This is a genomic window from Cohnella yongneupensis (assembly GCF_042655785.1).
Lineage (GTDB): Bacteria > Bacillota > Bacilli > Paenibacillales > Paenibacillaceae > Cohnella > Cohnella yongneupensis.
Genome location: NZ_JBHSNC010000010.1, coordinates 284,862 through 325,588 on the forward strand (window position 1 = coordinate 284,862; position 40,727 = coordinate 325,588).

At 54.2% G+C, this 40,727-nt stretch carries 39 protein-coding genes and 2 pseudogenes (1 of these 41 only partly in view); 14 read left to right on the top strand and 27 right to left on the bottom strand.

From position 1 onward, the window contains the following. On the bottom strand, positions 1–629 hold the beginning of the coding sequence (gene ilvB / locus ACFPQ4_RS04130; RefSeq protein ID WP_378110490.1) for a biosynthetic-type acetolactate synthase large subunit. 1,117 nt of this gene lie to the left of the window's left edge; the window shows 629 of its 1,746 coding nt (coding positions 1–629); it begins with the start codon at positions 627–629; its stop codon lies off the left edge, out of view. A gap of 525 nt (positions 630–1,154) precedes the next feature. On the opposite strand from ilvB, the gene ACFPQ4_RS04135 reads away from it, so the two are divergent. Continuing rightward, the gene (locus tag ACFPQ4_RS04135) at positions 1,155–1,622 is read left to right on the top strand and encodes a GNAT family N-acetyltransferase (protein ID WP_378110491.1); all 468 of its coding nucleotides are present in this window, start codon (positions 1,155–1,157) and stop codon (positions 1,620–1,622) included. 79 nt (positions 1,623–1,701) lie between these two features. Here the strand turns inward: ACFPQ4_RS04135 and ACFPQ4_RS04140 are convergent, their stop codons facing one another. The 8 genes and pseudogenes from ACFPQ4_RS04140 to ACFPQ4_RS04175 all read right to left on the bottom strand — a co-directional run bounded on the left by ACFPQ4_RS04140 (position 1,702) and on the right by ACFPQ4_RS04175 (position 6,903). Beyond that, entirely contained in the window at positions 1,702–1,974 is a 273-nt protein-coding gene (locus ACFPQ4_RS04140) for a hypothetical protein (RefSeq protein ID WP_378110492.1), read from the bottom strand. Between the two features lie 218 nt (positions 1,975–2,192). Next, a complete protein-coding gene (gene rplT / locus ACFPQ4_RS04145) occupies positions 2,193–2,552 on the bottom strand; it encodes a 50S ribosomal protein L20 (RefSeq protein ID WP_378110493.1) in 360 nt (119 codons plus the stop codon). 33 nt (positions 2,553–2,585) lie between these two features. Continuing rightward, complete coding sequence (gene rpmI / locus ACFPQ4_RS04150) at positions 2,586–2,786, bottom strand: 50S ribosomal protein L35 (RefSeq protein ID WP_378110495.1); 201 nt, start codon at positions 2,784–2,786, stop codon at positions 2,586–2,588. Positions 2,787–2,802: 16 nt separating this feature from the next. Next, positions 2,803–3,297 (bottom strand): translation initiation factor IF-3, encoded by a 495-nt coding sequence (gene infC, locus ACFPQ4_RS04155; RefSeq protein WP_378110539.1) that lies wholly within the window; start codon positions 3,295–3,297, stop codon positions 2,803–2,805. Positions 3,298–3,613: 316 nt separating this feature from the next. Then, positions 3,614–3,871 carry a hypothetical protein gene (locus tag ACFPQ4_RS04160; RefSeq protein ID WP_378110543.1) on the bottom strand — a complete coding sequence of 86 codons (258 nt, stop codon included), beginning with the start codon at positions 3,869–3,871 and terminating at the stop codon, positions 3,614–3,616. Between the two features lie 85 nt (positions 3,872–3,956). Beyond that, positions 3,957–4,124 (bottom strand): annotated as a pseudogene (locus ACFPQ4_RS04165) (hypothetical protein); the annotation flags it as partial. Between the two features lie 73 nt (positions 4,125–4,197). Beyond that, entirely contained in the window at positions 4,198–5,436 is a 1,239-nt protein-coding gene (locus ACFPQ4_RS04170) for a glycosyltransferase family 2 protein (protein ID WP_378110496.1), read from the bottom strand. A gap of 312 nt (positions 5,437–5,748) precedes the next feature. Further along, the gene (locus ACFPQ4_RS04175; protein ID WP_378110497.1) at positions 5,749–6,903 is read right to left on the bottom strand and encodes a glycosyltransferase family 4 protein; all 1,155 of its coding nucleotides are present in this window, start codon (positions 6,901–6,903) and stop codon (positions 5,749–5,751) included. Between the two features lie 159 nt (positions 6,904–7,062). Here ACFPQ4_RS04175 and ACFPQ4_RS04180 point away from each other — a divergent pair, with 159 nt between their 5' ends. Continuing rightward, positions 7,063–7,587, top strand: coding sequence for a phosphatase PAP2 family protein (locus tag ACFPQ4_RS04180; protein ID WP_378110498.1), 525 nt, complete (start codon positions 7,063–7,065; stop codon positions 7,585–7,587). A 53-nt stretch (positions 7,588–7,640) separates the two neighbouring features. On the opposite strand, the gene trmB is transcribed toward ACFPQ4_RS04180, so the two are convergent. The 6 genes from trmB to ACFPQ4_RS04210 all read right to left on the bottom strand — a co-directional run bounded on the left by trmB (position 7,641) and on the right by ACFPQ4_RS04210 (position 11,495). Then, a complete protein-coding gene (gene trmB, locus ACFPQ4_RS04185; RefSeq protein ID WP_378110540.1) occupies positions 7,641–8,426 on the bottom strand; it encodes a tRNA (guanosine(46)-N7)-methyltransferase TrmB in 786 nt (261 codons plus the stop codon). 37 nt (positions 8,427–8,463) lie between these two features. Then, positions 8,464–9,099: a phosphatase PAP2 family protein gene (locus ACFPQ4_RS04190; RefSeq protein ID WP_378110499.1), complete on the bottom strand. Its 636-nt coding sequence runs from the start codon at positions 9,097–9,099 to the stop codon at positions 8,464–8,466. A 90-nt stretch (positions 9,100–9,189) separates the two neighbouring features. After that, positions 9,190–9,879, bottom strand: a complete 690-nt coding sequence (locus tag ACFPQ4_RS04195) for a hypothetical protein (protein WP_378110500.1) — start codon at positions 9,877–9,879, stop codon at positions 9,190–9,192. After that, on the bottom strand, positions 9,876–10,772 hold the full coding sequence (locus tag ACFPQ4_RS04200; protein ID WP_378110501.1) for an ABC transporter ATP-binding protein: 897 nt from the start codon (positions 10,770–10,772) through the stop codon (positions 9,876–9,878). The genes ACFPQ4_RS04195 and ACFPQ4_RS04200 overlap by 4 nt, the downstream gene beginning before the upstream one ends. Further along, a complete protein-coding gene (locus ACFPQ4_RS04205; RefSeq protein WP_378110502.1) occupies positions 10,765–11,139 on the bottom strand; it encodes a GntR family transcriptional regulator in 375 nt (124 codons plus the stop codon). Before ACFPQ4_RS04205 ends, ACFPQ4_RS04200 begins: the two co-directional genes overlap by 8 nt. A 170-nt stretch (positions 11,140–11,309) precedes the next feature. Next, complete coding sequence (locus tag ACFPQ4_RS04210) at positions 11,310–11,495, bottom strand: hypothetical protein (protein ID WP_378110503.1); 186 nt, start codon at positions 11,493–11,495, stop codon at positions 11,310–11,312. Positions 11,496–11,860: 365 nt separating this feature from the next. Here ACFPQ4_RS04210 and mnmL point away from each other — a divergent pair, with 365 nt between their 5' ends. From mnmL to ACFPQ4_RS04255, 9 genes and pseudogenes are all read left to right on the top strand, one after another. Further along, complete coding sequence (gene mnmL / locus ACFPQ4_RS04215) at positions 11,861–12,847, top strand: tRNA modification radical SAM protein MnmL/YtqA (RefSeq protein WP_378110504.1); 987 nt, start codon at positions 11,861–11,863, stop codon at positions 12,845–12,847. Beyond that, positions 12,844–13,431 (top strand): tRNA 5-(aminomethyl)-2-thiouridylate-methyltransferase MnmM, encoded by a 588-nt coding sequence (mnmM, locus tag ACFPQ4_RS04220; protein ID WP_378110505.1) that lies wholly within the window; start codon positions 12,844–12,846, stop codon positions 13,429–13,431. The genes mnmL and mnmM overlap by 4 nt, the downstream gene beginning before the upstream one ends. A gap of 24 nt (positions 13,432–13,455) precedes the next feature. Further along, positions 13,456–13,857 carry a VOC family protein gene (locus ACFPQ4_RS04225; protein WP_378110506.1) on the top strand — a complete coding sequence of 134 codons (402 nt, stop codon included), beginning with the start codon at positions 13,456–13,458 and terminating at the stop codon, positions 13,855–13,857. A gap of 2 nt (positions 13,858–13,859) precedes the next feature. Continuing rightward, a complete protein-coding gene (locus ACFPQ4_RS04230; RefSeq protein WP_378110507.1) occupies positions 13,860–14,831 on the top strand; it encodes a type I phosphomannose isomerase catalytic subunit in 972 nt (323 codons plus the stop codon). Between the two features lie 73 nt (positions 14,832–14,904). Then, positions 14,905–15,390 carry a hypothetical protein gene (locus ACFPQ4_RS04235; protein WP_378110508.1) on the top strand — a complete coding sequence of 162 codons (486 nt, stop codon included), beginning with the start codon at positions 14,905–14,907 and terminating at the stop codon, positions 15,388–15,390. Positions 15,391–15,404: 14 nt separating this feature from the next. Next, positions 15,405–15,932 (top strand): MogA/MoaB family molybdenum cofactor biosynthesis protein, encoded by a 528-nt coding sequence (locus ACFPQ4_RS04240; RefSeq protein WP_378110509.1) that lies wholly within the window; start codon positions 15,405–15,407, stop codon positions 15,930–15,932. A 309-nt stretch (positions 15,933–16,241) separates the two neighbouring features. Continuing rightward, a pseudogene (gene modA / locus ACFPQ4_RS04245) lies at positions 16,242–16,514 on the top strand (molybdate ABC transporter substrate-binding protein); the annotation flags it as partial. A gap of 15 nt (positions 16,515–16,529) precedes the next feature. Then, entirely contained in the window at positions 16,530–17,201 is a 672-nt protein-coding gene (gene modB, locus ACFPQ4_RS04250) for a molybdate ABC transporter permease subunit (protein WP_378110510.1), read from the top strand. Positions 17,202–17,267: 66 nt separating this feature from the next. Then, positions 17,268–18,218, top strand: coding sequence for a substrate-binding domain-containing protein (locus tag ACFPQ4_RS04255; RefSeq protein WP_378110511.1), 951 nt, complete (start codon positions 17,268–17,270; stop codon positions 18,216–18,218). Positions 18,219–18,287: 69 nt separating this feature from the next. On the opposite strand, the gene ACFPQ4_RS04260 is transcribed toward ACFPQ4_RS04255, so the two are convergent. Beyond that, positions 18,288–19,250: an acetylxylan esterase gene (locus tag ACFPQ4_RS04260; RefSeq protein ID WP_378110512.1), complete on the bottom strand. Its 963-nt coding sequence runs from the start codon at positions 19,248–19,250 to the stop codon at positions 18,288–18,290. A 176-nt stretch (positions 19,251–19,426) separates the two neighbouring features. Here ACFPQ4_RS04260 and ACFPQ4_RS04265 point away from each other — a divergent pair, with 176 nt between their 5' ends. Then, a complete protein-coding gene (locus tag ACFPQ4_RS04265; protein WP_378110513.1) occupies positions 19,427–21,286 on the top strand; it encodes a sensor histidine kinase in 1,860 nt (619 codons plus the stop codon). Next, entirely contained in the window at positions 21,261–22,892 is a 1,632-nt protein-coding gene (locus ACFPQ4_RS04270) for a response regulator transcription factor (protein ID WP_378110515.1), read from the top strand. The genes ACFPQ4_RS04265 and ACFPQ4_RS04270 overlap by 26 nt, the downstream gene beginning before the upstream one ends. A 61-nt stretch (positions 22,893–22,953) precedes the next feature. Here the strand turns inward: ACFPQ4_RS04270 and mgrA are convergent, their stop codons facing one another. The 8 genes from mgrA to ACFPQ4_RS04310 form a co-directional block, all read right to left on the bottom strand. Further along, on the bottom strand, positions 22,954–23,946 hold the full coding sequence (gene mgrA, locus ACFPQ4_RS04275) for an L-glyceraldehyde 3-phosphate reductase (RefSeq protein WP_378110516.1): 993 nt from the start codon (positions 23,944–23,946) through the stop codon (positions 22,954–22,956). A 21-nt stretch (positions 23,947–23,967) separates the two neighbouring features. Next, complete coding sequence (locus ACFPQ4_RS04280; protein ID WP_378110517.1) at positions 23,968–25,719, bottom strand: B12-binding domain-containing radical SAM protein; 1,752 nt, start codon at positions 25,717–25,719, stop codon at positions 23,968–23,970. Positions 25,720–25,830: 111 nt separating this feature from the next. Continuing rightward, positions 25,831–27,177: a GH1 family beta-glucosidase gene (locus ACFPQ4_RS04285; RefSeq protein WP_378110518.1), complete on the bottom strand. Its 1,347-nt coding sequence runs from the start codon at positions 27,175–27,177 to the stop codon at positions 25,831–25,833. A 281-nt stretch (positions 27,178–27,458) separates the two neighbouring features. Beyond that, a complete protein-coding gene (locus ACFPQ4_RS04290; RefSeq protein ID WP_378110519.1) occupies positions 27,459–28,997 on the bottom strand; it encodes an ABC transporter substrate-binding protein in 1,539 nt (512 codons plus the stop codon). Positions 28,998–29,125: 128 nt separating this feature from the next. Further along, positions 29,126–30,055, bottom strand: coding sequence for a carbohydrate ABC transporter permease (locus tag ACFPQ4_RS04295; protein ID WP_378110520.1), 930 nt, complete (start codon positions 30,053–30,055; stop codon positions 29,126–29,128). 35 nt (positions 30,056–30,090) lie between these two features. Beyond that, positions 30,091–31,074, bottom strand: a complete 984-nt coding sequence (locus tag ACFPQ4_RS04300) for an ABC transporter permease (protein WP_378110521.1) — start codon at positions 31,072–31,074, stop codon at positions 30,091–30,093. Positions 31,075–31,724: 650 nt separating this feature from the next. Further along, entirely contained in the window at positions 31,725–34,076 is a 2,352-nt protein-coding gene (locus ACFPQ4_RS04305; RefSeq protein ID WP_378110522.1) for a helix-turn-helix domain-containing protein, read from the bottom strand. 131 nt (positions 34,077–34,207) lie between these two features. After that, positions 34,208–36,307 carry a right-handed parallel beta-helix repeat-containing protein gene (locus ACFPQ4_RS04310; protein ID WP_378110523.1) on the bottom strand — a complete coding sequence of 700 codons (2,100 nt, stop codon included), beginning with the start codon at positions 36,305–36,307 and terminating at the stop codon, positions 34,208–34,210. 235 nt (positions 36,308–36,542) lie between these two features. Here ACFPQ4_RS04310 and ACFPQ4_RS04315 point away from each other — a divergent pair, with 235 nt between their 5' ends. Further along, entirely contained in the window at positions 36,543–37,349 is an 807-nt protein-coding gene (locus tag ACFPQ4_RS04315) for a Cof-type HAD-IIB family hydrolase (RefSeq protein WP_378110541.1), read from the top strand. 91 nt (positions 37,350–37,440) lie between these two features. On the opposite strand, the gene ACFPQ4_RS04320 is transcribed toward ACFPQ4_RS04315, so the two are convergent. From ACFPQ4_RS04320 to ACFPQ4_RS04330, 3 genes are all read right to left on the bottom strand, one after another. Beyond that, complete coding sequence (locus tag ACFPQ4_RS04320) at positions 37,441–39,453, bottom strand: GTP-binding protein (RefSeq protein WP_378110525.1); 2,013 nt, start codon at positions 39,451–39,453, stop codon at positions 37,441–37,443. A 90-nt stretch (positions 39,454–39,543) separates the two neighbouring features. After that, positions 39,544–40,290 carry a GNAT family N-acetyltransferase gene (locus tag ACFPQ4_RS04325; RefSeq protein WP_378110526.1) on the bottom strand — a complete coding sequence of 249 codons (747 nt, stop codon included), beginning with the start codon at positions 40,288–40,290 and terminating at the stop codon, positions 39,544–39,546. Positions 40,291–40,627: 337 nt separating this feature from the next. Then, complete coding sequence (locus tag ACFPQ4_RS04330) at positions 40,628–40,723, bottom strand: IS3 family transposase (RefSeq protein ID WP_378110542.1); 96 nt, start codon at positions 40,721–40,723, stop codon at positions 40,628–40,630. Positions 40,724–40,727 lie beyond the last annotated feature (4 nt).

Genomic DNA, 40,727 nt, shown 5'->3' on the forward strand with positions numbered 1-40,727 from the left:
TTCGGTTGAACCGTCGGGTTATAGCCGCGGAGGTTCAATTGGTTGACGGGCTCGAACAAAGTCTTCTGGGCCGATACGTCCTTAGGAATATCGATCAGTACGGGACCTTTGCGGCCGGTGTTGGCGATGTGGAACGCCTCGTGGATAATGCGCGGTAGATCCGCCGCATCGTTAACCAAATAGCTATGTTTCGTGATCGGCATCGTAATGCCGACGATATCCGCCTCTTGGAAAGCATCGGAGCCTATAAAGCTCTTCGCCACGTTGCCGGTAATAACGACGAGAGGAACAGAGTCCATATAAGCCGTAGCTATCCCCGTCACGAGATTCGTCGCTCCCGGACCGGAAGTCGCGATACATACGCCCACTTTGCCGGTGGAACGCGCGTAACCGTCCGCCGCATGGATTGCTCCTTGCTCATGGCGAGTCAGCAAATGCTGGAAATCGGTGAAGCCGTGCATGGCGTCATAGATGTATAGAACCGCTCCGCCCGGATAACCGAAGACGCATTCCGCGCCCTCCAACAACAAGCTGCGAAGAAGCATTTCCGAACCGGAGATGACTTCCGACTTACTCCATTTCGCGATCAATTCTTCCTTGGATTTCAGCGTAGCACTTTGTGCGCTCATCCATAATTCCTCCCTTCAAAGTGTGAACAGTTTTAATGCCTATTCACGATAAAAAAGCCTTCCATCCCGACGCCAGCAATAGCTGTCTTGGGACGAAAGGCTTGTAGCTTCCGTGGTACCACCCGAGTTTGCCGTACGCCTCGCGGCGACGACCTTCGAAAGTATGATCCGTAGGACGCACGCGGCGCCGATTATCATACTTGGCGCAATAACGAGCGCTACTCCGATTCACCCTACTGCGCAAAGGCGGTTCAGGCGAACAGCTCCGAGGAGACTTCGCATTCAGGGATTAAGGTATCGGTCTCAGCATTTCCGATACTCTCTGAGCATAAGAGCCCTAACGCTTTTTCCTCTTCACGGCTGTTTGTTGTTCAATTAATTAAAACTAATTATATGCCGCCGAAAGGCATTCGTCAATACGCAAGTTCGCAAATGCCGTTACCTTCGTCCTCCGCGCTTCATACGTTATATCATCAAAGGCTGCAGCACCTTACAGTACGTCTTGCGCATGGGGAGGCGCTACATTTGATCCGTTGGAGACGACAAGGGGATGACCGCGGGATCGTCGAGCTTGTGCGCACTCAGCTTGTTCCGATATCGCCTTGGCGACATCCCAGGGATGGACGGTTAAGATTCGAAGTACAGAAAAGACTGCGCAGAGGGCCTACGCTTGTTGTGGCCCGCACGCGGCAAAGCGTGCCGTTCGCCTTCGTGCACATGGAGATTCGCGGCAACGTGCTGTTCGTCGATCTGCTCGCCGTCGATTCCAGGCACCAGAACCGGCAATGGGGCACCGAATTGATGAGGCGGGCGGAACAGTACGGACGCAAGCGCGGCTGTACCGTTTCGCATCTGTTCGTAGATGAAGGCAACACGCGCGGCGTGCGATTCTACGAGCGCTTAGGCTACCACGTCATCTCACATATCGAAGCGTTAAAGGCGTTTCATATGCATAAGTCGCTCGAATACGATTCGCTTAGTTCGGCGTTATGAAAAAAAAAAACGTACTTGCCTCGGGTCATCCGCCCGCTCGGCGAGTACGTTTTTCTGTATGAACGTTACGGTAGTCAGGTTACCACCAACCGCCGAATCCGCCTCCGAAACCGCCTCCGAACCCACCAAAGCCGCCGAAGCCGAACGGCTCCGTGCCGATAGCCAGCAAGTCGAACAAGACGAGCGGAATAATCGCTTTCGTGCTAACTGTCTTGCCCTTAGGCTTTGCCAAATACAGCGTGTTGCCCGAGATGCGAACCAGCTTGCCCGAGACGACCGAACCGTCTTTGCGAACCGCATACACGTTGCTGCCGACTAACTTTTGCGCTTGCGCGCGCGTCACACGCGACATCTCCGAACCCCTCCTCCCTTAATAGCAGACGAGGATTCGGCGTCCGCACTGCGGAATGGCTGCCTTCCCCGTTTCCTAATAGCGTATGGGAGGTATACTTGCTTGGCTTGTACCTCTGTACCGTCTCGGGAAATTGGGGCGATGCGGCTTCTAGCGGGCGTTTGCCTCATAAGATCAACAAAAAAACAAGCCCCGGGAACCCAGAGCTTGTCTAATGATTACGCGTTGATTTTCGATTTAGCCGCGCCGGCGAGCGAGTTGAACGCGTTGATGTCGTTCACTGCGAGATCAGCCAGCATCTTGCGGTTAACTTCGATACCGGCCAATTTCAAGCCGTGCATCATTTTGCTGTAGGAAAGGCCGTTTTGACGAGCAGCCGCGTTAATACGCACGATCCACAATTTGCGGAAGTTGCGCTTCGTCTGACGACGGTCGCGGTATGCGTACATCAGGGACTTCATTACCTGTTCTTTAGCTTTCTTGAACAGGCGATGCTTGGCGCCCCAGTAACCTTTAGCCAGTTTCAACATTCTATTGCGACGGCGGCGCGTGACGAATCCGCCTTTGACTCTTGCCATGATTCATTACCTCCCGGAAGTCGTTATTTACGTTTATTTCAGGTTTGCGAGTTGTTGTTGCATGCGGCGAACGTCGCCTTGAGCCATCAGAGGCTGGTTAGCAAGTACGCGTTTTTGACGTCCCGATTTGTGGGACAACAAGTGGTTTCTGAACGCTTTGTGACGCTTTACTTTACCTGTACCGGTAATTTTGAAGCGGTCTTTCAAGCTGCTGTGCGTTTTCATCTTAGGCATGAGTTGTATCCTCCTGTCAGTGGCTTTTCGGAGCCAATATCATGATCATGCTTCGGCCTTCCAGCTTCGGCAAGCGTTCAATAACGCAAATATCGGTTACTTCATTGGCAACGCGTTCCAAAATCTTCTGACCAAGCTTGGCAAATGCGATTTCACGACCGCGGAACCGCACGGAACATTTAACCTTGTCGCCTTCGTTCAAAAATTTCACTACATTGCGAAATTTCGTTTGATAATCGTGCTCATCGATGTTCGCACGAAACCAAACTTCTTTGAGGTCGACGATTTTCTGATTCTTCCGGGCCTCTTTTTCCTTCTTCTGCTGCTCGTAACGGAACTTGCCGTAGTCCATGATGCGACATACAGGCGGTTTCGCCTGCGGTGCGACGTTTACCAGGTCAAGATTCGCGTCAATTGCCATCTGCATGGCTTCACGGAATGGTTTAATTCCGATCTGCTCGCCTTCTGCGCCGACCAGCCGAACTTCTTTCGCCCGGATTTCCTCGTTGATTTGATGATCCTTGCTAATCGTGTTCCACCTCCATAGTGAAAGTGCATCCCATAGGTTAGACTTACTTCGCCTCGCTCAAATGCAAAAAAAAATACGAGTCGCATTGACCCGCATCCTAGTCCTACGTGTACGGGCCGCCGGAACATGTAGCTCCTGCAATCTCCGTTATCGTGGCTACGCATACCCGTCAGCAATGCCGATCAGGTGAGAAGCGGGCGCTTCTGCTTGTGCGTGCTGAATAGTACCTTACAAATCAGACACTTGAATACTATATCATGTGGGCATCCCGATGTCAACGCCCATTCATTCGAAAACGTCATTGCCCTCCGTTGCCTTTAATCGCCCGTTCAATGCGTTTATCCGGAACGAACCATAGAATGGCGACCGAGGCGAAAAACACGCACGATACCCATGTGCTCAAATAAGCGGTCGCGATGGCGATCAGGTACAGCACCGGGGACAGCTTTCCTTTCAAATCCCTGCCCATCGCCTCCGCGAACGGCGAATCGGAACCATGCTGGACGAGAATCGCGCGCTGCAGCAAAAAGTAAGCAACCGCCGCGAGCAGCAGCACGATGCCTTACAGCGCCGTCGGGGTTGAAGCGAATTCGCTCTTTTAACGCATGCCAGTCATGACCTTCCGGCGTTTTGAATTCGAGCACCATGATCGTGATGATGATCGCGAGCATGCCGTCGCTGAACGCTTCCATTCGATTCGCTTTCAAATCCGCACTCACCATGTCCGCCCTCTCCCTCGCGTCAAGACGAAGGGTGGGCGTAATTGTTCTAGAGTGGATTCGACGCGCGAAGGGCAACTCCTGCGCCATGAACGAACGACCTCCCGGAAACCGCGTTGCGCGCGCTTCCTGGAGGTCGTTATCAAATCGTACCTGACTTTTCTTACATTTGCTTGCCTTGCACTTCTTCGAGACGGATGACGCGCGTATGCTTCGTGTGGCTCCAGGTCTTGTTGTTCTGCGTGAAGAACGCGTAGAACGCGATCGGCCACCAGGACAGGAAGAAGATCGGGAACATCAGCAGCCTTACGTACATGCGCCAGTTTACTTTTTCCATCAACATCGCGATCGGACATTGCAGGTAACCGTACAATACGATCGTAAGCGATAGGCCAAGCGGCATCTTCGCGTAGATCGAAGTCAGATGCGGGTCGCCCGGCAGCATAACGTCGAACCAGAGCGCCATCGTGATCAGGAAACCGATCAAGTAGATGAACGCGTTGAAAATATAAAGCGCGGCGTCGATCTTCACGATGCTGCGTTCTTTGATGCCTTGCCAGAACAACGGCAGCATGTAGCGGCGGGAGACGTCGAAATGCCCTTGCATCCAACGGAGCCGCTGACGCGCGGAAGCCCGGAACGTGATCGGCTTTTCGTCGTAGACGCGCGCTTCGTAGTTGAACTTCGGATAGATGTCGCGCTGAATGCAACGAACCGTGAACTCGAGATCTTCGACCAAGCTCGTCGCGCCCCAGCCCATTTCCTTCAGCAGCTTCGTATCGAAGCACATGCCCGTGCCTCCGAGGAAGTTCGACAGCCTCAGGTTGTAGCGCGGAAGCTGCCACAGACGGTTACAGAACCAATAAGTAATGCCGTTCGCCGCGCTGATCCAAGAATCGTGCGGGTTTTTCGTATCGAGATACCCTTGAACGACTTTGTAGCCGTTGCAAAGATCTTCGTTCATGTAGTGCAGGAAATTCGTCGCGACGAGGTTGTCGGCATCGAACATGACGATTCCGTCGTATTGCTTAGGATGCTTCCACAGCTCTTTGAGCATCCACTCGATGGCGAAGCCTTTGCCCCGTTGATTCGGGTTCGTGCGCTCGCAAGCGAATACGCCCGGATAGTTGCGAACGACGTTCGCCGTTCCGTCAGTACAATTGTCGCAGATGACGAAAATATCGAAGAGCTCGCGCGGATAATCCATCTTCAGCAAGTTTTCGATAAGCGCACCTACTACGGCTTCTTCGTTATGCGCGGCGACAAGCAGCGCGAACGACTTGGTCGGCTTGTGCGTAATTTTCTCTTTTCTCCGGTACCACCCGAAGAACGAAAGAAAAATTTGGTACACGCCGATCGCGGCAGCCAACGCCTGCACGACCATAAGAATACTGTTAAACATATTCAGTTGTTACCCCCTAGACCCCATTTTTCTTTGTCCCTTTTTTTGTGTGTTCTCTCTCTAAAACATTTTTTTTGGTTTAAGCCCCGTTAGGGTGCCGAAGACACATCCTTGATTTTCATTCGTTTTCAAGCTTTTGTCAAAAGGTTTTTGGACCCATTTTCGCCTCCTTCGACCAAGAAATAGCGCTCTTGGAAGCGAGGTAGCCCTTCCGGTACGGATTGCTAGAGCATATAGCCACATGCACCGGATTGCGAACTTTTTGCTTCCGAGGACCTAATCTTTCGCCTAAATCAGGGCGATCCGGACAGGTTACTTCGCGATCTGCCGAGGCTCGGTAACCGCGGAAATACTATGGCGCAATTGGTCGAAAACCCCAGCCCACGTGCGCGTGCTAGCTTCATGCAGCCCGATGGCAATCAGCTTCGCGCGCAAGGACGGATCCGCGTGCAGCAGCGCCAGCTTCTTCGCGAACGCATCCGAATCGCCGGGCGCGCACAGCATGCCGTTATGCCCGTCGCGAATCGTATCCGGAACCGCTCCTCCATCCGCTCCGATTACCGGCAAGCCGCAAGCCATCGCTTCGAGCATGACGTTGCCGAAAGTTTCGGTCGCCGAAGGAAACAGCAGCGCGTCGGAAGCGGCCATCCACTGCTGAAGCTCGCGTTGCGTCAACGAGCCGAGAAACCGGTGCCGCACTTTGCGTTTTGCCGCCAGCGCCTTCAATTCGGACAAACCCGGACCTTCCCCGGCGATGACGAGCTCCGCGTCCGCCCCCGTATCGGCAACGAACTTCGTAACCGCTTCCACCGCTACCTCCGGCTGCTTTTCCGGAGCTATGCGTCCGGCATAGAGCGCGATGAACCGCGAAGGAATACCGGCCGACGCTAGCAAAGCCTCGCGATCGACGTTCGGGTGGAACGTCGATCCGTCGATGCCCCTGCTCCATACTTCCAGCTGGCCCCATCCGTCCCGACGGCAATCTTCGAGCACGGATCGGGAGGGAACGTAGATCTTCAGACAGGGAAGATGGAACCAATGCAAATATCTGTATAGCAGTTTGCCCAACCATTGAATGTTGTAATACGGCAAGTACCGCGCGAAATGCGTATGATGGGACGCGACGAGCGGAATGCCGTGCTTAAGCGCGAGCGATCGCCCGGCTAACCCCGTTCCGAACGGAGTGGCTACATGGATCACCGTCGGCTTGAACGCGAGCAGCTTGCGTTCCGCTTCGGGAGAGCGGGGCAGCGCCATGCGGAGTTCCGGGTACAGGAAGAACGGAATGCTCATTAACCGTTCCGCGTTTTCGGCGCCAACGTGCTTGTCTTTAGGACGCGCGGGCGCGAATACCATGCATTCTATGCCTTGGCCGCGCAAGTATCCGATCCAACGTTCCAACGTTTTCGCGACGCCGTTAATCTCAGGACTATAAGTATCCGTAAACAACGCGAGACGCATAGCCATAACGGACCTCTCCCTTAACCGTTTTTTTCCATTGTAAAGCTCGGACGTTAACAGAGTATCAAGGGCTCGTTAATACTCGGGTGACAATACCAAATTACAATGAAAGTAAGCAAAATATGACGCTCAGGCTACAGCCTGGCGCCGAAGGGGAGAGGAACGATGCGCCGAATCTACAGCATGCTTCAGAGAGTCGAAGGACCGCTGTTCCTGCACGTCAACATCCGTTGGAACCGCGCCGCCCTGAACTGGTTGTTCCACGCGCTCTCGATTATCGGAGGCGCGACCTTCAGCTTGACCTTCTCGATCCTGATCGGGTGGCTTGCGCCCGAGCCCTGGCAATCCGTCGGCTGGCAATCGTTAGCCGCGATCGCGCTCAGCCATATTCCCGTCGCGATCGCCAAGCGCAGCGCGCCGAGGCTGCGTCCTCACCAGCATTTCCCGCACGTTAACACGAATCGCAGGCCGCTACAGGATCCGTCCTTTCCGTCCGGTCATACGACCGCCGCGTTCTCCTTGCTCACGCCTTGGATGTTAGCCGAACCGATGCTCGTTCCGATCTTACTGCCGATCGCGCTAGGAGTCGCGTTGTCCCGCGTCTACTTCGGGCTCCATTATCCGAGCGATACGGCGGCAGGCGCGCTGCTTGGCCTATCGACCGCGTTGCTGATGGCTATATGGATATAAAACAAATGACCCCCTAGTCCGGTTAAGGATTCGGGGGTCATCGGTTCGTTCGATTATTTGTGATCCGCTTCGTATTCCTCGTCGCTTATCGCGTTCAACGTAACCGCGCCGTTGCGTTTCATTTCTCGCGCCAGCTCGCCGGCGACGTTCCGGCGATGCTCGGCGACCACCTTATCGCCGATAACCGCTTCCAGCCGATAAATCGGCATCCCTTGACCGACGAACTTCGTCTCGTATTCCGTAAGGACCAGATCGTCGCGAAGGCCGTGACGATGCAAGTCGAGCGAAATATGGCGCATTTGAAGCTCGGTGTTCGAGAAGCTGTTAAGCGAATATTCGAACAAGCTGAGCGAGTCCGTCTTGAAGTGGATTTCTCCGATTTCGCTGAGCGCCTGCTTATACTTCTCGAGGAAGCGCGGGTGCGTCAGCCGCCGCCGGGCATGCTTCGACTTTGGCCATGGATCGCTGAAGTTCAAATAAATGCGCTCCAGCTCTCCCGGCTCGAACATATCCTGCAAATTTTCCGCGTTACCCCTCACAAGCGCCAAGTTAGGCACTTCTTCGGCGTCTCTTTCGCTTTTCCACAACGCTCTCGCTTTTTCGCAGCCGCGCCTTAGCAACTCATCGTAAATATCCATGCCGAGGAAGTTAATGTTCGGGTTATTAAAACTTTGCCGGCTAATAAATTGCCCTTTGCCCATTCCGATTTCGATATAGATCGGATTATCGTTCTCGAAGAAAGCATTCCATTTCCCTTTGAGTTCCTGCGGCTCGAGCACGACTAAATCCGACTGTTGCTCCAAGCTTTCGCGTATGTTTTTTCTACCGCGCAATCGCATTGCCATTCCTTGACATCCTCCCGAAATCTTATCCTGATTAACGACGCCGCGTCGTCCGCTCGAACACCTCGATGGCCGCGCCGAGCCATGCGCCGCTGACCAGATACCCTGCTATCACGTCGCTTGGGTAATGAACGCCCAAGTAAACGCGGCTAACTCCGATGCATAGCGTCAATCCCAATCCGAGCACGATCATGAGCACCCTGCCCCATGCGTTCGTCACATGGCGCCATAAGAGGTAAGTCAATACGCCGTATAGCGCGAACGCCGCCATGCTATGACCGCTCGGAAAGCTGTAACCGGCCTCCTCGACGATTCGGTGCAAGCTCGGGCGCTCCCGCTCGAAGATCGACTTTAGGAGCTTATTGAGCAACGGCGCTCCGCCGACTACGACGATGAAAAGCAACAATTCCTTGCGATGGCCGAGAAATACCGCGAGCAACACGATGGCGACCAACGCGATAACCGTAACGACGAGCGTCGATCCCAGCCACGTGAACGTCTCCATGACGCTCGTAAGATCCGGCGATTCCCAGCTCTGAACGCGTCGAATAATAGTGTCATCGATAAAGCCGGCTTTATCCGCAAGCATGATGACGCACACATAAATGAACAAGGCGGCCGATATTACGGCCCATGTCGAAGCCCGCCGCCAATGAGAACGATTAACCATTCCCGCCTTCGCTCCCGTCTCCATTTTCGTCAAACAAAATATTAGCATGAATAAAACGGAAAGTGTAGCGAAGGCGGTCGTATCCCGAGATTAGACGGCGGCTCTTCGTAGGAGCAAATACGATACGGAGGCATAAATTGCCGTCAGCGGGAGCAAGTAGGTCGACAACTCGGCCGCGGTAGACGGGTGATCGTTAATCCAATTCCCGATATTGTCCCACCCGTCGTAATAAGTTACGAGAAACGAAGCAACCGTTAGAAGAAGCGATAAGGCTACGAAGAGAGCAAACATGCCCGTGCGACCGAATTTGCGATAGATGCTGCCGAAGAGATAGCCCAAGACGTACAAATGGAGCATAAATCCGAAGTTAACCCACAATCTCGCGAACACTCCGCCGTCGTTCAAATAGTCGAGATTAAAGAAAGTCAGATCCACACCCCAGCCGCCGGTTCCGCCTTCGATGTTCGCGAGCAGCACGAGCATGGCCGAGAAAATCGCGCTTAATAAGGACATCGTAGCTAGCGTGCCGATTACGTAGTCTTTGCGTCGTACCGTAAATCCGATCGCGAACGGGAACGTCTGGGCAACGCCAAGAATGCCCGCTACCAGCAAATAAATATAAATCGAAGCTAACCCGCCTGTCGTTATCGGTACGTCGGAAACCGCGGCAATGGAAAAGTTCACCACAAAGCTGCTAAGCAGAATGATCCACGGGAGGTAAGTCCAACCCCAACGATCCTTCAAATAAATTCGGATGACGCCGGTTATTCGGTTATTCATTTCGCCCCCGCCTTCCTTGACTCTTCGTTGTTTTTCGTAAGATGGACGACAAGCTGCTGCAGCGACACGGGCGCAAGCTCAAGTCCGAGCTGCTCGGCTTGCTTGCGGTCTTCCGCGTCCAATCTTCCGATGAACGTAATGGAAGCAAGGCCGCCGAACGGCTCGCGATGAATGATCTTCCTGCCCATCGCGAAAGCCTCGGCTTTCGCGGCCGCCCCGATCACCGTCGATGCTTGCCCTCGAAGGTCCTCCGCGTCTTCGTTCAAGATCAATTCGCCGCTATCGATGACGATCACGTGTTCTAGCAGCTTGCTTACTTCATCGATCAAATGCGTAGACAGCACGATCGTACGAGGGTGCTCCGCGTAATCCTCCAGCAGGCGATCGTAGAAAAGGCTCCGGGCAACGGCATCAAGGCCGAGGTAGGGTTCATCGAAAATCGTGAGCGGTGCCCGGCTAGCCAAGCCTACGATAATGCCGACGGCGGATTGCATGCCCCTCGACAGCTTTTTCATTCTGCGTTTGAGCGGCAGCTTGAACTCGGAAGCGAGCGACAACGCGAATTCGCGGTCCCACTTCGGGAATAAGAACGCCGAAATATCCAGGACGTCCTTAACGCGGTACGTATCGGGATACCGCTGGCTTTCCTTAATGAAGCATAATTGCGTGAGCACGCGATTGTTCTCGTACGGATTTTCTCCGAACACCTTTAATTCGCCGCTCGTAGGGAACGCTTGCGCTGTGATCATATGCATGATCGTCGTCTTGCCCGCCCCGTTGCGCCCGAGCAGCCCGTAAATTTTGTCCGCTTGCAGCGAGAAGCTGACGTTATGGACAGCCGTCACGTCGCGATACTTCTTAGTCAGCCCGTTAAGCTCAACAATGCTATTCATGGCGCTTCTCTCCTTTGCTGATCATATCCGTCAATTGCTCCACCGTTATGCCGAGCTTCTTCGCTTCCATGACGATCGCGACGACGTACTGCTCGTAAAATTGTTCCTTGCGTTGCTCCACAAGCCGCGATCTCGCTCCCGTCGCCACGAACATGCCGATCCCTCTCTTCTTGTACAAAATTCCTTGATCGACGAGCAGATTGACGCCCTTCGCCGCCGTTGCCGGGTTGATCTGATAAAAGGCCGCGAATTGATTCGTCGACGGCACTTGCGACTCCTCGGGCAAACCTCCGTCAATTATGTCGTTCTCGATGCGTTCCGCGATTTGTACGAAGATCGGGCGGCTATCGTCCATTGTTAAATTCATGCATCCACCACCACGTTAGTCGGTTAGTTACTCATGTAATTAACTATATGAGCGACGAGGGATAAAGTCAATAGGCGGATCGTGGATTGCCGCGTCGTGAACGCACGCAAAAAAGCCGGGCGCCCCGTGAGGGACATCCGGCTTGGTTTATGGTTTCCGACGAGGCTGCGTTAGTTCAAATGCTGCTCTTCGATCTCGTAATGATCTTCCAGCGCGTGCTGAAGCTTCTTCTTCGCGGACACTTCGACGGTGTGGTTGTTATGGAATTTAATGCCCGACAGTGCCATGACTTCCTTCAAAGTCAGCTCGACCTTTACCGTATCGTCCCCTTGTGGAATGCGTACGACCATACTCATTCGAATCACTCTCCAATTCATTATTCGTTCTCTTTTGGGGCTGATTTGCCTAGGATTTGGAATGGAAATGAAATTGGCTGCGAAATAGACTGGATATGTTAGGTTTTTTTATTGATTTGACGCACTTTTAATATAACACATCATGTTAGGTATAGCAAGGAGGAAAGCGCTGACAAAAGCCTGTTTTTCGATGTTGATTGGCGATGAGAAGGTCGTTAAACGATCGGTTTCTTGGAACGAAACATCGGCCGCGTTACGGGATAACGACCGCATGGCGGGAACTCTCTCGCATTTTCCCCTTATTTTCGTTACAATTAATACCGACATAACGGCAGAAGCCGCGACAAAATAAGGACGGATGCAATATGGCCATAACGGAAACGGATACACGTTCGCCGCTGATCTGGAGTGACAAGCGGTTTCATACATGGAACTACGAAATGAGAGAGACGTTCGGCACGAAGACCTTCAAGGTCATGCTGGACGCCGGATTCACATGCCCGAACCGGGACGGCTCTATCGCCGCGGGCGGATGCACGTTCTGCAGCACGAGAGGCTCGGGCGACTTCGCGGGCAGCAGGCGCGACGATCTCGTCACGCAATTCAATAGCGTCCGCGACCGCCAGCATCTGAAGTGGCCGGAAGCGAAGTATATCGGCTACTTTCAAGCCTATACGAATACGTACGCCCCTGTGGAGACGCTACGCGAATATTACGAAGTCATTCTCGAGCAGCCGGGCGTCGTAGGGTTGTCGATCGCGACTCGTCCGGATTGCTTGCCCGACGACGTCGTCGATTATTTGGCCGAGTTGAACGAGCGGACGTACTTGTGGGTCGAAATGGGCTTGCAGACGATCCACGAGTCGACGTCCGAGCTGATCAACCGCGCCCACGACACGGAGTGTTTCAGGGATGCGGTTCGGCGGCTACGAGCGCGAGGCATTCGCGTCTGCGCGCACATTATTCACGGCTTGCCGGGCGAGACAAGGGAAATGATGCTGGACACGGTACGGGCGGTAGCGGAGATGGACGTGCAAGGGATCAAGATCCACTTGCTCCATCTCATGCGCAAAACGCCGATGGTGCGCCAGTGGAACGCGGGGTTGCTGCGGTTCCTGGATCAGGACGAATACGTCCAGCTCGTCGTCGACTCACTCGAGCTGCTTCCGCCGGAGATGATCGTCCATCGGTTAACCGGAGACGCTCCGCGAGATTTGCTTATCGGACCGATGTGGAGCTTGCGCAAGTGGGAAGTGCTTAACGCGATAGACGCGGAGCTTGTTCGAAGGAATAGCTGGCAAGGCAAAGCTTGGCAAGGCCTCAAGGCCGAAGCGACGGAGGTGAATGCATGAGCGCGGGCTTCCTCTCCGTCTTAAGCCAAGCGCAGCGGTACGTGTCCGATCGCGCGCGGGTCGGCGAGCCCGTTATCGATGCGACCGCTGGCAACGGCGTAGATACGTTGTTTCTTGCCAGGCTTGTCGGATCGAACGGCAAAGTATTCGCCTTCGACGTTCAGGCGGCGGCGCTGGAACGGACGCGCGCCAGGTTATCGGTCGCCGCTTCCGCCGGAGATCGAATAGCCCCGGCGGAGTTGCTGCTCGCGGGGCACGAGGAAATGTCGGCCTTGATTCCGCCGGAATATCATGGCCGAATCGCCGCCGTCATGTTCAATCTGGGTTACTTGCCCGGCGCCGAAAAGAAGTTAGTTACGCAGCCCGATACGACGTTGATCGCCTTAGTCGCCGCCTTGCTTATGCTTCGCAGCGGAGGCGTGCTGACGATCGTCATTTATCCGGGCCACGAAGGCGGAGACGCCGAAGCGGAAGCGGTCGAGCACTGGGCGGAGACCATCCCTCCCTCGATCGGCCAATGCGTCATGTACCGGTTCCCGCAGAAGATTCAATCGCCCTATTTAATAGCAATCGTAAAGAAGTAGGTAGGATTAGGAGGGTCACTGGATATGGCTGTTCGCAAAATCGAGCATGTAGGCGTTATGGTTACTTCATTGGAACGTTCGATCGTCTTTTACGAGAACGTCGTCGGATTGACGTATTTGGAGACGCTGCTTCATACGAACGGCGTCATTCGGCTCGCGTTCCTCGCATTCCCGGGCTCGCACGATACCGAAGTCGAGTTGATCGAAGGGTATGACGGTGCATTGACCCGCGAAGGGCGCGTCCATCATATCGCGTTCACCGTCGATAACCTCGACGAAGAGTTCGCCCGCGTTCGCTCGCTTAACGTCGAAGGTTTGGACGAGAGCATTACGACGTTGCCGAACGGCAGCCGCTACTTCTTCTTTAGCGGACCGGACGGAGAAGCGTTAGAATTTTTCCAATCTACCCGAGGGGGCAATGAGTAGTCATGTCTAACGTTCAACCTTATCCGCTTCATTTTAAACCGGAATTCAAAGAGAGAGTATGGGGCGGTCGCGCGCTGGAGCGCTTCGGGTTCGAAGTGCCGCAAGGCGCGATCGGGGAAGGCTGGATGATCGCCGATCATCCGAACGGTATCTCCCACGTAACGAATGGCGCGCTAGCCGGCAAAGGGCTGGACGAAATTCGCGAGCTCGTGGGCGAAACGTGGTTCGGCGCCAAGGGCGCAACCGGCAACGGCCGGTTCCCGCTTCTAATTAAACTTCTCGATTGCAACGACGATCTGTCGATCCAAGTTCACCCTAACGACCACTACGATCGCTTGCCGAAGGGCGAGCTCGGAAAAACCGAAATGTGGTACGTGCTGGACGCCAAGCCAGGCGCCAAAATCATTTACGGACTCGAGCAAGGCGTCGACCGCGCGGCTTTGGCAACCGCGATCGAGGAAGGCCGCATCATGGAATGCCTGCAGGAAGTGTCGGTCAAAGCCGGCGATACGTTCTATATTCCCGCCGGCACCGTGCATGCGTTATGCGCGGGCGTCGTCGTCGCGGAAATCCAACAAAACTCGGATACGACCTACCGGTTATACGATTACAATCGTCCGGGCCTGGACGGCAAAATGCGCGAGCTTCACGTCGAGGATTCGTTGAACGTCATCGCGTACGAGGATTCCGGCGCGAGCCGCATGTCGACGGACGGCGCTAAGCCGGGCGAATGGCTTACTCTCGCCTCTTCCCCTTACTTCGTCACCGACAAAGGCATCGTCAACGGCGAATGGTCGCAGGCGACGAACGGCAACAGCTTCGTTATCGTTATCGTCTGCGAAGGCGCCGGCAGCATCGGTTGGAGCAACGGCGTCGTGGATGCGAGAGCGGGCGACTGCTTCCTGCTCCCTGCCAGCCTCGGACAATATTCGCTTAACGGCGAAATGACCGTTCTTCGCAGCCTGCTTCCTTAAAGGAATTCGACCGGATTTGTCGAAGAGATAAGCAGGAAGTCACAAGACATCGTTGTCGAAAGGACGGATTAACGTGCGTCAAAGAATAATTATGGCCGGCTTGGGAGCCTCCGTATGGGCCGTGTCTACGTTGTTTTTCCTGCTGCTGGGCGACTGGATTCTGCCTAGCGAAGGAGAGCGGCTCGGTTCGTCTCTGTTCCTGTTGTTATTGCTTACTTTCTTGCTTCTCATCGGCGCGGCCGTCTTCGTCAGGTTGCGCGTATTCCGCGAAAAAGGTTCGGCGACGCGGTTCGGTTACGTAGCGACCGTCATTGGTCTCGTGCTTAACTCGATCACGATATCGAATCGCGATTCCGTATTTCCTAAGTTCGACTCTTTCCAGCATCAATCGTTCACGGTATGGATGACGGCCGCTTATGCGTTAACGCTCATCGTGCCCGCAATCGTCGATCGCATGATCAAAGAGCCCGAGCATGCCGCGCATGCGGCGCCGCAAGAAGATATCGTGCCGAATGAATCGGTGCATTCCCCGCATCCGCATGCCGGGTCGCAGGAATAGGAAGGATCGCCGCGATGTCCGATAACCCGACTTCAACCGAGCAACACCGCCGCGAAGCGCCGAAGTCGGTTGCTTGCCGGATCATCACCGTATCCGATACGCGCACCCCGGAGACGGATACGAGCGGCCAGCTCATCCGGCTCTTGTTGGAAGAACGCGGCTATACGGTCGCGGGCTATGAGATCGTGCAAGACGATTACGAGGGGATTCGAGCGCTATTGCGCGAGGCCGCGGCGGATGCTGCCGTAGAAGCCGTGCTGCTGAACGGCGGCACCGGCATCGCGGGTCGGGACACGACGTACGAGGCGGTAAGCTCGGTGCTCGACAAGGAAATGCCCGGCTTCGGCGAAATCTTCCGCATGCTCAGCTTCACCGAGGATATCGGCTCGGCGGCGATCTTGTCCCGGGCGATCGCCGGCACGATCGGTAGCACCGCCGTATTCTCGATGCCCGGCTCGACCGGCGCGGTGCGGCTGGCGATGACGCGGCTCATCGTACCCGAGCTTGGGCACGTGATGCGAGAATTGTACAAGGATAAGTAAATAGCAGGCGCGGGGTGCACCAATTGCCCTGCGCCTTTTTTATATTGGAGTGGCTGTTGCTGCCATAGACACCCTCTTACTACGCCTAAATATCACTATTTATAATTAAACCATACGTAAAACTTGAATTTCACACATTAAATATAACTAAACCATACAAAACACCACTTTCTTATGATACTGTTGTTGACATAGACTACATAAACCATGGAGGAGATTATGTTGCGAAAGATTTGGTTATCCGTCCCTATGCTTGCCCTACTGTCAGCTTTGCTAGGAACTTCCGTTCATCCCGCTATCGCTACGGCCAAGTTGGTGTACGTGAAAGACGTGCGCCAAGTATTAACCTACGTTGAAACCGGAAACGCGGACGCTGGTTTCGTGTACAAAACCGATGCCCTCACTTCTAATAAGGTGAAAATCGCCCTCAAAATAGGGCCGGAAGTACATTCGCCAATCGTCTACCCTGCCGGCATCGTCAAAGAGACGAAACACTCCGACGAAGCCAAAGCATTCTATTCTTATCTCCAATCCAAGACAGCCAGCGACATCTTCGTGAAGTATGGCTTCACGCTGTCCTAAGCGTTGACTACATCTATGCTAGCTATCGATTGGTCCGTCTTCTTTGAGCCTATAACGCTTTCCATACAAATTTCCGTCATCGCAAGCGTGGTCGTGTTAGTGTTCGCGACGTATACCGCTTGGATCATGGCAAGAAAGAAATTTTTCGGCAAAAGCATTATAGATACTCTCTTATTGTTGCCACTGGTGTTGCCCCCGACGGTCATCGGGTTTATCCTGCTCATCCTTCTTGGACGCAGAAGCTGGATCGGAAAGGCGTACGAGTCGATCTTTGATGGACCTCTCGTATTTACGTGGATAGCCGCCGTCATTGCGGCGACCATCGTCGCTTTCCCGCTAGCCTATCGTTCCTTCCGGGCCGGATTCGAGAGCATTGATCCCGAGCTCGAAGCTTCCGCCAGGGTGCTTGGAGCTTCGGAGTGGCAAGTGCTAAGATATATCTCGATACCACTATCCATCCGTTCGTTGACTTCAGGCTATATTTTAGGGTTTTGCAGAGGCCTTGGTGAGTTCGGAGCGACGATAATGGTCGCGGGGAATATTCCGGGAAGAACGCAGACTATTCCGACCGCCATTTACATCGCCACGGACGGCGGCAGCATGACCATGGCATGGGCGTGGGTAACTGCCATGCTAGTCTTGTCGTTCCTGATGTTATTTCTAGTTAATCGGATTTCGAAGGACTAACGACGAACGCCGTATGTTACACTAAAACCAAATGGCGAACGATGATCCCTCATACGGAGGTATTAGATGTCGGAAGAAATGTCCTATACAACGGAAGAGATAGCGAAAATACTGAAGGTTTCCAAGCTTACCGTCTACGATTTGATCAAAAAAGGCGATCTGCGCTCTTACCGCGTAGGCAAGCAGATGAGAGTGGACGCCTCCGATCTCGAAGCTTATAAACAAAGAAGCAGGAGCAATTCCGCTCACGTATCGCAAGAGTCGCCTGCAACTCTTTTACCCGCATCGCCCGCCAACCCTGCTCAAGGAACTCGTCACATCGTCATAACCGGCCAAGATATGAGTCTAGACCTGCTAGCCAAGCATTTAGAACGAAGAACGACCGGCATAAGACCATTACGCTCCTATGCGGGAAGCCTCGACAGCTTGATTAGCATGTACCAAGGCCATTCGGACATCGTCAGCACGCATCTGCTCGACGGCGACACCGGGGAATACAACCTCTCTTATATTCGCAAGTTGCTTGTCGGCTTCTCGTATCGGGTCGTCAATTTGCTTTCAAGAAGAGCCGGTTTATATATCCATAAGGACAATCCGCTCCGGATCAACGACTGGTCCGATTTGAACCGACCCGGGCTGCGCTTCATTAACCGCGAGCGAGGATCCGGCGCGAGGGTACTTCTCGATGAACAGCTTCGCTTGCATGGGATCAAAACCGATCATTTGATCGGATATGATACGGAAGTTACCAATCACCTGGGAGTAGCGGCTAAAGTGGCTTCCGGACAAGCCGACGTCGGCGTAGGCATAGAGAACGTAGCCACTATGGTTGAAAATATCGCGTTCATTCCCTTGATTCAAGAACGCTATGATCTTGTCATGATCAAAAAAGCCGAAAATCAAGCCTGGATCGACAAGCTGATGCTCGTCCTCCAATCCGAAGACTTCAAACAAGAGCTCCGGGCGATCTCGGGATATGATCTCTCTCTCACCGGGCAACTGCTATACGAAACGTGAAAAGCGCGCCTAAGGGCGCGCTCAGCCTGTTGAAAAACCTTCAGCAGGCTTCTTTTATGTCTATTTTCTTTATAGCAGCCACTCCGATATAAAGGCCATCGCTTGGCGATTCTGATCGCCGGTAACCGTATGCCCGGAAAAAGGCGACGGCACGATGCGCTTGTCGCACGCCATCCGGTTATACGCCGCGTAGATCGTCTCCGGCATCGTCGTCGGATCCTTCAGACCGACGCTTACGAACAGCGGGATGCGGATGCGGTGCGCCAAATTCATATTATCGTAATAACTGAGCGTCTCCAGCACCGCATCTAGGTGCTCGGGGAACCGCTCGCAGAACGTCGCCGCTTCAGAGAGCGAGCTGCTCGAGTTCAGGATGCCGAAGTCCATTTGACACATGTTCGGAATGTGAGCGACGGCGATCGCAGGTTTGTCCGACAGCGCCGCCGCGATAAGCGCCAAACCGCCTCCTTGGCTGGCGCCTTGCGCGCATATACGCCCGGGGTCGACTTCCGGCTGCTCGCTCGCCCAGTCTAACGCCTTGATCGCATCGATCGTGATCGCCTTGTAGTAGCAGGTGTCGCGATGCAAGATCCCTTGCGTAATCCACCCTTTGGCCATGCCGTGATGCTGCGCGAGCAAGTTGCCCGTCTCTCCGTTCTGCCCGCGCACGTCGATCGCGAACACCGCTACGCCCATCAGCACGAAGGACGCATAATCTTCCGGGTACCCTCTGCTACCCGTGTATCCGTGATATAACACGACGCAGGGGACTTTCTCCCGCGTCTCCTCCGCCTTGCGAGGCACCAAGTACCAGCCGTGAATCGGCGTATCGTCGAAACCCTCGTAACTCACTTTATAGACGGACATATCGAAGAACGGCGTATCCACCCGCGTGCGCGTCGCGTTGAGCGGCTTGACTGCGAAAGAAGCGATCGTCTCGTCCCAATACGCTTCCAAATCCGGCCTGGCCGTTAACGGCGGCGACAGCCTCTCCAAATCTTCGATTCTTCTACCGATCGCGTTGCTGATCATACGGCTGAAATCCCCTCCCGCAACTAACTCTGCATTTCTAAGAATACTTTTATCATATCTCCGGCACACTTTGCTCACAATATTCATTTTGGCCTATACTTATTATGACTTTCGCAAGCCGGTTGATTTCTCTGTTATACTAAGTTTCTACCACACAATAGTCGAAGGTGACGTCTATGAGAGCGTTGTTAACCTCGTTCCGCAACTTTTCGCTCCAGCGCAAGATGTTGGCCTTAATCATTCCATTACTCATCATCACCGTCGGTATTACGGGGCTCTATGCCTATAATATCGCCTCCAGGGAAGTTATCGACAAAAACTATCGCACCCAGCTAAGCATAGCCGTCAAGACCAAAGACCAGCTCGACTATTTCGCCAATAGCACGCTCAGCTTCTCGAACTATTTGTTCTTGAATCAATCCGTTCAGGATATGGTCGCCGAAGGCAATACTACCGAGCAGCGCGAAGTCGTTCTCAAGACGCTGCTGCCCCTCTTAGTAACCGGGGAAACCATTCAATCCTTGCTCGTGTACCCTGCCGCTACGGGCAAAAACAGCACCGAACCTTTCGTCTTGACGTATACCGGGCTATCGAAAGCGATCGGCTACGATAAATTCAAAGAGACGTCCTACTTCAATAAGTACATCTACTCGCCGAACAATCAGGTGTGGGATATGCTCCGCCCTGACGACAAAGTGTTAGCCGGCGATACGCATTACAAGATCGTCCTGATCAAGCCCTATAGAAACTTAGTTACATACGACCGCAACGGCTTGCTCATCGTCGGCATGGACGCCGACCGGCTAAGCCGCAGCCTCTACCACGATCCGGTAGACGCGGTGCAGTGCATTCTCGACGTCAATGGAACGGTGCTCGCTTCTACCGACATGAGCTGGATCGGTAAGCCGATCACGGAGCTACCCTTCTTCGAGAAAGCCAGCGGCGGAGCGAAGAACGTCTCCCCGTACATGGCGCTCGATTTGCTTAAGCGCAACGACAAACTCATCATCTCCGACTCGATGTCGGACGTAACGGGATGGCATTCCGTCGTCATCCAAGACCGAAGCACGCTGCTACGCGAGCTCGATCATATCGGTTCTGCGACGCTGTCGATCATGCTTATCGTCTGCTTCGTCGCTATTTTCCTGTTCTGGGTTATCGCGCGCATCATTACGAATCCGCTGAAAAAGCTGACGCTCTCGATGAAGGCGCTTCAGAGCGGCGACTTCACGCAGCGGGTGCACTTCACCGGCAACGACGAAGTCGGACGCCTCGGGCATTTGTACAATACGATGGTCGGACGGATCAAGCTGCTCATCGACGACGTATACGCCTCCTCGCTCAAGCAACGGGAAGCCGAGCTTAAGGCACTGCAATCCCAGATCAATCCGCACTTCCTGTACAACACGTTGAATATGATCCAATGGACCGCCTTGAAGAAGGACGATCAGGAAATTTCCGAGATGGTCGTCGCGTTGTCTCAGGTGTTCCGGCTTAGCTTGAATAGCGGAAGAGATTTCGTGGAGCTGGAACACGAGATCGAGCTCGTCAGATATTACTTGTTCCTGCAGCAAAAACGTTATCCGGCGCGGCTTCACTTCGAAATCGAAATCGATCCGAGTCTAAAGCATTTCCAAATGCCGAAGCTGCTCCTTCAGCCGCTCGTCGAGAACGCGATTATTTACGCGATCGAACCGACCGAGGGTACCGGCAACATTCACATCCGCGCGGAACGGGAGACGGATGATTCGGAAGAGGAATGGGTCGTCCTGGAAGTGTCCGACAACGGTCCCGGCATTCCGGAAGAACGAATAAACGAATTAATGAAAGAAGCCAAGCCGACTCCTTCGAAAGTCGCGCAGACGCTCAATGCAACCCGGTCGGGCATGGCGCTGGCGAACATCAAAGAACGGCTGACGCTGTTCTACGAGCATGCCGAATTCGATATACAGAGCAAAGTAGGCATCGGAACTAGAGTACGCATTCGAATCCGGCAAAGAGGTGGAACGCATGGCATTAAAAATGGTCGTGGCTGAAGACGAAAAATCGTTCCGTGACGGTCTTGTATCGCTCGTCGATTGGAAGTTTTACGATATCGAGATCACCGGCATCGCAGAAAACGGCAGACAAGCGCTCGAGATGGTCAAGCGCGATAATCCGGATATTTTGCTGACCGATATACGCATGCCTTATATGAACGGCCTGGAGCTCATCCAAGAAGCGAAAGCCGTCGGCGCTAAGTTCCATGCCGTGTTGCTTACGGGCTATAACGAATTCGAATATGCCAGGGAAGCGATCAAGCTGGGCGTCTCCGATTATTTGCTCAAGCCATGCACGCCGCAGGATATCGTTCGCGTCATCGTGGAATTGAAACGGAAGATCGAGCATTCCGAGTCGGAGAAGCCTTTCGACGAAGAGATGAACCGAACATGGAACCGCAACATCCATCTGCTGAAAAATCAAATTCTTACCCAGTGGATTTTGCAGCCGCGAATGCCGCTCGAGAACCGCGCCATCGTCATGAGAGAGGTCGATATGACGCTCAAGCCGGAGTCGTTCGAGCTTGGGCTCATTCGCATGGATCTCGACGAGGGCCTGCAACCGTACGCCTCCAAGAGGGATTTGGAGCTGATTCGCTATGCCATACAGAATATCGCCGGCGAATCGCTCCACGCTATCTACGAGGGAATGCTGGAAGTGTTCCGCCATGGCGACGAGCTGCTATGGATTGGTAACCGTCAAGGCGGCGGTTCCTTCCCCCCGGAGCGTTACATTGAATCTCTCCAGCTTCTTAAAGACAACGTAGAGTCTCACTTGAAAATATCGATCAGCATCTCCATCAGCTCTCTGCACGCCACGGTGAACGATGCGCATTTGGCTTATCAAGAAACGCTCGAGGCAATGGAATCGCGCTTTTATCAAGGACGGGGCGGCATTTACTTGCATGCGGAGACGAATCGGCTGCAATCCGCATCGTCCTCGATTCTCGACGATGCGTATTTGCAGCAATGGGAGAAGGATCTTCTCGCCCACCTGCATAACGAGCAATACGGCGAGGCGGTAGACGGCATCGAAGCCGGCATGCGTTATTTGAGGGAACAAGCCGTTTACTCCCGAGCCGAGATCATCGTTCGGGTAACGAGCCTCATTCTCGAAATGCAAAAGGCGGCCAAAGAACGCGCGGTCTCGATCGAATGGCAAGACGGTACCGTCAACTGGATCGAACGGATGCCGGAGATGGAGACGCTCGACGAATGCGCGTCGATCCTGCATAAGCTCGTGCAAGGCTTCGCCGAGGCGGCGCTCAGCCGAAGGACGCTGCATCGCACGGTACAAGCGACGCTCGAGCTCATTAAAGCGAAATACAACACGAACCTTACGCTCGACTTTGCCGCCAAGGAAACGTACGTGAGCAACACTTATCTGAGCTCGCTGTTCAAGCAGGAGATGGGCGTAAACTTCCTCGATTACTTACATCAGTACCGGGTAGAACGAGCGAAGGAATTACTTCGCGAAAGCTACAAGGTGTACGCCGTAGCCAAGCTTGTCGGCTACCAGGAAGAGCGTCACTTCAGCGCGACGTTCAAGAAGTGGACCGGACTCACGCCGCGACAGTACCAGAAAAGCTATGTAGGGGAATAGAAGAAAAGCGCCAACGCTCGGCTTAATTAGCCTGACGTTGGCGCTTTTTTGTATTAACTGATTATGATTTCAAGATGTCCTCGATCCGCGCCAGCTCGTCCGCGGAGAAGTCGAGGCGATTCAGCATGCCGACGTTGTCGTCCAGCTGGCTGACGCGGCTTGCGCCGATCAGCACGCTCGTAACGCGGTCGCCGCGAAGCGTCCACGCGAGCGACATCTGCGCCAGCGTTTGCCCGCGGTCAGCCGCGAGATCGTTCAAGCGGCGGATCTTGTCTACTTTCTCCGCGGTCACTTGGCTCTCTTGCAAGAAACCGGTCTTGCTTGCCGCGCGGGAATCCGCAGGGATGCCTTTGATGTACTTATCGGTCAGCAACCCTTGCGCCAACGGCGAGAACACGATCGAGCCTACTCCGCCCTCCTCCAGCACGTCTTGAAGGCCGTCTTCGATCCAACGGTCGAACATGCTGTAGTTCGGTTGGTGAATGAGCAGCGGAGTGCCGAGACCTTTGAGGATATCGATCGCTTCCTTCGCCCGCGCCGGACGGTAGTTGGAAATGCCGGCGTATAGCGCTTTGCCCGAACGCACGATATGGTCGAGCGCAGCCATCGTCTCTTCGAGCGGCGTATCCGGATCCGGACGGTGATGATAGAAGATGTCGACGTAGTCAAGCCCCATCCGCTTCAAGCTTTGATCGAGGCTGGACACCAAATATTTGCGGGAGCCCCAGTCGCCGTAAGGACCGTTCCACATGTGATAGCCGGCTTTGGTGGAGATGATCAGTTCGTCGCGGTAAGGCTTCATATCGGTCGCGAGCATGCGTCCGAAGTTCTCTTCCGCCGAGCCTCCCGGAGGCCCGTAGTTGTTCGCGAGATCGAAGTGCGTGATGCCGAGGTCGAAGGCGCGGCGAACCATTGCGCGTCCGTTCTCGTAGTTGTCGACGCCTCCGAAGTTATGCCACAGGCCGAGCGATACGGCCGGCAGCTTAAGGCCGGAGCGCCCGACGCGGTTGTACTTCATCGTTGCGTAGCGATTAGAGTTAGCTTGATAAACCATGAGTGACAAGTCTCCTCTCGATTAGTGATGCGTTGCCGCCGCCAGACCGTCCGTCTGCGGCAGCGCGACGATTTCCGCCGGGCCTTCCTCGCCGGAATAGAGCACCGCGAGCAACGTCGGCCGCGAACGGTCGATTTCCCCTTGCCGCGTCCAAACGTCATAGTCGAACGGCACGCTGTCCAGCACGGCTTTCTTCTGCAGCTCCCGTTCCTCGACGCCAAGATGCTCCGCGAATTGCTTCATCCGCGCGGTCCAATCTTTCTTCTCCATCCGCTCTTCCCACCACGGCTTGCGCGGCTTGTACTTGTGCTGGGTGTAATAGTCGATCTTCAGCAAGCCCAGCGCGACTTCGGCGTCAAGACCCGGCGCGGCGTCGTGCTCCAAGAATGCCCACAACCGCGTGAACAGGTCCTCGAGCTGATGACCGATCCGGCTCCAGCCCTTGGACTCCCAGAAGTCGCCGAACGCTTGGAAGAAGTCGAACGGCGAAGGGTACGCCTGCTCGATTAGATATTCCATCGTCCGGTCCATCCGGTGCGCGTTCCAGAACTTCTCGAGCACGTCTTCTACCCGCTTGATCCTTACGATATCGGAAAACGACATTAGATCGTTGCGAAGCATTTCGTACGGCGCGCGTTCCATGTATACATACCCGAACTTGTCCGCGTCGTTGCGAAGCCCCGTTCCCCGCAGCATCTTGAGGAAGCCGAGCTGAAGCTCCTCCGGACGAAGCGCGAAAACGTCGTTGAACGTTTTACGGAACGTGTCGTAGTCCTCGTGAGGCAATCCGGCGATCAAGTCGAGATGCTGGTCGATTTTGCGGCTCTCCTTGATTTTCACGACCGTGCGCGTCAGCTTCGAGAAATTCTGGCGGCGTTGTACCGCGATATTCGTCACGTCGTTCGTCGATTGGACGCCGATCTCGAACCGGAATACGCCCGGAGGCGCATGCTCCGCAAGGAAGTCGAGCACTTCGGGACGCATGATGTCCGCCGTAATCTCGAACTGGAACACGCAGCCCCTGTGGTTGTCGATCAGGAATCGGAAAATTTCCATCGCGTATTCCCGCTTAATATTGAACGTGCGATCCACGAACTTGATTAGCTTCGCGCCGCTGTCGATCAAATAAGTAATCTCCGCCTTTACCCAATCCATATCGAAATACCGGACGCCGACTTCGATGCTCGACAAGCAAAATTGACAGCTGAACGGGCAGCCTCTGCTCGTCTCGAAGTACACGACGCGATTGCGCAAGGACGGAATATCTTCTTGGAAACGGTACGGTGAAGGAATCACGTTCAATTCCAGCTTCGGACGTCCCGGCGTGATGGCGACTTGACCCTTCCGGTCGCGATAGGCTAGACCGAAGACGAAATGGTATTTGCCCTCTCCCGCGATCTGCCGCAGCAAGTCCCGGAACGTCTCCTCGCCTTCGCCCATGACGATGAAATCGACCGCAGGCAGCCGGTTCATCCAAAACTCGGTGTCGTAGGACACTTCAGGTCCGCCTAGCATGATCTTCGCTTCCGGAAGCACCTTACGGAGCATGTCCACGACGACGATCGTCTCTTCGATGTTCCAGATATAGCACGAGAAGCCGATTACGTCCGGCTTGCGCGCGAATATATCCGCGACTATGCTCATCGCGGGGTCTTTGATCGTAAACTCGGCGATCTGCACGTCGAATTCGTCCTGGGCGAACGACTTCAAGTAGCGCAGCGCGAGGGAAGTATGAATGTATTTGGCGTTCAGCGTCGCAACGACGACGTTCATGGCGTTATCCTCTTTCTAAGTTCAGTCATCCCTTCTATTGTAACGGATTTCGGATGCACATGTAAAAAAAGAGACGACGCGGGAAAATCCCCTCGGTCGCCTCTCCTTATTTTACACGTCCAGTCCGCCGCTCTTGATGACGTCTTGGATGTAATAGTAGCTGTCTTTCGGATGACGCTCGAGCGTCTCGTAGTTCGTGTATACGATGCCGAACCGCTTGCGGTAGCCTTCCGCCCATTCGAAGTTGTCGAGCAACGACCACGCGTAGTAGCCCTTCAGCGGCACACCGGACTCGATCAGACGGTGGCATTGGATGAAGTGCTTGCGGAAGTACGTCGTGCGCTCCACGTCGTGCACGCGGTTGTCCGCGGTCAACGTATCGTCGTAGCAAGCACCGTTCTCGGTGACGTAGATCGGCGTGTCGCCGTATTCTTTGTGCGCCCACGAAAGCACGTTGTACAGCGCTTCAGGATAGACGTTCCAGTCCATGTACGTGCGGTCGAAGCCCACTTGCACTTCCTCGCAGTCGAACAAGCCTTCGTCCTTCTTGTAACGGCCGTAACCGCCGCTGTAGAAGTTAACGCCGATGAAGTCGATCTTCTGCGAGATCGTCTCCATGTCGCCCGGCAAAATCGGCACTACGCCGCCCTTAGCTTCGAACCATTCAACCAGCGCTTTCGGATAAGTGCCTTTGAAAGTCGGCTCCATGAACCACTCGTTGTTCCATGCGCGAAGGCGCCATGCCGCATCTTGGTCTTCTTGCTTCGTCGTGTAGCCTTCGAACCAGTACAGGTTGTGCGTCGTGCCGATCTCGCCGGAGGTGCCGAGCTTGCGGAATAGCTTAACCGTTTCGCCGTGCGCGACCATGCAATGATGGGCAACGGTAATGCCGAGCTGCAAGTCCTTGTTGCCTGGCGCGTGAATCCCCAGCGTGTTCGAGAGGAACGAGATGCACCACGTCTCGTTGAACGTGATGTATTGCTTGATTTTGCCTTCGAACGCTTTGAAAATAACTTCCGCATAGTTCACGAACGCGTCGATCGTATTGCGGTTCGCCCAGCCGCCTTTGTCTTGCAGCGCTTGCGGCAAGTCCCAGTGGTACAGCGTCGCGCAAGGCTCGATGCCCGCTTCGATGAGCGCGTCTACGACGCGTCTATAGTAATCCAAGCCTTTCTCGTTCAACTCACCGGTCCCGTTCGGGAAAATGCGCGGCCAAGCGATCGAGAAACGGTATGCTTTGACGCCTAGTTTTTTCAGTAGCGCGATGTCCTCTTCGTAACGGTGGTAGCTATCGCATGCGACATCCCCGTTATCTCCGTTATATACGGCGCCCGGTACGCGGGAGAACGTATCCCAGATCGACATGCCGCGGCCGTCTTCTTGGTAAGCTCCCTCGATTTGATAAGAAGCTGTTGCGGTACCCCATACGAAATCTTTAGGAAAATCTAAACGAGCCAACACAAATCCCTCCATTATCGTTTGTTGCATTCGTCTTAGGAAAACGATTTCTATCCTATTAATAATTCGATATTTCGCGTTTCATTCCTGCTGTGTGATTTTGGCGTGTTTGTATTAGATTTTGGCAGACGCGTCGCCTTGGCACAAACAGGAACTCGTACAGGTTTCCGCACGTTGACGCAGGTTATGCGGCTATAGGGAAGCAAACTTAGTCCGCTTGCAACGAACGCAGAAAAACAGGCCCGAGCCTCTCGCTCGGACCTGCATCCCTTTACTCTCTCTTACTTTTTACCGTGCGCCTTCAGCCACTCGTCGAGCTGCTTTTGCATTTCCGCGGTTTGCGTATCCACGCCCGCCTTCTTGAGAGCGTCGTGATATTTAGGGAATACTTTGGCCGGATCGACGGCACCGCTCTGCAAAGCCTTGCCGTATTGCTCGCTGACCGCGAACGTGTTCGCGCCTTCGGTTTTGTACGGCTCGTTGTTGTAGTTGAAGCCCGATACTTCCGGCATCTTCGCCGTTGCGTTCAAGTTCTTCGTTACTTCCCACGTATCCGGCGCTTGACCTTCCTTCAAGTAACCGATAAGCACGTTACCGAACACCCAGCCGAGGTCTTCCTTGTAGCCGCCGTCTTGATTGATCTTGATCATGTTGTCGCCGACCTTAGTGTAGTGCTTGCCTTCGATACCGAACGAGATCAGGTTGAACAAAGCCGGATCGGTTGACAGCAGCTCCAGGAATTTCATCGCCGCCTCCGGATGCTTCGAAGTCCGGCTGACCGATGTCATCGTCGGACGTACGCCCGTGAACTCAGGCTCGGTAATCCGTTTGTATACGACTTCGTTGCCGCCGAAGCGCTTCTGGTCTTCGACTTCGCCGCCTGGCTTCATCGTCGTGTTCCATTCGACCGCTACGTTGCCTTTTTGCAGCAAAGCCACGAGTTGATCGTCCTTCAACGTTGCCGCGTCTTTGTAGATATAGCCTGATTGATACCATCTGCGAACCATGTCAAGGAATGTTCTGTATTCCGGCTTGTCGATCGTATCGACGACTTTGTATGACGGATCGCCTAGCTTATAACCGAACTGCGAGTAGCCATATTCGCGGCCGAAGTCGAACATGTTGCTCGTCTTAGCGATCGGAATGATGTCCGGCTCGTTGTCGTGGATCGTCTTCAGGACAGGCTCGATGTCTTCGATCGTCTTGATCGCATCCAGATCGATGCCGTACTTGTCGACGAATCGTTTCTGAATGGCGAAGCCGTCAGACTTAGCTGCGACCTGCATATTAGGCACGGCATAGATTTTGTCGTCCACCTTCGTGTCGACCCATGCCACTTCAGGGATTGCCGCTTTCAAGTCCGGAGTAGCGTTAAGAAGATCGTCGAGCGGCAGCAGCGCGCCCTTCGATACTTTGTTGTCATAGTCGCCGCCGCCCCAGTTCGAAGTCCAGAGCAAGTCGAACTCTTCGTTCGCCGCCAGCATCGTATTGATCTTGTCCTTATATCCGGACTCGATCGTCGGCTTCAGATGTACCTTCACGTTGATCTTCGGCAGGATATACTCGTTGATCGCATCTTCGACTTCCTGCTGATCGGCCGGTACGTTCCATACGATGTAATAGTACGAAATTTCCGTAGGCGGTTCCGGAGCTTTGGAAGGTTCCGGCGTTGCAGTCTCCGTCGCAGCAGGCGTCGTCGCGGAAGGCGACGCGGACGAGGCTTCAGGCTCGTTGTTATTTTTGCTGCACCCGGCAAGTACGAATAAGACCATGACGCATATTGCCAACACGCTAAAGCTTAATTTTCTGAAAGCTTTCATTTGGTTGACCTCCTTGGTCAGTCGTTTTTATATATCTCTAACTATTACCGGGTATGAACACATTCGAGGTGACCCCCCTATGTTCCTACCAGACGGGAATAGAAGAAATCGAATTTTGTCGTCGCCCGTCATCCCTTGAGCGAGCCGACCGTAAGTCCTTTGACGAAATATTTTTGGAAAAACGGGAAGATGAACACCATCGGTCCGCCAGCCAATATCGCCATCGCCATCCGCGCCGACAACGTCGGCAAGTTGCTAATGTCCACGCCGAATTGATGGACGAAGTCGCTGTTGCTCGTCAGAAACTCGAGGTTATTGAGCATTCGGACAAGCAGTAGTTGAATCGGAATGAGCTTCTCGTTGTCGATGTAGAGCAACGACGGGAACCACGAGTTCCAGAATCCGAAGGAGATGAATAAGCCGAGCGTCGCGAGAGCGGGCGTCGATAGCGGCAAGATAATATAGATGAAGATGCGAATTTCTCGTGCTCCGTCAATCTTGGCCGACTCGATGATCTCGAACGGCATCTTCGACAGGAAGCCCTTCATGACCATGATATAGAACGGGGAAACCAGGAATGGCACGATGAGCGCCCAGAGCGTGTTGGTCAAGTGCAAGTACTGAGTAATCAAAATATAAGAAGGCACGAGTCCTCCGTTAAACAACATCGTGAAGAAGATGAAGAACGTCGCGGGCGACCGGTAGCGGAAATCCCTGCGGGAAATTACGTACCCGAGCATCGCCGTTACGAGTAAGCTGAGCACCGTCCCGACGACGGTAATGAAGATCGTCACCCCGTAGGCCCTGACGAGCAGCATCGGCGCCTTGAAAATGTATTCATACGCTTTCAGAGACAAGTCGGCGGGAATGAAGCGGTAGCCATGGTCGACGATCGACGAATCTGCCGTGAACGAGATCGAGATGACGAGCACGAACGGTAAGATCATGGACAACGTTACGAGTATGAATAGGAGATGGATCAGCGCTTTAGTAATGGACATTCGTTTCCATCTGACGGGCTTGCGCATCGGCGCCGCGAGCGGCTCGGATACGTTCATGTCGGTCCCTCCTTATGCGTCGGTTTTCGAATAGATTAGAATAGTGAATTTTCCTCGCTTACTTTGCGAACGACGGTATTGGCAACGACGACGAGCACCAGTCCGACCGCCGATTGATACAACCCGATCGCCGTAGACATTCCGATGTCCCCGTGGACGCGAAGCGCCCGATATACGTACGTGTCGATAATATCCGTCGTCGGAAAAGTCATCCCGTTCTCGTTCGGAAGGAAGTAATGCAATCCGAAGTCCCCGACGAAAATATGGCCGATCGCCAAAATGAGCAGCACGACGATAAGCGTGGAGAGCATCGGCAAGGTGATCCGCGTCGCCATTTGCCACCGGGACGCGCCGTCTATTTTGGCGGCCTCGTAATACTCCTGGTTGATGCCCATGATGCCGGCGAAGTAGACGAGCGTAGAAAATCCGATGTTCTTCCATAAGTAGGCGCTGACGAGAATGTAGGGCCATGGCTTCGACTCCAAATACCACATGTGCGTTTCGAGACCGAGCGTCTCCAATATCCGATTCAGATAGCCGTTCGAGCTGTCCAGCATCGCGAGCGCCAAGTAGCTAACGACGACCCAGGACAGACAGTAGGGAATGAACATCGCCGTCTGGTGAATTCTTAACCACTTTTTGCCGAGCTCGTTCATAAGGATTGCGAAGAACAGTCCGATAACCGTCGTCAGGATCATGTACAGCAATCCGTAACCGACCGTGTTGCGGGTGACGAGCCACGCGTTATCCGATATGAAGAAAAACTTGAAGTTGTCGAACCCGACCCAATCGCTTCCCCAGAACCCTTTGTCGTAACGGTAATCTTTGAACGCCAGCACCGTGCCGAACATCGGCAAGTAAGAGAATATAAGGACGAGCAGCGCCCCGGGTGTAAGCAACATTAGCAGCTCCGCGTTCTTCTTTAGATAGAACCATTCGGAACGGCGCTTCGTCGGCTTCAACGGATAGGCGGATCGTGCCTCCGCGGCGGTCGATTCGTAGTTGGGCGAGTTTGGCATCGTTGTACCTCCGTTGTTGTGCTTTGTAATTCCATGACCCCATCATGGCAAATCCCCCGCGTTCGGACTACTGTGCGATCGTTCGAAGGGTCGATTTCGGACTATGCATTTTGCGATTTCATGTATATAGAACTGAAATCGGGCTGTGCGGACGCGGGAATGTAGGCATTCTAGCGACTAAACAAGCTGGTGGGGCGGGGTGTGCGGGGCGTGCGTGCGTTCCCGCTTCCGCGATTGGCGGCGGACGCCACGGCTCTTATTAGCTGAATAAACGCAATATTGACGCGATTAGCGGACAGGATAGGCGTTATTGTCGCTCGCAATCGGCATTTGGGCTTGTTTTTTCAAGAATAAGGGCTACGGTGTCAAGTGATTGTGGAAAATAGCGCGAAACTCCTTAATTAGCGTCATTCTTGTCCGCGGATAAATAAGTACCATGGCCCCTGGCCGCTTGATTGAAAGCAAAAAACCTCCAATCCCATCCGCGAAGATGGTTTTGGAGGTTTCGATGGTTCGGATGGTTCGGATGGTTCGGATGGTTCGGATGGTTCGGATGGTTCGGATGGTTCGGATGGTTCGATGGTTCGGATGGTTCGGATGGTTCGGATGGTTCGATGGTTTGACGTTTCCCAGCGTTGAGCTTGCCGCGTTTAGCCGATGTTTCTTTTCAAGCGGTATTCCTTCGGCGTGACGCCGTATCTTTTCTTGAACAGTTTGAAAAACGTGCTTTCGTTCAAATAGCCGACGAGCTCCATGATCTCCTTGATGGTGAAGCTCTTCGTCTCCAGAAAATCGCGCGCGTGGCGCAGCCTGACCTCGTTAATATATTCCGCCACCGATACGAGCTCGCTCATCTTGAATATACGACCGACGTAGGCCGGTGTCATTCTTAAAGTCGAAGCGATGCCCTGCAGGCTAATGTTCATGTCGCTGTAGTTCGCGTCGACGATTTCTTTGATCGCGTCGATCAGCACGGCGTTCTTGTCTTGTTCCGAATTGCGCATCTTCTCGTGAAGCTCACCGCACACCCGCAACAGCAGCTCCTTAACTTCCAGAAGCGTCTCTTGCTCCAGCACTTGGCGGCTCAACGCGCCTAGATCGAGCGGAATCGATACGACACGATTTTGGTTCATTTCCCGAAGGGTCGTCTTGATCAGGTCGACGAGATGCAAAATACCGTGAAGGATATGATCGTAGTGGCATGCCGCCAAGCGGTCCACCATGCCTTCGACGGACGACTGCATCGTCTCCAGGTCGTTCGTGCGAATCGCCTCTATAAGCTTCTTCTCGTGCTCCGGAGGGAAGCTCATCTCTCCGCCTGACAGATTCGGCTTGACCTTGGCCGGCGTAATGATCGACTTACAGCCGAATACGAGCTTATACATCGCCCCTTGCTGTGCCAATCCGTATTGCTCCGTTATTCGCTTGTGATGATCCATCCATTCGCTTGTCGTAGCGGTCAAAGAGAGCTTGTAGTATTGCTCCACGATGTCTTGGATTTTGCCGATGAGGAGAAGCAGTTCTTCTCCGTCGTCCTCCGGCAGGCGATCCGCGCTTACTAGCATGACCAGGTGATCGCTTCTCATATCGGCCGTCTCGCAGCGGTAACGGCTCGGGGCGAGAATCTCCTCGGCGATGTTGGACACCGCGAAAGCATGAAGCTTGCGTTCGCCGTCGCTTGTTCTTGCCAAATACGCCGTATAGCGATCGATCTTCAGTAGCACGAGCAGGTACGGCCCTTCAGGTGCGATACGAAGCCCGTTGTGCGCGATGCAATTGCGGAAGTCTTCGCCCCCGTAAGATTCGCTGCTCGTAATGATCGACCGCAGATGGTAATTCCGGACGATGTTCCGCTGCTTATCTTGTTCGTTCGTGGCGACGTCCAGCTTCTTGGCCAAATCCGAGTACACGTTCGTTACGTACGTTAACTCGTCTTTGCCTCGATTAACCCCTTCCGTTATGACCCCTCCTGCTTGCTCGCGGATTCTGCGGAGCATCGCCTCGATCGGCTTATACAGCTTGTGGGAGATCAAAAACGAGAGCGCGATCGCCAGCAAGACGAAGAATACGATAACGTAGACGGAAGTGATTCTCATCTTGTAAATGCCGCCCAACACCGCATTATACGGTTGGACGCTGATAACTTTCCAGTTCCCGACTCCCATCTCCATATAGGAGACCATATATTTATCCGATCCGTCGAACGATCGCGTGAACACGCCGAAGCTCGAACCGGAGCGCGTTTGATCCTTTCTCAACGCATCCGCCAGACCGTCCAACTTCGGAAGCGTCTCGCCTCCGCCCGAATTAATGATCGTACCCGCGTCGTCCATGATGAATAGCTCGGACACTCCCGGTACCGCCAAGTCGTTAACGACTTTCAAGTTGTCGAAAATCCACTCCGGCTTCACGTTAACCACGATCGCGCTCTCGCCGTGGTTACGCTCGCGGAACGTTTCGTATATAACTAGCGAGAATACGTCTACCGCGTTCGCTTTGCCGCTGAAGTTCATTGGCAGCAGCTGCATCTGGGGAAGCTTCTCTTCCCGCTTGAGCAGCTCGACGATTTTGGGAACCATGAAGTCGTCTTTCATCTGGTCGGCCATGCTGCCTACGGCGTACGCTTTGTCTTGCCGCCCGTTGTAGACGAGAATGGAATGCAGGAACGACGAAGAGTCCAGCTCCTTGTTCAGCAAGCGGACCGAATTTATGATATCGATATCGTCGTAAGCCTGATTAGCCGTAATCGGCGCAAAAATGAGCTCATCGTTGTAGAGAGACAGTATGGTGTTCTTAATGATTTCCTGCATAAAAGTAACGTTATGGTTAATCTGGCTCATAACCTTGCGGTTAGAGTCCTTCTGCATCTGAATCACCCGCTTCTCGGCGCTATAATGCACCACCGCGGAAGACAGGAACAGAACGATGACCATAATGAACGAGACGGACAATAAAATGCGAAGCAGGTACTTTCTCGATTTATAGCCTTGCAGCACTCTCATCGAAGAACACCTTCTTATGGCTTCTATAGTTGAATATAGAATCGCACAAAGCAGGTGGTCACGCCACTATGAAATTTGCGATTTCCTTCTGAATGCATCGAAGCGCTTGCTCGGATTCAGCAAACCTCATCCTATTCGTCCTCATCCGCGTTATCCGGTCCGAACCGATCATAATCGATACCCTTCCAACCTAGCCCGTAAACAGGCGATTCGGAATGCAATCGATAATCGCCATTCGGCGCGTCTATGAACATCGGGTCCGCGCATAGCGTCTCTTCATCGAATTTGCCGCCGAGCAGAGAACGCCATGCTTCCCAGTCGTACGCTCCTCGTCCAAGCTCGTCTTCGGCTTCCGCGCGCAACGGCGGAATATCCCCCGCGACGCGACAGGGCTCGCCGTTACGCCAAAACAAGTTGCGATTCGCGGCCGCCAACCGATCCTCTTCCCAGTTTACGAAGTAATAGAGATATCGTCCCGAATCGCAGACGACGTTCCCTTCGGCCACGACCAGCTTATTCGCATCGCCAACCATCTCCTGCATGCCGATCGCGGCGATCGCCTGCGGATTGTCGACGAGCAAATTGCCGGCGATCCGGTTGCCGATGCCCTTCGAGAAGATCGTCATCCACAGCTTCCCTTCGCCCGTGCTGTATAGATGATCGAGCAAATTGCCCGTCACCGTAAATCCGTCCGAGGCGTCGTCCAAGTAGATGCCGAAGCCGAACGAGAAGTGAATGCCGCTGTGGTGAAGCCGATTGCCGTGAATCACGTTGCCGGTCCCCGGCCCCCACGCCTCGATCATCCCGCCGTCTTGACTGTCCGTCATCACGCTCGAGATGTCGTTGCCGATGATCCGGTTATTGCGCGTGTGCAAAAAATCATAGTGGTTATCCCAGGTTACCGGAATGCCGTATAACTTCTCCGGCATCGTGCCGTATCGCAAGCCTTTCATGGAGATGCCGTATCGGGGCATATCCGAAATCGCGTTGCGCGAGATTTCGTTATCGCCGCTCTGGAAAAGCAAGATGCCGCAGCCGTGCCCGATCAGTTCGCCGCCGTGAGCGATCCGGTTATGGGAAATCGTATGGCCGCGATTCGTATAGGAAGCTTCCGCAGTCGCAAACGGTCCTTCGCCGGGAGCATAGCCCGACGCGTAAATGCCGACATAACCGATGCGATCGATCTTATTTCTCTCGATCTTCACTTCCCGCGCATCGCGATCCAAGAAAATACCGCAAGAGCCCGAGTCTCGGATCTTACAACCGGTAATAGCAATTTGATCGGCGTTGTCTACATAAATAAGGCCCTCGCGATGCTCAGCGCGTTCGTCGTTCGCGTCCATCATGCGATATTCCCGAAAGCCGTCCGTGCACGCGAGCGTCAGCCCGAAAAGCTCGAAATCGCTCAGCCTTCGTTCGCCGCTTCGTCCTCGCAGCTCGATTAGACGCGTCACAGTCGGCGAGTAAATACGCTCCTCGTTCGGATCCATGTCCCCTTCTGCGCTTTGCTCGGGCCAATAATAGACGACCCCGGCGGCGTTATCTACATGATATTGTCCGGGATGCTTGAGAAAATCGAGCGAGCCCTGCAAGTAGTAACGGGATCCATGCCCTATCCCCCACGTAGCCTCCGACTCGAACAGCAGCAGGTTCGAAGCCCGATCCATCTCTCGGACGGCTTTCGTCTCGGAGAACCAATTCCACTCGCCTTCGCCCGGCCACACGAACGCTTGGGCATCATCAAGCCTTGCGGCCGAAGGTAGGTCTCCTTCGTCGAAGCGAATACCGAGCTTTTCCATGCCGCGTTCGGTATGACCCGTTCTATAATAACCCGTCGCAGGCAGCCTTGCTTTGCGAACGCGGCCGTTATCGGCGTACATCGTGTGGAACGCCTGCCCCGTAGGCAGCTTCGTCTTCCATATCGCGCCTTCGTGTCTCTCCCATCCGGACAACACCTTTCCGCCGACGAGCAGCGGCTTCTCGCCCGGAACATTGCGATATTTTACGCGAAAGCCATCTTTCCCCGCATCCCGATCATCGAATTGCAGCGTGCTTTCGATTTCATACGTTCCTCCGAATAGGTAGACGGTGACGTCCGCGGACATGCCTCCGGCGATTCGCTCGCGTACCGCGTCCCGTGCGCGGGCAACGCTCAAGAACGGCGCGTACAGGCTTCCAAGGGCTTCGTCGTTCCCGTATGGCGCTACATAGAAAGCATTTGATTCCAGCATGTTGGATCTCCTCCCGCATGTACGGCGAATCGTACGGGCTACTTAGCTTACCCTTCACGATTGTATGCCCCCAGCCGGCTTAGCGCCTACTGCAACGAATCGCTATCCTTTCGATAGCCACTGTTCATATTGCTAAAACCTATGATAAAAACTTTCCGCGCGCGTCCAGATGCGATACAATGTAACGAAATCATCCGAATTAATACATCATCGCATTAGAGAGAGGGAGAACCGACTGATGCCTTACCGTCTCATTGCCATGGATCTCGACGACACGCTGCTGACCGACGATCTAACCGTATCCGAACCGACGCGCCAAGCGATGACCGAAGCGATTGCCCAAGGCGCGCATCTAACGATCGCGACCGGACGCATGTTCGACTCCGCGCAGAAAATCGCCCGCCAAGTCGGGTTGAACGTACCGATCATCACTTATCAAGGCTCGCTGATTAAAAATCTCATGGACGAAGAAGTGCTTTACGAACGCTCTGTACCCGTCAGCGTAGCTTCGCGTCTGTACGACTACTGCGTCGCTAACGGCTTGCACCTGCAAAGCTACGTTGGAGATAAGCTGTATGCGCCGGAGGACAACGACCTTTTGAAAGGCTACGCGGCGCAATCCAAAATCCCTTATACGATCGAGCCGGATTTCAAGCGCATCATCGCCAGCGATCGGCAGACGAAGCTCCTCATCATCGACGAGCCTGCGCGACTGGATGCTTTGCTTCCGGTCATGAAGGAAATGTTCGGAACGGAAGCGCATATTACGAAGTCCAAGCCGAATTACTTGGAATTCATGCATCCGGAAGGGACGAAAGGTCACGCGTTGCGGTTTCTCGCCGCGCACTTCGGCATCCCGATGGAAGAGACGATCGCGATGGGCGACGCGATGAACGATCACGAGATGGTCGAAGCGGCCGGCCTCGGCGTGGCGATGGGCAATGCCGTACCGGCGCTGAAAGAAATCGCGGACTTCGTAACGTTCAGCAACAACGAGGACGGCGTGAAGCACGTATTGGATAAGTTCGTGCTGAACGTTTAAATAAGAGGCTACAACAGAACAGGGCAACGCCGGGTGATCTTCACCCTGCGATGCCCTGTTCTCATATAAGCGCATGATTATGCATGACTTCCTATTCCCCGGACAACGCGTTACGCGTGGCGAGTATCCACTTCGACGTGTCGAGCGGATTGACGCCGCGTCTTGCGCGTGTTGCTTCGACATCCGCAGGGCAATCTTGATAGCCGCCGAAGAAAGTCGTCAGCGTACCCCTGCCCTTCGTGAGCGATCCGAGCCTCGCCGGAAAATCGAGCGACGTAGCGACGGGAAGCATGCCTTCCAGTTCCATTCTGCCACCGCGCACGACGGGCGTGTCGAACGTGCCGCGCATGAGCACGAGCTCGCTCATGATCTTGCCGCCGAACTCTTCCGGCGTCGACAGCCTGTAGCTGAGCATCGGCTCTAGCAGCTTCGTCCCCGTATTCACGAGTCCGTCCATGATGCCCATCGGCGTAGCTACGACCCAATCGAGCGGATGCGTATGCCAGACGTGATGCTCGCCTTCGACGAGCGTAATCTTCAGATCGGTAACCGGCCAGCCGCGAAGCCCTTGCTCCAACGCCTCCGGCACCCGCCTTGCCACCTCGTTCTGATAACGCTCCAGTAGCCGTTCCGTCCGAACGACGGAGCTATACGATAAGCCGCTTCCTCGCGGCAAAGGTTCGATCCGGAACCGCAAAATCGCCCAACATGGCTTAGGCATCGTATAGGCAACGAAGCCCTCACCTGCCGCAACAGGCGTCTCCTTATAAATAACCGACGGTTCGTCGAAAGTGACTTCCAGCCCGAACCGGCTGGCCATCATCTGCGCCAGCACCTCCACCTGAATCGGCCCCATCACTTTAAGATGAAGCTCCCGGTCTTCCGGCACCCACTGTACGTCGAGTTGTGGATCTTCGTCCGCGAGCTCTTGGAACGCCGCGACGACGTTCGCGTATTCCGCTTCGTTGCGCCAGTGCGCTTGCACCGTGAGCAAAGGCTCCGCCAGACGCCGTGCCCCCGGCACGCCTTCCGCCGACCCGACGACATCGCCGATCCGCGCCCGGCTCCAGCCGTATACCGCCGCGATATCTCCGGCGCGAAGCACGCCAACGTCTTCGCTTCGCTGTCCGTCGATTTTGCGGATTTGCGTGATTTTTTCTTCTATGCCTTGCATATCGTTACGCACTAAATCCCTGTTGCGCAGCGTGCCGCCATAGAGGCGAACGTAGGCGACTCGCCCCATCGTCGGATCCTTGTCCAGCTTGAACACGATGCCGGACAGTGGAGCTTCCAAATGACCGGCAGGCGCCGGAAGCAACGCGACGATCGCGTCCATCAGCTTATCTACGCCGATGCCGCGACTCGATGCCCCATAGAGCACCGGGAACAGGTTGGCAGCGTTGGATGCGGCGATCAGCGCGGGCACCAGGTCCGCGTCCGGAAGCGCCCCTTCCGAGAGATACCGCTCCAAGAGCGCGTCGTCATGAACCGCGACGGCATCGGCCAATTGATCGCGCGCCGCCTGAACGGCGGGTTCTATGATGGACGGCGTCTCCCCCCGCAACTCCCAATCGACCAAATCGACCGCGCCCGCGAAATCCGCTTCGACTTTCGTCACTGCTTGAATCGGAACCGCAACATCCGTTAGCAGCCTGCGGATCTCGTCCAACACCCGCTCCGGATCCGCTCCGATGCGATCCAGCTTGTTCACGTACAACAGCGTCGGAATGCCCAAGTCGCGAAGCGCTTGCCAGATGACTTCGGTCTGCGCCTGCACGCCTTCGACGGCAGATATAATGAGGACGGCCCCGTCCATAACGCGAAGCGAACGCTCGACTTCCGACAGGAAGTCGACATGTCCCGGCGTATCGACCAAATTCACTTCGATGTCCCGCCAGACGAATCGGGTCACCGCCGCGCGCACGGAGATGCCTCTCTTCCGCTCGACCTCCAGCCAATCCGTCTGAGCCGTGCCCTCGTCTACGCTGCCCAGCGATCGGATGCTGCCGCTGCGATATAAAATTTGTTCCGTTGTCGTCGTTTTCCCAGCATCAACGTGAGCGAAGATGCCTACATTGCGTAGCTGCCTGCTTGGATTGCTCATACGCCGTCTCCCGTGTATACCTATTAAACGCCGTCCCCTTCGCCTAAGCGGCTGTCGCTGCTTCGGTTTCGTGAACGGCGTTACGGATTATTATTGAGGTCTTAGGCTCTTCTCCAGCGTCAACGCCTTCACCGAACCGGTAGGACGTACGACCAGCTCTTGGTCGACGATCTCGTAGCCGAGATCCTGGTACATTCTCACGTTATTTTGAACGGTCTGGCGCACTTTGCAGCGGCTGGCGTTCATGCCTTTGGAAGTGCCCTGGTGTTCGATCCACTTCACTAGTTGCTTGGCATAGCCTCTAAGGCGCTTGGACGGAATGACCGACAAGCGGAAGAAGTAGATCGCATCGCCTTCGAATTTGTAGCGCACCATCGCCACCGCCGTATCGTCCTCATACAGGATAGCCGCCGATTCGCCGCCGTTTTGCAACACTTCGAGAATGCCTTCGCTCGTCTCTTCCAAAGCGCTGGATGGCGGTACGGTTACGCGGTATTCTTCGAACGAGATCAGCATTAGCGCGTGGATCGTGTCCGCGTCCTCGGGTACCGCTTGGCGAATCGTAACTTCGAGGCCGGTCTTCGCTTTCGATTTAGGCTTGTCGATCGCTGCGGGTTTGCTTTGTTTTACCTCGGCTTCGTCTTGCTCGTCGCCTTCGGACAATTCCGAATCAGACTCCCCATCCGACTCCTCGTCATCTGACGATTCCTCTTCAGAGTCGTCTTCTTCGGCTTCCGGTTGCGGTTTGTTTTGGAAATATACGCGGGTCGATCTTAAGAAGAAGAGCAGCACGATGATTACTGCGGCAACAACCTGAGCCATGGTCGTCAGCATCATAACAAGAGCGACTGCACTTAACATCGCAAATAGGTGTTTGCGTTTACGGATGAAAATAATTAATGCTACTCCAACTAAGAACTCTAATGACACTGTGATAGTGATGCTTTGAAGTCGTGCAGCAGTAATATCCTCAGGCACTTTTGCGTTTATCAGCTGAGGTATAAACATGATTGTCATGATCAGCTTAAGGTAAGTAAGGAGTAACATAGTTCGTACGCTGGTTGGTCTTTGCAAAGGTAAGCCTCCTAGTAGAAGTCGTCCACATTATTCTAGCAAAAAAAGCCGGGCTTCGCACGCATGGTCAAGACCCCATTTAGTGGACAGATAAAAAAGCCTAGGCTACAAGCTGGCGTCGGTATTCAACCGGAGTCAGCTTGTTTAGTTTCCGCTGTGAGCGTTCCTCGTTATAAAAACGTATGTATTCCTCAATTCGC

Coding starts and splice junctions, on each gene's coding strand:
- ACFPQ4_RS04140 (WP_378110492.1), bottom strand. CDS start 1,974: ATGTCGCGTGTGACGCGCGCGCAAGCGCAAAAGTTAGTCGGCAGCAAC.
- rplT (WP_378110493.1), bottom strand. CDS start 2,552: ATGGCAAGAGTCAAAGGCGGATTCGTCACGCGCCGCCGTCGCAATAGA.
- rpmI (WP_378110495.1), bottom strand. CDS start 2,786: ATGCCTAAGATGAAAACGCACAGCAGCTTGAAAGACCGCTTCAAAATT.
- ACFPQ4_RS04170 (WP_378110496.1), bottom strand. CDS start 5,436: ATGTTTAACAGTATTCTTATGGTCGTGCAGGCGTTGGCTGCCGCGATC.
- ACFPQ4_RS04175 (WP_378110497.1), bottom strand. CDS start 6,903: ATGGCTATGCGTCTCGCGTTGTTTACGGATACTTATAGTCCTGAGATT.
- ACFPQ4_RS04180 (WP_378110498.1), top strand. CDS start 7,063: ATGCGCCGAATCTACAGCATGCTTCAGAGAGTCGAAGGACCGCTGTTC.
- trmB (WP_378110540.1), bottom strand. CDS start 8,426: ATGCGATTGCGCGGTAGAAAAAACATACGCGAAAGCTTGGAGCAACAG.
- ACFPQ4_RS04190 (WP_378110499.1), bottom strand. CDS start 9,099: ATGGTTAATCGTTCTCATTGGCGGCGGGCTTCGACATGGGCCGTAATA.
- ACFPQ4_RS04195 (WP_378110500.1), bottom strand. CDS start 9,879: ATGAATAACCGAATAACCGGCGTCATCCGAATTTATTTGAAGGATCGT.
- ACFPQ4_RS04200 (WP_378110501.1), bottom strand. CDS start 10,772: ATGAATAGCATTGTTGAGCTTAACGGGCTGACTAAGAAGTATCGCGAC.
- ACFPQ4_RS04205 (WP_378110502.1), bottom strand. CDS start 11,139: ATGAATTTAACAATGGACGATAGCCGCCCGATCTTCGTACAAATCGCG.
- ACFPQ4_RS04210 (WP_378110503.1), bottom strand. CDS start 11,495: ATGAGTATGGTCGTACGCATTCCACAAGGGGACGATACGGTAAAGGTC.
- mnmL (WP_378110504.1), top strand. CDS start 11,861: ATGGCCATAACGGAAACGGATACACGTTCGCCGCTGATCTGGAGTGAC.
- mnmM (WP_378110505.1), top strand. CDS start 12,844: ATGAGCGCGGGCTTCCTCTCCGTCTTAAGCCAAGCGCAGCGGTACGTG.
- ACFPQ4_RS04225 (WP_378110506.1), top strand. CDS start 13,456: ATGGCTGTTCGCAAAATCGAGCATGTAGGCGTTATGGTTACTTCATTG.
- ACFPQ4_RS04230 (WP_378110507.1), top strand. CDS start 13,860: ATGTCTAACGTTCAACCTTATCCGCTTCATTTTAAACCGGAATTCAAA.
- ACFPQ4_RS04240 (WP_378110509.1), top strand. CDS start 15,405: ATGTCCGATAACCCGACTTCAACCGAGCAACACCGCCGCGAAGCGCCG.
- modB (WP_378110510.1), top strand. CDS start 16,530: ATGCTAGCTATCGATTGGTCCGTCTTCTTTGAGCCTATAACGCTTTCC.
- ACFPQ4_RS04255 (WP_378110511.1), top strand. CDS start 17,268: ATGTCGGAAGAAATGTCCTATACAACGGAAGAGATAGCGAAAATACTG.
- ACFPQ4_RS04260 (WP_378110512.1), bottom strand. CDS start 19,250: ATGATCAGCAACGCGATCGGTAGAAGAATCGAAGATTTGGAGAGGCTG.
- ACFPQ4_RS04265 (WP_378110513.1), top strand. CDS start 19,427: ATGAGAGCGTTGTTAACCTCGTTCCGCAACTTTTCGCTCCAGCGCAAG.
- ACFPQ4_RS04270 (WP_378110515.1), top strand. CDS start 21,261: ATGGCATTAAAAATGGTCGTGGCTGAAGACGAAAAATCGTTCCGTGAC.
- mgrA (WP_378110516.1), bottom strand. CDS start 23,946: ATGGTTTATCAAGCTAACTCTAATCGCTACGCAACGATGAAGTACAAC.
- ACFPQ4_RS04280 (WP_378110517.1), bottom strand. CDS start 25,719: ATGAACGTCGTCGTTGCGACGCTGAACGCCAAATACATTCATACTTCC.
- ACFPQ4_RS04290 (WP_378110519.1), bottom strand. CDS start 28,997: ATGAAAGCTTTCAGAAAATTAAGCTTTAGCGTGTTGGCAATATGCGTC.
- ACFPQ4_RS04295 (WP_378110520.1), bottom strand. CDS start 30,055: ATGAACGTATCCGAGCCGCTCGCGGCGCCGATGCGCAAGCCCGTCAGA.
- ACFPQ4_RS04300 (WP_378110521.1), bottom strand. CDS start 31,074: ATGCCAAACTCGCCCAACTACGAATCGACCGCCGCGGAGGCACGATCC.
- ACFPQ4_RS04305 (WP_378110522.1), bottom strand. CDS start 34,076: ATGAGAGTGCTGCAAGGCTATAAATCGAGAAAGTACCTGCTTCGCATT.
- ACFPQ4_RS04310 (WP_378110523.1), bottom strand. CDS start 36,307: ATGCTGGAATCAAATGCTTTCTATGTAGCGCCATACGGGAACGACGAA.
- ACFPQ4_RS04320 (WP_378110525.1), bottom strand. CDS start 39,453: ATGAGCAATCCAAGCAGGCAGCTACGCAATGTAGGCATCTTCGCTCAC.
- ACFPQ4_RS04325 (WP_378110526.1), bottom strand. CDS start 40,290: ATGATGCTGACGACCATGGCTCAGGTTGTTGCCGCAGTAATCATCGTG.